Consider the following 57671-nt stretch of genomic DNA (forward strand, 5'->3'; position numbering starts at 1 on the left):
CGAGGGACTCGGTGGCGCGGGCGGCGGCGTCGGCGCCCTCCCGCAGCTCCAGCCACTCGGGGGTGTAGCGCGGCTCTTCACTCGTGTCGGTGGTGTTCACGCGGTCCTCCGAGGTTCGTGGGGGAGTCGTTCCAGCACCTCGGCCAGACTCCGTGCGGTGGTGTCCCAACCGGCCAGGGTGGTACGCCGCTGGTACGCGGCCTCCCGCGACCGGCGGCGCTCACCGGGCTCGGCGAGCCAGGCGCGCAGCGCGGCGGTGAGGGCGGCGGGGTCGTCGGGTGGTACGAGCACGCCCGGCAGGGTGCCGTCGGGCGCCTGCCCGAGCGCCTCGGGGACACCGCCGACGGCGGTCGCGAGGACGGGGATGCCACGGGCGAGCGCCTCGGTCACGGCCATGCCGTACGTCTCCGCGTGGGAGGCGAGTACGAGGAGGTCGGCCTGCGCGTAGGTGGCTGCGAGCGCGGGGCCCACGCGGGGTCCGGCGAGCCGGATCCGCGCCCCGAGCCCCGCCGCGTGGATCCGCTCGCGGACCTGAGCGACGTAACCGGGGTCCTGCCCGAGCCCCCCGGCCAGGACACACCGCCAGTCGAGCTGGGCGACCTCGGCGAGGGCCTCGACCAGGCGGAGCTGCCCCTTACGCGGGCTGACGGTGGCGACACAGAGGAGGAGGGGGGCGCGGGGGGCGGGGGCCGGGCTCCGGTCTGTGCCCGGGGCCGTGATCAGGGCCGTACCGGCGTCCGTGCCCGGATCCGTACCGGCGTCCGTGCCCGGATCCGTACCGGCGTCCGTGCCCGGGGCCCGGGGCGGGCTGTGGTGCGCGTCGGCGCCCGGAGTCGTACCCGCCGGTCCGCTCCGGTCCGTCCCCCGGGACAGCGGTGCCCTGTCCGTGCCGGGTGGGGCGACGTGGACGCGGGTCCGGGGCAGGTCGTGGTGGGTGATCAGGCGGTTGGCCGCCCAGGTGCTGGTGGCGATCACCGCCGATACGGCGTGCAGCGTCCGGCGCTCGGCGGCGTCCAGTTCCGCCGCGCGTTCGGGGGTGAGGCCCGTCTCGTCGGCCAGGGGGAGGTGCACCAGCACCGCCAGGCGCAGCCGGGCGGCCTCCGGGACGACGACGTCCGGGGCGGCGCAGGCGACCAGGCCGTCCAGGAGGACCACGCTGCCGTCCGCCGACTCCGCCAGGATCCGGGCCAGTTCGGCGCGTGCCTCGGGGGCGGGGTCGGGCCAGGTGCCGGGGACGGCGTGTTCGTGGACCGGCCAGCCGGCGCGGGGCAGTTCGCCGCACACCCGGCGGTCGTAGCGGTTCCCGCCGCTCGGCGCCGCCGGATCATCGACGCCACCGGGCATCACCACCCGCACCGAGCGTGCGGGCGCCACGGTGGCGCCGGCGGGGTTCACAGCGCCCGCTCGTAGCTCGCCCAGGCGATGTGGGACTCGTGCAGGGTGACGGAGACGGCCGTCAGGCCGCGCGCGCCCTCGCCCAGGAGCCCGGCGTGCACCCGGTCGGCGAGGCGGTCGGCGATGACCTTCGCCAGGAACTCCGTCGAGGTGTTGACGCCGGCGAACTCGGGCAGGTCGTCCAGGTTCCGGTAGGTGAATTCGCCCACCACGGCGCCCAGTTCCTTGGTCGCCAGGCCGATGTCCACGACGATGTTGTCCGCGTCCAGCTCGGCGCGCCGGAAGGTGGCGTCCACGAGGAACGTCGCTCCGTGGAGGCGTTGCGCGGGCCCGAAGACCTCCCCGTGGAAGCTGTGGGCGATCATGAGGTGCTCGCGGACGGTGACGCTGAACAACGGATGACCCTCCAGGTCCTTGTGCCTACGTGTCTACGTGCGTACGTGCCTACGTACTCCTGCGCCCGTCAGGGTTTCTGCCAGGGCTTGTCTGCTAGTACGGCGAATGCCCGCCACTTGTTCAACCCGCACGCGGTTCAGCTCCCGGCGGGCTCCGCCACGGGACCGTACAGGACGCGGTGGCACAGTCCGGGCACCTCGCCCCCGGCGATTCCGGCGAGTACGCGCGGCAGCTCCTCGAAGGCGCACTCGCCGGTGACCAGGGCGTCGAACGCCGGGTCGGCGAGCAGGTCGAGCGAGAGCGCCAGCCGGTCGGCGAAGGTGCGCCGCGAGCGCCGGGCCGCCGACACCATGCCCACCTGGCTGCTGCGCAGCACGAGCCGCCCGGAGTGGAACGCCTCGCCCAGCGGCACGCTGATCCGCCGGTCGCCGTACCAGCTCAGCTCCAGCACCGTGCCCTCCGGAGCGAGGAGTTCCAGCGAGCGCGCGAGCCCCGCCTCGGTGGCGCTGGCGTGGACGACCAGGTCGCAGTCGCCCAGCGCGTCCGAGGGGAGCGAGAAGTCCAGGCCCAGCGCGTGCGCGACGGCGGCGCGGCCGGGGTCGGCGTCGACCAACTGGACGCGTACGGCCGGGTATCGGGCGAGGACGGCGGCGACGGACGCGCCGACCATGCCCGCCCCGACCACCGCGATTCGGTCACCGAGCAGGGGCGCGGCGTCCCAGACGGCGTTCACCGCGGTCTCCACGGTCCCGGCCAGGATCGCCCGCCCGGCGGGGACGCCGTCGGGGACGGGGGTGACCGCGCTCGCGGGGACGACGTAGCGGGTCTGGTGCGGGTAGAGGCAGAAGACCGTACGGCCGAGCAGGCGCGCGGGGCCTTCCTCGACGAGGCCGACGTTGAGGTAGCCGTATTTGACGGGCCCCGGGAAGTCGCCGTCCTGGAACGGCGCGCGCATCGCGGCGTGCTGACTCTCCGGCACGCCCCCGCGGAAGACCGTGGACTCCGTACCCCTGCTCACGCCGGAGCAGAGGGTGCGCACCACGACGTCGTCGTCGCCCGGTTCCGGCAGGACAACATCCCTGATCTCCCCGTGCCCGGGGGCGCGGAGCCAGAATGCGCGGGCGTCGCGCTCCATGTGGTGTCCTCCTGGACCTGAACGCTCGGGGAGCGGTTTGCGTAGTGCTGGTTACGAGGCCGCGATCACCGTACGCGGCACGCATCGAGTCGGCCACACAGCCGGGGTGAACGGTGAACATGTACAACACGCACATACCCGTCCAGGCCGCCGCGCTCCCCGGGCTCCCTGGGGTTCCCGGGCTGCCTGGGGGCGTCAAGCCCTTCGAGGCCTTCGAGGCCTTCGAGGCCTTCGAGGCCTTCGAGGCCTTCGAGGCCTTCGAGGCCTTCGATCCCGCAGGGTTCCCCGAGGCCGCCAGGACACTCGGGATACCCAGGGTCTTGGGGACGGCGGGGACGGCGGGGACGGCGGGGAGGGCGGGGACGGCCCGGGCCCCGCGAGCCTCGCGTGGGGGGCGTGCGCCGGGCACACCTCGCGCCCCGCGTGTGTCGCTGTCCCACCAGGCCAAGCTGGTACGGCGCGAGACGGCCGCCGGACTCGCCGCGCAGGCGCTCCTGTTGCTGCTGCTCAGCGAGGCGATCGGGCTGGGCCCCGCCGGATGGCTGACGGGGGCGGCGGTCGCCATCGCCACCTGGGCCGTGCTCACGCGCGCCCTGAGCCGGTCCTGGTCGCGCCCCTTCGGCCCGGCGAACCGCGTCACCCTCGCACGGGCGACCCTCGTCGGCGGGGTCGCGGCGCTGGTCGCCGACTCCTACGAGAGCCCGCCGCCCCTCACCGCCCTGGTCGCGCTCGCCACGGTGGCGCTGATCCTCGACGCGGTCGACGGCCAGGTCGCCCGCCGCACCGGCACGTCGTCCAAGCTCGGGGCGCGTTTCGACATGGAGGTCGACGCCTTCCTGATCCTCGTGCTGAGCGTCTTCGTCGCGACGTCGCTGGGGGTGTGGGTGCTGCTGATCGGCGTGATGAGGTACGGCTTCGTCGCCGCGGCCCGCTTCCTGCCGTGGCTGAACGGCCCCCTCCCCCCGAGCACGGCCCGCAAGACGGTCGCGGCGCTCCAGGGAGTCATCCTCCTCACGACGGCGTCGGGCCTCCTCCCGTACGCCCCCGCACTCGCGGCGGTGATCGCGGCGCTGACCCTGCTGACCTGGTCGTTCGCCCGAGACATCGCCTGGCTCCGCCGCACCGGTCACGGGAAGGCACCGCTGGTGGCGGCGCCGGCCGCGCAGCCGAAGAACGCCTGACGTCTGCCGCCGGCTCACCGCGTAGGCGGCGCACGCCGAGGCACGGGTCCGTCGCTGTCAGGCATGACGGCGGTGAACGATCCCCATGAAGGTGTCGTTCTTGTGGAAGCGCTCCTGGTAGGCCTTCAGCTCCGCCCGGGTGACGACCCCGTCGTGGTCGGTGTCGGTCGCGTCGAACAGGGCGCGCTGCCTGCCGGCCTGGTCGGTGGGCTGTGACGCGGCGGTCATGGGGGCGATGAACTCCGCGTAGGGCAGCTCGGTGGTGCCCGCGCGTGCCGCCTCGGTCAGCAGCTGGTCGGCGGTGCCGTCGAACGAACTGAAGTAGCCGGCCCCGCGCAGCCCAGGGAGACAGGATCGCGGCCCCCCGCCCCGCGTCAGCCCGCCTCGCCCCCCACCGTCCCCCGCCGCCGGGTCACGCGTCCCGCCGGGTCAGTGCCGTCGCGCCCGCCGCCAGCGTCGCCCCCGCCCTGACGGCGGCCTTGGCCGCGAGGGCCCGGGACCGGCCCGGCACCGTCGTCAGTGTGGTGCGGATCGTGCCCGTCCCGTACTCCCCGCTCATCACCAGCACCCCGAGGACGGCCACCGCCGCCTGGCCGAGCCAGACCCCGCTGAGGCTCAGCCTGACCATGTCCTCCTGGCAGGTGTCGGAGGAGAGGGAGGAGGGGGTGGCGGGGTCGGGCATCACCGGTGCCCGCCCGGCCGGCCACGGCCTGCCGGCCATGCGCGAACGGGTCGCCGCGGTCGGTGGCGCGCTGCGGGCGGGCCCGGCACCGGGCGGCTTTACGACGCCCTCACCGCCGGTGCCGGCGGCTTCCTCCTCAAGGACGTCACCGCCGAGCAACTCTTCGGCGCGGTACGGGTGGTGGCGGCCGGAAACGCGCTGCTGGCCCCGACCGTGCCCCGCCGCCTCATCACCGAGTTCGCCCGCCAGCTCCGTACCCCCGCCGCGTCCTCCCCCTCCGCGCCGCCGGCGACCCTCGCGACCGCACCCAGGCGGTGGTGGCGGCGTACGAATCGGGCCTGATCGTGCCGCGCGGCGGCCCGTGGGCGAGCACGAGGCGCCCGCCCCGTACCGTCCCCTCCTCCCTCAGTACTGCAACGCCGTCGCGACGTCCTGCCCGATCCGGCCGACCGCGGCGAGGTCGAGGCCGTAGTGGACGTAACGGCCGTGCCGTTCGGTGCGCACCAGGCCCAGGTCGCGCAGCGTCCGCAGGTGGCGGGAGACCTGGGGGCGGGTCATCGCCAGCCGGTGCGCCAGGTCGGCGGTGGTCATCGACTGGCGGGCGATGAGCCGGCACAGCCGTACCCGGCGCGGATCGGTCAGGGCCAGCATGCGGCTGCGGGCGAGGGTGACGCCGACCACCGGTGAGTGGACCGGGAAGTGCACGACGGGCGGCAGGCCCGGCTCGTTCTTCACGACCAGATGCGGGGCGCCGTACAGGGTGGGGATGAGCAGGACCGGCGTGCGGGCCGGGGTGATGACCGCGTGGTGCACCTTGTCGAAGATGACCCGCAGGGGGCCGCCGCCCTCGCCCGCCGCGTCGGGGGACGCGTGGGCGAGTTGGGCGCTGGAGGGGCTGAGCGACATCAGCGCGGCTGCCGGTCCTTCGTCCGCGAGGCGCTGCCGTACGCGGTGCGCGGCGCTGGTGAGGACCGGTTCCGTCTCGGCCCACAGGGCCCCGAAGAAGACGTGGCGGCACAGGTCGAGGAAGCCGAGGACGTCCGCGCGCAACGCCTCGGGCCCGCGTAACAGGTCCTCGGCGAGGGCGAGATGGGGCTCCGGCAGCCCGGAGGCGGCGTGGCGCAGGGCGGCGGCCTGGGCGGGGTCGTGGAGGAGGCGGTCGAAGGCGTAACCGAGGTAACCGCTGGCGCAGGAGTACGCGGTGAGCTCGGCGAACTGGTCGAGCGGCAGCCGAGCCAGAGTCGGCGCGCGGGTGGCGGCCCCCCACCCTGCCGTCCCTTGCCCGGCAACCCTCTGCCCCACCGTCCCCCGGCCCGATGCCTCCCGTGCTTCCATGCCCCGTCCCGCCGTGCCCCGTCCCGCCGTGCCCGGTCCCGCCGTGCCCGGTCCCGCCGTGCCCGGTCCCGCCGTGCCCGGTCCCGCCGTCCCCCGTCCTGCCGTCCCCCGGCCCGGCGTGCCCCCTCCGCACGCCGGGCCGTCGAGGCCGGTGTAGAACCCCCGCCAGCGGAGTGCCGTCCACAAGGGTGAGAAGCGCCGGAGGCCGGCGAGGAAGGCGGGCGGGGCGGTACGGACGACCTCTTCGGCCCAGGGCGCCCGGTCGGCGTGGTGCTCGTGCTCGGTCAGCACGTGCAGACTCGCGGCCAGCTCGGCGAGGGGCGACACCGCCACCGTGAACCGCCCGGGGACGGCCCCTTCCAGGACAATCACGACGGTCATGCGCGGAGTGTACGGGCGGCGATGGGCGCGTCGGCCGTGCTCGCGGTAGCCGGGGCGTCCGCCGTGTGCGCGGTGGCGGTTTTGCCGGCCGTGGGGGCGGTGGTGGTGGCGTCCGGTGTACGGGCTGCAACTGGGCTTTGACCCGGGGCGGGGCGCAGGCCGGGGGCCTGCGCCGGGCGCTCGCCAGAACCCGAACCGGGACGCGTCCCCGGACCCGAGGGGGCCGTGCCTCCCGCCCCCAGGCGGTCAGAGCCCACGCCCCCCGCCCCCGGCCGGTCAGAACCCGCGCCCGGACCCGAGGCCGCCGCGAACTCCGAGCGTGCCGCCTCCAAGAACTCCGGTTCCGTCACCAGGTCCGTCACCACCCGCGCCAGCCCGATCGCCGCGATCCGGGTGCGCTCGTGGGCGAAGCGTCGTACCCCCGCCTCGGACATCGCCGTCGAGTGGCTCGGCGTGCCGAGTGCCGCCGTCTGGATGTACGGGTGGATGACCGGCATCAGCTGCGAGAGGTTGCCGATGTCGGAGGAACCGGCCGGGGAGTCCGGGGCGCCCGGGCCGATCTCCAGGCCCAACGCCCGTACCGTGGCGCCGAATCGCGCCGCGAGCACCGCGTTGTTACGGCGTTCCGCGTACAGCGGGCCTGTCTCCGAGAACCTCACCGTGGTCTCCGTCGCGTACGCCGCGCCCCCCGCCGCCTTGCGGACCCGCGCGACGAGGGCGCCGACCGACACCGCCGTACTGTCGCGTACGTAGAAGTCCACGACGGCACGCGCGGGGACCACGTTCGGCGCCTGGCCGCCGTCGGACACGACCCCGTGCACCCGGGCGGTCGGTGGCATGAACTGCCTCATCGAATCAAGCGCGTTGAGGAACAGCTGCGCACCGGCCAGCGCACTGCGCCCCTCCCAGGGGGACTTCGCGGCGTGTGCGCTCACCCCGGTGAACTCGGCGCGCAAGTGCGCCGCCGCAAGGGCGTGTTGGGTGGTCATCGAGCGGTCGGCCGGATGGAACATCACGGCGGCGTCGACCCCCGCGAAGACCCCGGCCTCGGCCAGCAGGACCTTTCCCGCGCCCCCCATCTCCTCGCCGGGCGTGCCGATGACGGCGATGGTGCCCGGGTGGTCGGGCAGCGCGCGTACGGCGGCGATCGCGGCGGCGGCGCCCCCGGCCGCGATGAGGTTGTGGCCGCAGCCGTGGCCGACGCCGGGCAGCGCGTCGTACTCGACGAGCACGGCGACGTACGGCCCCGGGTCCGTCCCCTCGTGCACCGCGACAAACGCCGTCTCCACTCCCCCCACCGGTGCCTCCACGACAAAACCCGACTCCGCGAGCCAGCCCGTGAGTACGTCCTGGGCGTGGAACTCGGCGAACTTCAGCTCCGGCCGCGCGTGGATCGAACGGCTGACTTCCTCCATGCGGGGCCGCAGCACGGCGAGTTCGGCCGTGAGGGCCTGGAGGGTGGGTGCGGTACCGATACCGGTTCCATTTCCGTTTCCGTTTCCGGACATGAGGACTCCTGTCGTACGACTGCGGGTGTGCGCGTCCTTCGCGTACGACGAGCCTGCGCGCGCCCCGCTCCGCCGTGACTCCGATTACCGCGCCCCAGGTAACCCTCCTCACCGATCACCGACCGGAGGTCCGGACAGCCGAGGTACGGCCCCCCGGCACGGCGGCGGCGACCGTGATGGGCGCGGCCCTGCTCTGAGGCTGTCCTGCCGCTGAGACTGTCCCGTATGCGGCGCCTATAATGGGAACAGTCATCAATAAGCATCAACAGTCATCCATCAATGCCTCACCATTCGCGTTACCCCGCGACATGACCGGAGGATTCCAGATGAGTGCCTATGTGATCAATCACCTGCGGATACCGGGCGGAATTCCCAACGAGGAAGGCCTCCAGTATCTGGAGCAGGTCGAGGAAACGGCCAAGGCGTACGGCGGCAGGTGGCTGGCGCAGGGTGAGGCGGAAGTGGTCGAAGGGGCGTGGCCCGGTTCCGCGGTTCTCATGGAATTCCCCAGTGCGACCGACGCGCGGAATTGGCATGAATCCCCGGAGTATCAGAAGATTCTGCCCCTGCGGGTCAACAGTTCGATCAGTGACCTGATCCTCATCGAGGGCGTTCCTCCCGATTTCACCGTGGCCGGCTTCGCTCAGGGAATCCGGACCGTGATCAGGGCGGCTTCGGGCGCCGGGAGTTGATCATGAGCACACCACGGGAGCTGCTGATCGTCGCGATGGACATGACGTCCGTCCGTACGGTGGAGCGGGGCGCCCTGTCGCTCGCCCTCGCGGGGGCGGAGGCGATCGACCTCCTGGCGGTGGGGGCGCTCACCCTGGAGGGGGACCGCATCGTGCCGTCCGGCGGGCTGGGGACGGACGGCCCGGAGATGGGCGATGTGCCGAGCGACCCCCTGTTGGGCGAGGCCGCGTCCTCGTTCGTACGGCAGGCGCCCTACGAGTCCGTGGGTAACTGGCTCTGGCGGAGGGGCCGTAACCTGTCCGCCGTGTATACGGCCGCGCTGGAGGCGGAAGGGCAGCTCACCCGCCAACACCGCCGCCGCTGGGGGGTGTTCCGGTCCAGTGAACTGGTCCTGGTCGACTCACCCGCCCGCCGCCTCGCGGCCGACCGCTGGACGGCCGACGAGCCCGTCCTGGCCGCGCTCGCCACGGCCGTCGGTATCCGCGACAAGCGGACGACGGACTCCCCGGCCGTGACCGACGAGGCGGTGGCGACCGTACTGACCGCTGTCGACGAGGCGTTGAGCGAACTGACGGCGGAATCGGAACGCCGCGCCCACAAACTGGACGACGCGGCCGTCACCAACGTGCGGCGCGGATACTGACGCCGGGTCGGCGCTGACTTCCCTTCCGTACTGTGAAACGCCTCAGACGCCCGTACGGCCATCGACACGTTCCCGTACAAGATCGGCGTGGCCGCAGTGGCGGGCGTATTCCGTGATCATGTGGGTGTAGATCCAGCGCAGCGTGACCTGCCCGCCCATGAAAGGGCTGGTGTCGTCCAGTGCGCGGTCCGCGCAGTTCTTCCGCGCGTGGTCCATTTCCGCGTGCCACGTGGTCAGCGCCTTGTCGAAGGTGACTTCTTCGGTGAGGTCGAAACCGCCGTCGGTCGCGTCTACGTCGGCGCCGGGGGAGTAGATCGCCGGGGCGTCCTCCTGGGCCAGCACGCGGCGGAACCAGTTCCGCTCGACCTCCGCCGCGTGCTGGACCAGCCCGAGCAGCGTGAGGGACGACGGCGCGGCGGAGGCCTCGCGGAGTTGGTGCTCGTTCAGGCCGTCGCACTTCTGGGCCAGGGTCGTGCGGTAGAAGTCGAGCCAGCTCTCCAGGGAGGTCCGCTCGTCGGCGTCCAAGGGCGGCATGGCGCGGGGGGTGCCCGGCGTGCCAGGCGTGCCCGGGGTGGGGGAGGAAGTGCTCATGTCCGTCATCGTGGCACGGGGGTCTGACAACGGCTCCCGGGAACGGGCTCGTCAAAGCGGCGGATCTCGAACAGAATGTCGCGTCGGGGCAACTCTCGGTGCTGCCCGACGGACACGGCGGACGAACGGCGAACGACAGGGGCGGCGGGGGCGGGCATGGCACGGGACTACGACAGCCAGCTTCTGGAGTCGGTGGCGGTACGACGGCGCAGAATGCGGGACGCCCTGCTGTTCGGCGCCCAGCGCGTGCGCCGCACGGCGGACGAGCGGCTCGGAAAGGTGTTCGCGGGCATCGCCATCGCGGCCGTCCTGTGCGCGGGGTGCGTCGGCTGGTCCTTCCTCCAGGCCACCCTGGCGAAGCAGAAGGCCGAGCAGGAGAAGCAACGGCAGGTGCAGGAACAGCAGTACGACCGACCGGCGGCCGATCCGGCCAAACCGTAGAAATGAGCGGAAAAGGAGAGTTCGCGGGATGCGGGGGATGCGGGGGATGCGGGGGATGCGGGGGATGCGCGGGATGTGCGGAGGGCGCGACGTGCGCGGAGTGTGCTGCCCGGAAAGCGCGAACCATTCCGTCAAATGCGCGCGAGGGGACAGGTTTTCAGTGAGGGGAACTGAAGGGAAAGGCGCGCAGGCACCGCCGCGGACCGTGCCGGATATCCCGAAAGCGCGCGACACCCCGATGATAGGTTCGGGCGAGTGGTGAGCACAGCGAGCACAGTCGGCACAGCGGCGACTTCACGGGCGCAACTGAGCCGGGTGACCCTGGTCGGCGAGCGGCGCCGGGCCGACATCGTCCTGCCCTCCGACACCCCCATCGGGCAACTGCTGCCGGACATACTCCAGTTGCTGGACGACCGGGCCGCATCGCGCCCGATGACCCGGCAGTTGATCACGTCCGACGGTTCCGCGCTGCCGCACGACAGCACGCTCGCGTCGGCCGGGATAGCCGACGGCGCGGTCCTGCGGCTCGTACGGGCCCACTCCGCGCCGCCCGCCCCGGTCGTGCACGACGTCACCGACCAGGTGGCCGACGACCTCGACCTCCAGGCGTGGCGCTGGCGCCCCGCCGCGCGCCGCGCCAGCGCGGGGGTGGCCACCGTCGCCTTCGCCGTGGTCGCCGCGCTGCTCGCCCGGGGCGAGTTCGCGCTCGGCGCGCTGGCCGGCGTACTGGTGGCCGTCACGCTTGTCCTCATGGTGACGGGCGCGCTCGCCGCCAGGATCGGGGAGGGCAACCGGGGGCTGGCGACCGCGCTCCTGCTCGCCTCCGGTGCGCTCGGCGTCCTCACCGCGTGGACCGCCGCCGACGCGTACGACTGGCCGGGCACCGCGCGCCTCGCCGCCGTCGCGGGCGCGCTGACCCTGACGCTCGTACTCCTCGGCCTCTTCTCGCCGCTGGGCCGCGGCGGGCTCATCGGCGCCACCGCGACGGCCGCGATCACCCTGGTGTGGGAGGCCGTCGCCGCCGCCCAGGACAACCCGGCGCGGCTCGGCGCGGTCATGGCCGTCTTCTCCGTGGTGCTGCTCGGCCTGCTGCCGCGCCTCGCCCTGATGGCGTCGGGGCTCACGGCGCTCGACGACCGCCGCTCGGGCGGTACTTCCGTCAGCCGCCACCAGGTGGGCAACGCCCTCGCGGCCACTCACCGCGGTCTCGCCCTCGCGACGACGGCCACGGCGGTCTCCGCGGCGGGCGCGAGCTGGCTGCTCACCCTGGCCGGCGAACCGACCGTATGGACCGTGACGCTGCCGTCCCTCGTCGCCGTGGTGCTGCTGTCCAGGGCGCGGGCCTTTCCGCTGGTCGCGGAGGTCGTGGCGCTGCTGGCCGCGGCGGCGGTCCTCGTCGTACGGCTCGTGATGCTGTGGATGGAGCACGCCGGGGGTGCGGGGCCGCTCGCGCTGCTGTGCGCGGCGGCGGTGCTGCCGCTTCTCGTCCTGGCGGTGCAGCCGCCGGAGCATGTACGGGTGCGGCTGCGGCGCATGGCCGATCTGGTCGAGTCCATCGGAGTGGTGGGCCTGTTCCCGCTCGCGATCGGGGTGTTCGGCGTGTACGGGCAGTTGCTCGACAAGTTCTGAGCGGGGCGCGCGGGTTCGGTGCAACTGCTTCGGTACGGCGGAAGCGTCAGGGCGGAAAGGGAGGCGGACGGACATGGCGGACCGGGACGACAACTGGCAGGGAGACGTACTGCGCGACCTGCGGGGCGGGTCCTCGCAGCGTACGCAGGGAGCACAGGATCCCGACGGACAGGCGTCGCAGCCGCAGGTGTCACCAGCACCAGCACCAGCACCCGCGCCACCGGTCCCGGCCGCACAGGTTCAGGCGCTGGAAAGCCCTTCGCAACAGGCCGCCCCCACCCCCCAGCCCCGCCCCCGCCCCACCCCCGACTCCCGCCCCGTCGTGGACCCCGGCCTCGCCGCCGCCGTACGCAAGCCGCAGCACGGCGAGTCCCTCGCCGCCCGGGGCGTACGCGCCGCGCGCCGCGCCGTCTCCTCCTCCGTCGCCCGCGAGGTCGCCGACGCCACCCGCGCCGCCGAGATACTCCAGCAGCCCGTGACCACCGGCCGGCAGATCGCCGTCACGTCCATCCGGGGCGGCGCGGGCAAGTCGACCGTCGCCGCGCTGCTCGGCACGACGTACGCGCACTACCGCCAGGACCCCGTCCTCGTGGTCGAGGCCGATCCCGCGCTCGGTTCGCTCCCGCTGCGGCTCGGCGCCACGTCACTGCGCTGGACCACCGGTGACGTCGCGCAGATCGTGGAGCCGCAGATGTCGTTGCTCGACATCACCGGCTATCTCGTCCAACTCCCCGACAACGCGTGGCTGTTGCCCGGCAGCCAGGGCCAGATCGGCGCGATGCTGGACACCGTCACGTACGAGCGGACGATGGTCGCGCTGCGCCGCTACTTCGGCATCGCGGTCGTCGACTGCGAGACACTGCCGGCCGAGGTCGCGCGGACCGCGCTCTCCGCCGCCCAGGCCCGCGTCCTCGCCTCCCCCGCCACGCTGGAGGGCATCACCAGTACGTACGCGGTGCTCCAGTGGATGCGGGGGCTGCCCCGCCAGGTGATCGCCGGCACGATGGTCGTGCTCACCGAACTCGTACCGCACACCGGGCTGGACCTCGGAGAGGCCGCCCAGAAGCTCCGGTCCACGGGGGCGAGTGTCCAAGTCCTGCCGTACGACCGGCACTTGGCGGCCGGCGGCCCGATCCGTACCGAACTGCTCGCGCACCCGACCCGGGAAGCCGTCACCCGCCTCGCCGCAGAGGTCTTCCAGCTCTCGCAGAAACGCCACTGACCACGATGAGCACCCGACTGATCCACCGCCCGGCCAGGACCACCCGCCCCCCGGCCGCCTCCGAGGCGCGCGTCATCGAGGCCCCGCCCAACCTGCCCGAGGGCAAGGCGGGGAACATCGCGATGTCGCTGCTCCCCGTCGCCGGCGTCATGTCGTCCGTCGTGATGATGACGGTCGTACGGAACAGCCAGTTCGCCGCGCTCGGCGCGCTCATCCTCGTCGTCACCATCATCGGCACCGTCGCGCTCCTCTTCTCGCAGCGCGGCAAGGCCCAGCGCACCCGCCGCACCCAACGCGAGGCGTACCTCGCCTACTTGGAGGACCTGCGCGAGGAACTCTCCGCCGAGGAACGCGAGCGGCGCGAGCGCGCCGACGTCCTCAACCCGCCGCCGCACGCGCTGTACGACATCGTGCGCGGCCCGGCCCGGCTGTGGGAACGGCGCAGGGCCGACGGCGACTTCCTGCGCGTGCGCGTCGGCACCGGCGAGATGCCCGTACGCGATCTGAAGGTCGCCCAGCAGGGTTCTTCGGTCCTCACCCCGCCCGACCGCTTCATGCTCAACGAGGCGTCGTCACTGATGGCCCGCTTCCGTACCGGCACCGAACTCCCGCTCACCGTCCCGCTCGACCGCGTCGGCAACGTGAGCGTGATCGGCCCCCGTGAGGACTGCCTGCGCGTCGCCCGCGCCCTGCTCGTCCAGGCCGCCGCCCTGCACGCCCCCGACGACGTGGCGATCGCGCTGGCCGCCCCCGGCGACCGGCTCGCCGACTGGGAGTGGGCCAAGTGGATGCCGCACCTGCTGGACACCGAGCAGTTCGACGGCCCCGTCGCCGCCCGCCGTATCGCCCCCTCCGCACCCCAACTCGCGCGCCAGCTGGGCCCCGAGCTGCGCCGCCGCGCCTCCTACGCCGCCGAGGTGCGCCGCGGCCTGTCCGGCAAGGACGCCCTGTCGATGACGTCCCGGCTGCTCGTCGTCACCGACGGACACGGCGAGGACGCGGTCGACCTGCCGCTCCCCGACGACGCCGTCGGCCTGCGCGAGATGGGTGTCACCGTCCTGCACCTGCTCGACCAGCGGATCCAGGAGCCGGGACACGTCGGTGTACGGATCACCGTGGACGGCGACCAGGTGGTCATCGAGGACCTCCGCGCGGAGGAACCGGTCAGCGCCCACGGCACGGTGGACGAGGTCAGCATCCCGTTCGCCGAGGGCCTGGCCCGGATGCTGGCGCCGATGCGGCTGTCCGCCGAGTCGCTCGGCGACGCCCCCCTCGCCGGGCCCGTCGACTTCGCCGACCTCCTCGGCATCGACGACGTGGCGCGGCTCGACCTGGCCCGCCTGTGGGCGCCGCGCGGCGAACGCGCGTTCCTGCGCGTGCCGATCGGCGTCAGCGACTCCCACGAACCGGTGCTCCTGGACCTCAAGGAGTCCTCCGAACTGGGCATGGGCCCACACGGTTTGTGCGTCGGCGCCACCGGCTCCGGCAAGTCCGAACTCCTCCGGACGCTCGTCCTCGCCCTGGTGGCCACACACCCGCCGGAGGATCTCGCCCTGGTCCTGGTCGACTACAAGGGCGGGGCGACCTTCGCGCCGTTCGCCGAACTGCCGCACGTCGCCGGGGTCATCACCAACCTGGAGAACCAGGCCGGCCTGGTCGAGCGCGTCCACGCCTCGCTCGCGGGTGAGGTCAAGCGCCGCCAGCAGGTGCTCAAGGACGCGGGCAACATCGCCGACATCGGGGACTACGCGGCCCTGCGCGCCGAGCGGCGGCCCGAACTGGAGCCGCTGCCCCACCTGTTCGTCGTCATCGACGAGTTCGGTGAACTCCTGACGGCCAAGCCCGACTTCATCGACCTTTTCCTGTCCATCGGCCGCATCGGCCGCTCCATCGGGGTGCACCTGCTGCTCTCCAGCCAGCGCATCGAGGGCGGCCGGCTCAAGGGCCTGGACACGTACCTCTCGTACCGCCTCGGCCTGCGTACCTTCTCCGCCGACGAGTCCCGCACGGTCCTGGACACGACGGACGCCTTCCACCTGCCGCCGCTGCCCGGCTTCGGCTACCTCAAGGTCGACACCAGCCACTACGAGCGCTTCAAGGCGAGTTACGTCTCCGGCGCGTATCGCGGTCCGGTGCGGCGCGCGGAGGACGAGGACACGGGGCCGCTCGCGCTGGAGTACGAGGCGTTCAACACCCTCGCGGCGAACGAGGGTTCGGGCAAGCAGGAGCCGTCGGCGCGGCGGCGCGAGACCGGGCCGACCGAGATGGGCGTCATCGTCGGGCAGCTCAACGACGCGGCGGGTCCGGTGCGCCGCATCTGGCTGCCGCCACTGCCGGACGCCCTCACGCTGGACCAGGCCGCGGGGCAGCTGGACGTGGGGCCGCGGGGGATGCAACTGGCGGACGCGCAGGGGGGCGTGGACCGTACGAAGGGCAGGAGCGGCCGGGGCCGGAGCCCGCTGCGGGTGCCCCTCGGGCTCCTCGACGACCCGACCAGGCAGTGGCAGGGCCAGTGGTACCTGGACCTCACGGTCGCGGGCGGCCACGCCGCCGTCATCGGCGGCCCGCAGTCCGGCAAGACGACCCTCCTGCGCACCCTCGTCCTCTCCCTCGCCCTGACCCACACCCCCCAGGAAGTCGGCGTCTACGGCCTCGACCTGGTCGGCGGCGGCCTCCAGGCGCTGTCAGGACTGCCGCACGTCGGCGGCATCGCGGGCCGCGCCGACCGCGAGCGGGCTGCCCGTACGGTCGAAGAGGTACGGAACATGCTCGCCGCCCGCGAGGACCTCTTCCGCGAGCACGGCATCGACTCCGTCGAGCAGCTCCGTACCCTCCACGCGGCGGGCCGGCTGCCCGGTCTGGCCTCCGCCGAGATCGTGCTCGTCATCGACGGATTCGGCGCGCTGCGCGACGACTTCGAGGACCTGGACGACGCCGTCGTGGACATCCTCAAGCGCGGGGGCGGGTACGGCATCCACGTCGTCGCGGGCATGCTGCGCTGGAACGACGTCCGCATCGCCACGCAGTCGAACTTCGGCACGCGCGTCGAGCTGCGCCTCAACGACCCGACCGACTCCAGCGTCGACCGCAAGCTCGCCGAGACGCTGTCGCCGGACGAGCCGGGCCGGGTCCTCACGGACGCCAAGCTGTTCGCGCAGGTCGCGCTGCCGCGTACGGACGGAGTGGTGGACGTCGCGGACCTCGGCGCCGTGCTGGAGCGCACCGCCCGTACGATCCGGGCCACGTGGAGCGGTGACGTCGCCCAGCCCGTACGGATCCTGCCGCACGTCCTGGAGCCGCACCTCCTGCCGGGCCCGGTCGCCGAACCGCGGCGCGTGCCGATCGGGCTGGACCAGGCGGCGCTCGCGCCCGTCCTGCTCGACCTGTTCGGGCACGACCAGCACCTGCTGGTGCTGGGGGACAGCGAGTGCGGCAAGACGAACCTGCTGAGGACCGTCGCCGCCGGCCTCATCGACCGGTACGGCGAGGACGACCTGGTCTTCGCGGTGATGGACCCGCGGCGGAGTCTGCGCGGCGCGATCCCGGAGGAGTTCAACGGCGGGTACGCGTACAACAGCAAGATGTGCACCGGTCTTTCGAACGGGATCGCCACCGAGCTGGCCAAGCGGCTGCCGGACGACGGCGCGCGGCTGGAGGACCTGGAGCCCGGCAGCTGGGGCAGCGGCCCGCGGATCGTGGTCCTGGTCGACGACTACGACGTGCTGACCACGGCGGGCCAGTCGCCGCTCGCCGCGTTCCTGCCGTACATCCCGTCGGCGGTCGACATCGGGCTCCACTTCGTCCTGACGCGCCGGGTCGCGGGTGCGTCGCGGGGGATGTACGAGCCGCTGGTGCAGGGCTTGCGGGAGTCGGGGGCGTCGGCGGTGCTGATGGCGGGGGACCGAAGCGAGGGGCAGCTGTTCCCGGGGGTGTACGCGACACAACAGCCCGCCGGGCGCGGGGTGTTCATCCGCAGGGGGCAGGCGAACCGGCTGATCCAGACGGTGTACGGGGCTGCCGGATGACGTACGACCGTCCGTACCGGCGCCGACGACCGCCCACCGGCCACGGATCGACACGCGCCGGCCACCGATCGACACCCACCGACCACTCGAAGGACGGACGACCCCATGACCAAGGACGTCATCGCCCTCACCCCGCGCATGCCCGACCCGTTGAGTGTGCTCGCGGGTCTGCTGTCCGGCGGCCCCGACAAGCTGGTGGGTACGGAGGGCGAGGGCGCCGTCGTACAACTCTGTGACGAGCAGGGCCGCCCGCTGATCTCCGTGGAGGCGCCGCTGCTCGTCCAGGTCGCGGGTGAGGCCGAGCGGCTCCTCGGGGCCGTACCCCCGCCGCTTCCGTTCTGGTGGACGGAGGCACGTGCCACCACCGGGGTGGAGGAGGCCGAGCGACTCGCCGGGACCTTCGCGGCGAGGCTGGCCTCGCTGGCCGGCGGCACCGCCTGGCCGAGGGCGGCGGCGCGCTCGCTGGCCGTGGTGAAGACCGACGGGGTGAGTGTCGCGCCCGCGCCGGCCGCCGCGCAGCCGGCGGTCGACGTCCTGACCGACAAGGTCGCCGTGGTCATCCAGGACCGTCCGGTGGTCGCCATGACAGCCTGGCTGTCCGACGCCTTCCGGGCCACCGCTCAGGCCGAGTTGGGCCTCCAGATCGTCAGCCCGGCGGGGACCACGCTCTCGCCGGCCGTCCGCGACAGCCTGGGCGGCTGGCCGTCGCGGTGGGTCGTACAGGACGAGCGGGACGGCTACTACGACGGCCTCTCGGGCGCCGTACTGCGGTGGCAGGACGGCATGTTCGGGACGGTCGTGGCGGCCGGCGCGACGCCGGACGATCCCCGTACCCCGGTGGCCGCGGCCTTCCAGGAGGTGGCGGACACCGGTGAGCGCCAACTGGCCGTCTCCTTCCGGGCGGTGCATCCGGCGGACGACCGGCTGGTCCTGGGCGGCGCGCTGGAGTCGGTGTGGCGCGAGCTGACCGGCGGGCCCCCGGCGGGGTGGGGCACCGCGGAGCCGGCCAATCTCCCCTGGTCGCCTGCTCGTTTGACCGAGGTCGCCTTCGGGCGGGCACCCGAGCCGACGTGGGCCGTGGTGGTCGGCACCCCGGAGCGGCCCGGTCTCGCCACCGTCCGTATCAGCCGTACGAAGGCGGGGGTCGAGGAGGACGTCAGGCTGGCGTTCGGCTACGGGGCCGGTGAGGAACCGCCGTTGGAGGCCCTGCGCCGGACCGCGGAGGTGCTCGCCACGCGCCATCACCTCCAGTCGATGCTCGTTCAACTCCGCAAAGCACGGCGCGATCTGGGGGTGCCGCCGCGCTTCGAGGGTCCGGGTGTCCCGGTGGCCTTCGTGCTCGGCGCGGAGGAGGTCCGTACGATGCCCGGCGACCGCGCCCGGCACACGCCGCTGCCCGAACCCCCCGTGTCCCTGGGCCCGAAGGCCCGTCCCGCGCTCTACTACCCGCTGCCGGGCGACCCCTCCGACCTGGCGGGATGGGCGGACTTCGAGCGCCTGATGCGGCACTTGAAGGGCGCTGAGGGCACCGAGGGGGTGTGAGCGGTGTCATGTCATGTGTTGGTCACAGTCAGCTGATAACTGATTGCGTTTGTGACGGCTGGGTTGATAGGGATGGAGGGACGTGCATTCGTTCGGAACGACCGGGGGGAGTCCGATGAAGTTCGACATGGGGACGCAGGTCCTGTCGACGCTGATGTCGCAGTCGCAGGGTTCGAGTACGGATCTGGGCGTGCTGATCCGGCAGTTGGTGCAGGCGGCGGAGCCGTTGGAGGGGAAGTTCAACGGCGCGGGCAAGGTGGCGTTCGACTCGTTCAAGTCGCGGTCGGACGAGATCACGGCGGCGCTGAACGGCGCGCTGTCGGCGATCCTCGGCGGTCAGTCGGGGATGGAGTCGGCGTTCGGCTCGGGTGACCAGGAGCAGGGCGACAACGCGCAGTCGCAGATGTCGGCGGCGAACTTCGACGCGGCGCGCTTCTCGGGCCGCTGAGGGGCGTACGTACGGCCGTACCCGACCCTGACCGGATCGAGTACATCTCATGGAGCACATCTCATGAAGCACAGCTCACGGGGAGAGTGATTGTGATGGCTGCTGGCAGTGACCGTCGTTCGTACGACACGGGAGCGTCCACGGAGGCGCAGGGCAACCTCCAGTCGGTGATCGGCCAGTTGGAGTCGGTGATCGCGGCGCGTGACGCGCAGGTGAAGGCCGCCATGTCGGACTTCGCGGCGGACGGCGTGGCGGACGATTACCACGGCAAGGAACTGCGCTGGACCAGCGCGTCCCAAGAGGTCAAGAACATCATCCAGTTGCTGAAGACGACGCTGGAGAAGAACGACGGGACGGCGCAGCAGACGCTGTCGCGGGCGAAGTCGGCGGTCGACAACATCGGCTGACCCCGGTCATGAGGGTGAGTTGACGGTCCGGTTCACGGGGGAGCGTGCGTCATGGCGTCGTGGGACATCAAACCGCAGGGTGTGCAGGGTCAGTTGAAGACCGTGGGCACGCACGCGGGCGAGTTGGAGAAGGCACTGACCGCGCTGGTGGCGGACATGGCGGAGGCCGCGCAGGCGGCGGGGACGGCGGTCCCGGGCTCGATGGTGCACAGCGGTGCGCCGTTGCAGGGTCCGGTGGCGGTGGGCCAGGCGCCCTTGCGGGCGAAGGCGACGGGTCCGGTGGCCGCGGCGCTGGGGGAGTATCTCGGCAGCCGCCAGCCGGACTTCAAGGCGATGGCCGAGCGGATCGAGGCGTCCATCCTGGGGGCGGCGACGGCCACCAACGAGTACATCGAGGGTGACCTGGAGGCCGCGAAGCACGCCCAGGACGCGGCGAAGGCGGTTCAGCTGGAGTCGTTGAGGGAAGCGGCCGGGGGGCACAAATGACCGGGGGGCACGAATGAGTGGGGACGCGCCGGTCGACCCGGCGGAGATTCCGGTGTTCACCGGGAATCTGGAGCTGCTGGACGAGAAGGTCAAGGCGATCTCGGGCGCCGGCCCGAAGATCTCCACCGCCACGAGCGACGTGCACACGAGCTTCGGCGGGCTGCGGGCGTTCTATCAGGCGCCCGAGGCGGAGCAGTTGTTCGCGGTGACGAAGCCGGTGTCGGACATCGGGCTCTCGCTCAGCTCCGACCTGTGTGTGATCGCGGGCGCGTTGGGGACGTACTCGAACGACGCGCGGCCGCTCAAGGACAAGCTGGACGCGTTGCGGGCGGAGGCGACCGCCTTCCGGGCGAAGGTCGCGGACGACGACAAGTGGCGCGAGGACGGCGACCTGATCGAGGAGAACCTCGACCGGCGCAACGAGGTCGCCGAGGTGTGGACGGCGTTCCAGGAGGTGGAACGCGCGGCGTACGCGAAGATCGTGGCGCTGTTCTGCGGGACGCCTCTGAAGGTGAACGACGGCTCCAACCAGCCGGGCATGTACGGCTATGACGCGGAGGCGTTGAAGCAGTCGAAGAGCCTGCCGTGGGGTGACGCGGTGGCGGAGTCGGTGCCGTGGTGGCAGGTGTGGGAGCACGCGTACGACTTCGGCAAGGGCATCGTCGTCGACGGCGTCTGGGGCACGATCAAGGGCCTGGGCACGCTGGTGGGTTTCAGTGGCTGGGACGCGGCGGGCCAGGCGTGGACGGGCCTGGGCAAGCTGGCCACCGGCGTACTGATCACGGCCATCCCCGGTGTGGGGGCGGCCTATTGGGCGGCGCCGGCCGACAAGCTGCCGTCCTGGCTGCGTGATTCGCGTACGGCGATGAAGGAGACGGGCAAGGCGCTGCTGGCGTGGGACCAGTGGAGCGAGAACCCGTCCCGCGCGGCCGGCGCGGTCACGTTCAACGTGGTGACGACGGTGTTCACCGGTGGTACGGGTGGCGCGGCGGCGGGCGCGGGCAAGGCGGGCGCGGCGGCGAAGGTGCTGTCCGTGGCGGGGAAGGCGAGCCGGGCCATCGACCCGATGACGTATGTCTTCAAGGGCGCGGGTGCGGGCCTGTCGAAGATCGGCGACGTCATGGCGGGCCTCAAGGGCCTGGGCAACGTCAACCTCCCGGCCTTCCCGGAGGGCACGATAGCCCTGCCGGAAGGCGCCGTGAAACTTCCCGACGGCACGATCCGCCTCCCGGAGGGCGCGGCGCTCCCGGAGGGCGCGGCGAAACTCCCGGACGGCACGGTCCGCCTTCCGGAAGGCACAACGGCCCTCCCCCCGGGCACGGTCCGCCTCCCGGTCGAGGGCGCGCCCCGCTTCCTGGACGGCGAGGGCAACATCCTCAAGGAGGACGGCAGCGTCCTCCACCGCGCCGAGGACGCACGCGCCGAAAAGCCCCCCACCGCGGGCGCGGACACCCCGCGGGTGGAGACCCCGGTCAGGGAACCGGCCCTGGTGGGGGCGGGCGCCCGCACAGGCGACGACGTGATCCGACTCGGCTCGGACATCTCCGACCCGGCCCGCGTGGCCGACAACACCCCCACCCGGCAGGCCGACCAAACCCCGGGCGGCACAGCGGGCAATCACCTTCCGGGCGGCACAGCGGGCAACCACCTCCCGGGGGGCCGGGCCGACGACCTGGCCCGCGGCCCCTCCGCCAGCCACGAACCACCCACCGGCGGCCACACCGAGCGCCCGCCAGGCGCGGGCCACGACGCCACACCGGGCGGTTCGTCCCACTCGGACACTCCGGCGGGCAGCCACGGTGACAGCGGGGCGAGCGGTCACGGAGACACTGGCCCGGGCCACCCGACCGGTGGCCACGGCGGGGGCGGCTCCTTGCCTGACGGACCGGTCAACGGCGTTGACGACTCGCTACTCCCCGGGGCGTCGGAGGTTCGTCCGGACGGCGCTCGGTATGTGGACGAGCCTGCTGTCGACGATGTCGCGGCAGCGCGTTTCTACGACGAAGTCCGGGCCAATCCGGACGTTCTCGATATCAAGCGCATTGCGCAGAACACCGGTCTCAGCGTTGACGTGTTGGATCGCGTCAGAACCCATTTTTTCCTCACGGAGCACGCGGTGGCTCAAAGTCCCGGTGTTGTACGGCAGGCGTACTTCACACCCCGCGACGATATCGCCACGATTTGGGAAGCGGCTGGTCGGCGCGATCTGAAACCCGACGAGGCCAGGACCTTCGAGCGTTATATTGCTCATGAGTACGTAGAGAGCCAATTGATCGAGGCGGGTCTGCCGTATCTTCGTGACGAGCCACACCTTTGGGAGAGTTTCCAGAACGAGGGTAATTCTGGGTACTATCACGATTGGCCCAAACGTTGGGAAGACGCAGGCGCGCACGAACTGGCCGCGACTGAGAACAGGGGCGGGTTCAATCATTGGCAGAGGCTGGGTCTCGAGGTTCCGAAGGTTGAGCTGACGCCCGGTCTCTCCAACATAGACGAGGTGGTCGCAGCCCTCTTCGAGGAGCTGCGATCGAAGGGATTTGAGCCGAAGTGACCGATCAGACGTCATCCGCCATGCTGGATCGTCTTCGCGCGGTGGAGTGGGCGGGTGACTGGGACTACGCGTTCGAGCGCGTCATGTCGCGCCGTGTGCTGATGCGCGAATATCTGCGCCGTGCTGCCCAGTGGGCCCAGGCGTACTCCGCGGAGAGCGTGTGGCCGTTCTTCGACGTCACGGAGTTTGTGGACTCTGATTTCCGTCTCTCCTCGGAAATGGCCTCGGAGCTCGAAGAATTCCTCAGCCGTGTTCCCGGCAAGGCTCTCAAGCGAACCTGTGCAGGTGCGGTGCGGATGGCGGAGCTCCGAGCGCAGCGGCCGGCTTCGCTTCCCGACCTTCCTGATCTCTACGAACCTCTGGTCCGTTTCTATGAGCGGGGCGGGGAGTTCTTTCGTGACAACGCCGGTTTTCTCGACTTGACGGGTGTGTTGTTCAGGCCTGGAACTTTGCAAGGGCACCTCGATACTCCGCGTCTCAGTACGCTCAGCGACGTGATGCTCGATGCCGTGGACGCCGAGGGCAGCATCTCGTACTACACGGCGCCCGGCGGTGGGGGCCCTCTTCTGAGGCGCCGCGAGCTCCGGGATGAGTGGCGTGACGAGGTGTTCAGCCAGGACCTCCACTGGGAGCCGACGGATTTGCTGCCGGCCTTGGAGGAAGACATGAAGGATGCCGGCTGGGTCCCGTTGGACGAGATGGAGGCGGCCGAACTCATCGGGTCAGCTGTGCCGGACAACTCCCGGTAGCTACGCGTGGTGGAGACCCTCCAGAACCTCTGGTTCGGCCCCAGGGCGCTCCTGAAGCGCAACTGGATCGGTGAGTACGACACCTGACAGCCCTCGATGCGATCCACGCCTACAGACGTCGAAAGTTCGACATGAGCAAGGGGACTCTTCCATGTCCGTAGTTGTTGCCCGGCATGGGCTGGCAGGGGGAGCCGACGCCGAGAGGTACGCGGAGCGGCTGGGCGAGCACCTGTCCAAGGAGATGAACCGTCTTGAACACTCGACGTTTCTGATCGACTCCACGTTCAGTACGGCTCTCCTCATGGTGAATGCCCGAAGCGTCGTCGATCCACGGGCGGCGGCGGTGGAGACGTGGGAAGCCGTGGTCAACGCGATGCAGTTGGGCTCGGCGCTGTTCGAGGTGACGGCGGTGAGTGAGGGGTCCGTCGAATACCGGATCGACCGGAAGCTGTGGGATCTCCCTGCCGCCGGCCCGATGCCGTCCGCCGACGCGGGGAACTGGTTGACGGCGTTCTGGCTGGCGGTGGTCTGCCGTGATCAGGGGCGGATGACACGGCTGTGTGACATCCCGCTGGAGCGGCTGCGCTCCCCTGAGGGAAAGTACGACGAGTACATCTACCACTGGGTCGATGTGCTCCAGACGTACTGGCAGCGACGGCCCGGCCTGGTGGAGAAGCTCACCGCCACGCTCCAGGCGTCGGATCCCTCGGTCGCGCGGATCACTCCGAAGGACATGCTCCAGGGTCTGATGTATCCGCCGATCAATCTCTTCTACAACTTTGTGCGCAAGAACGAGGAGGGCTTCGGCCCGGCCCTGGAAGAGGCCCTGCACCTGCACAAGATGTACTGGACCCTCGACGAGGACCGAGCGGCGGACATCTCCGGCAGTATCGCCCTCGGCCCCCTGGCCATCGCCTGCCTCGCCTACGACGGTGGCATCCCGATCGACGTCGAGTCCGAATACCTGCCCAAGCACCTCCTCGAGCGCGGCTGGGTGGGCGAGTTCCCCACCTGATGTGACGGCGAGACGTACTGGAGTCATGTCGTCGCCACCAGGCGTGCCGCCTCGTTGGCGCAGCCCCAGGAGAGGGTGACTCCTGAGCCGCCGTGGCCGTAGTTGTGGATCACAGGGGTGGTGGGGAGGAGGTGGGGGTCGTGTTCCAGGCGGACGCCGGCGGGGCGGTGGGGGCGTAGGCCGACCGGGTGGGAGAGGACGGGGGCGTCGGCCAGGCGGGGTTCGAGGGCGGTGCAGCGCGCCAGGATCGCCGATGCCGTGGCGGGGTCGGGGGACAGTTCCCAGCGGTTCACGTCGAACGTGCCGCCCAGCACGATGTCCATACCGCGCGGGTGGATGTAGGTGTAGCCCTCCGGGTGGTCCTGCACGCGCAGGGAGGTGCGTAGTCCCGGGTTGGCCACTCGGACGAGTTGGCCCCGTACCGGAGTCATCGTGGGGTCGCCGCACAGTGAACCCGCTGTCAGGCCTGCCGCGTTGACTATCAGGGGGGCCCACATGGCCGCCTCGGAAAGGTGGTTGATTCTGCGGTGGTGGAGCAGTCCGCCCGCCGCCAGGAAGCGGGTCACCAACCAGTTGAGGTAGACCGGCATGTCGACCGTCGGCGCGTCGAAGGACCAGCCTTCCGTCCAGGGCCCGTTCGCCTCGTTCGTACGGAGGGGGCGCAGGCCGGGTACGGCCGTTGCCCACCAAGGACGTTCGTCGTCGTGGGGTGAGGTGTACATCCGGCAGGGGCCGAGCGTGACCCCGGGCGTTCCGTCGGCGGCCTGGCGGGCGAGTTCGGCGTAGGTGTCCGACGCCCGGACGGTGATGTCGCGGCCGGCCCGCATACCGGTCGGGTACCAGACCGCCGCCGCCACCGACGACGTCCTGGCGGGCAGTGCCTCGTCGGTCACCACCAGGACGCTCGCGCCGAGTTCGAGCAGCCGTATCGCCGTGGTGAGTCCGATGATCCCGCCTCCGACCACCACGACGTCCGCCTTCATGGACTTCTCCGGTTTCATGGTGGGTCCCTCCCGTCCGCTGATTCCCCGGCTCGGACCGCGTGGCCTCCGGGGCGTTCTTCCAGGACGCCAGGTACGGCCGGACCTTGTCCAAGACGCTTTCTCGCGGCGGCGATACGGGGTGCCTATCGCGATACGGGCCGCTTATCGGTGGGCCCGAAACTCGTCTTGGATGGGGGCCGGGGGCGGCCCTTACCATCGGCTCATGGACCTGCGACGACTGGGCTATTTCGCCGTGCTGGCGGAGGAGTTGAACTTCACCCGGGCCGCCCGGCGGCTCCACATCGCCCAGCCCGCCCTGAGCCAGCAGATCCAGGCGCTCGAACGGCAGGTCGGCGCCCAGCTTGTTCTCCGGGAGTCCAAGGGGTGCTCCCTGACGCCGGTCGGTGTGGTGGTCGCCGAGGAGGCGGGCCGCCTCCTGCGCCAGGCCGAGGCCGCCGAGCGGCGCATCCAGGCCGCGGTGCACGGCCGCGCCGGGCGGCTGCGGCTCGCGTACACCCGTTCGGCGCGGGGCGGGGTGGTCGACGCGCTGGTCAGTGAGTTCCGCAGCCGGTACGGGGACATCGAGCTGAGCGTCCAGACCGGCTGGACCGCGCACAACGTCGCGGAGCTGCGCGCGGGCCGGCTGGACGCCGCCTTCGTACGGCCGCCCATCGACGAGGCCCCCGAGCTGCGCTACCTCGTCCTGTCCGAGGAGGAGCTGCTGCTGGCGCTGCCGGCCGGGCACCCGCTCGCCGGGTTACGTACCAGGATCACCCGTGAGCAGATCGCCGACGAACCGGTGATCCTCTTCCCCCGGGAGAACGGGCCCGGCATGCACGACCTGATCACCCGTCAGGTCTGGCCGAACGGCCCCCGTATCGTCCGGCAGGAGCCCGACGACGAGCAGCTCCTGCTCGCGGTGGCCGCCGCCCACGGCATCTCGGCCGTCCCCGCGGGCCGCGCGCACGCGCTGCGGCTTCCCGGCGTACGGCTGCGCCACCTGAGCGCGCCCGTACCGACGGTCCCCCTGGCGCTGGCGTACCACCCGGGCGCCGACCTGCGCGTGGTGAACCTGCTGCTGCCGTTGGTGGGGGGTGGCGGGGCGGCGGGTGAGGGGGCCGGCGGGGTCATGGGTGGGGCGGCCGGTGGGGTCACGGGTGGGGCGGCCAGTGGAGTCACGGGTGGGGCGGCCGGTGGAGTGGCAGGCCCTGATCAGCCGTAGGCCGAGGGGGGGTGACCCTGGCGGGGTTACGCCGTTTCGCGGCTTTCACTGCTTTCGCGCGCGGGGTGGTGCAGGCAGGAGGTCACCACAAGCAGGGGCCACAGGGCCTGGGCGGCGGTCAGGACACGTTCGGCGACGCCGGCGGCTCCGCCGCTCTGCAACTCGACCAGGAACCACGCCGCCCCCAGCACCATCAGCGCACTCGCCACGATCGACGCCGGGAGCTGGAGCGCCCACGGTCCCGTTCCGGTGCGATGGGCGGCCAGTACCGGCCACGCCGCCATGAGGGCGAATCCGATCGTGACCACGGTCCCGTGGCCGAAGTTGCCCCCGCGGACCGGCGCGGGGAAGACGGTCAGCGCGATCGCCGCCACGCCACCGCCCGCGAGCGCCAGCCGTCCGGGGAACCTCGCGGCCCGGAGCCCGCGGGCGGTGGCCAGGTAGCACGTGCCCAGGGTGACCAGCATGGCGTTCATCACCCAGTAGCCGGGCGCGCCATAGGCCGCCAGGATGCTGATCGTCTGGGTGACGGGGTCGTAGCCGGGTCCCTGCAACACCTCCGCGGTCGCCCACCCACCGACCAGCAGGAGGGGAGCGGACCCGGACGAGAGCAAGGCCCACCAGGGAGCGAGTCGCATCAGATCAGCCTAAATGCCTTATTCCCTGCATTTCTCCTCACACGCGGACGACCAGAACGTAAATACGCCGTGGCTCCCGTCCGCCCGTCCCCTACTCCCAGGGCCACCCCGCCCCCCGCCCCGACTCCAGCAGCGGGATCAGGCGGAAGGCCGCGTCGCTGAGGCCGCCGAAAGTGTGGCGGTGGGGGCCCGGGGCGGTGTGGGCGAACGCGTACCCCGCCAGGTTCCAGGTGTAGGTGGGGACGTGCTCGGGTACGGCGCCGAGCGGCTCGTGGCCGGGCGGCGTCCAGTGCGCCTGCTCGTCGGTGACGACGACCACCCGGTCGTGTTCCCGGTAGTGCCGGCTGACGGCCCCGGCCGTGTCCGTACCGCCGAGGCTGTGGAACCGGTTCAGCGCCCGGAGGACGGACTCGCCGGGCCCGACCTCCACCGGCCTGCTGTCGGAGCCGAACTCGACCAGGTCGGCGCGCTCCGCCCGGACGGCCAGGGCGGTGCCGAAGATGGCGGCGGAGTCCGCCCGGTTGAGTTCGGTGCCCGCGCTGGGCCGGTCGAACATCGAGCCCGAGCGGTCCACCAGGACCAGCGTCCGGCCGGGCAGCGCGGGCACGTTGGCGAGCGAGTGGCCGAGGGCCGCCTCCAGGGACTGTTCCCAGCGCGGCGAGGGCGTGTTGCGGTGGGCGGCCAGGTAGCGGAAGGGGAACTGACGGGACCGCGCCACCTCCTCCGGGTCCGAGATACGGCGTGCCACGTCGGCGGCGGCCTCGTCGCCGACCCCGGCGAGGTCGAAGTTGCGGAGGTTACGGACCAGGGCCATCGGCCCCATCGAGGGGATCACGGCCTCCCACACGGCGGCGTCCAGCGGTCCCCGCAACCATCCCGCCAGCGCCTCCCACGTCATGCCGGCCGCCGCCAGCCGCTCGCCCCCGTCCTCGCCGGTGACCAGCGCGTACCGCTCCCCGGGCGGGACGGACATCAGCGCGTGGTGGGCGACGAGGAGCGGTTCACCGGCGGGCGGCACGGCCCGGTCGGGGCGGTGGCGCCGGTCCAGCGCGTACCGGAACAGCTCCCCCTGCCACGGCCGGTCCCGGGCGGGCGCGGGATGGGTCAACTCCAGTACGTCACCGAAGCGGTAGGGGCGCGAGCCGGTGTCGTACTTGAGCAGCGCACGGCCGGTGTAGAGCCGCCGTACGGCGTCGGCGACCCCGCGTTTGACGGGCTGGGGCAGCCGCCGCCCGTACCGGGAGGTCCAGTACGCGAGCAACTCACCCGGTTCGTCCGGACGTTGGAGGACCGCGTCGACGGCCTGCCGCGACAGCCCCGCCGCCCCCGCCTCCACCCGCGCCCGCGCGAACTCGGCGGCGCCCACCAGCGAGGCGGTCCGCATCCGCGCTTCGGTACGCAGCCACCCGAGCAGCCCGAGGGTCCATTCGGGTTCGCTGAGGGCGAGTTGACGTACGAGACGGACGTACCGCTCGTCGCGCGCCGCCGCGTCCTCGTAGAAACTCCGCTGCCCCACCAGGTTGGCGGTGGCCAGCAGGAAGAGCTCGTCCTTGGGCTCCCGGACGTAGCCGTTCCCGCCCTGGTGGTTGGTGACCCGCGACGCGGGGGCGGCCGCGGCGGCCGTGCTCGCGAAGGTGCGCGTCACCGGTTCCCTCCACCGCCCGTGGGTGGAGAGCGGCGAGGTGGCCCCGCCCGCGGTCACCCCCGGTATCTCAACCTGAACCTCTGCCCTTGCCTCGGCCTTGGCCCGCTGACGGTTGAACCGGGTCATGCAGAAGTCCCCCTGGTGGGCAGCGCGAACAGAACACACCGACACACCGCCGGAATGACACGGCGGGTACGCGGCAGTGGAGTGGCAGAGGTGGTGGCAGCGGCGGTGAGCGCGCCTTCCGAGATCAAAAAGTGGCACCGGTGGTTTTTTCGGGAAGTAACCGGGGCCCGTCGCATCGGAAGGCGCACCGCAGAAGCTACCCCTGCGAGCGGGAAGGGGCACCCGATTTATCGCCGATCGCCGATCGCCGATCGCCGACCGAAGGTCAGTCCTCCCCCTCCGCCGCCCGTTGCAGGTCCGCGCGGCCCTCCGCGGCCGGGATGAAGCGGGTCATGCCGAACTGGCCCGCCCCGGAGGCGCCCGGTGCGGTGGCAGGCGCCGGCTCGCTGGTCCGGGGGGCGGTCGGGAGGACGTACGGGCGGCGCAGCACCTCGTCCAGGATGATCACGGTCTCCGTGGCACGCACCGCCGGGATGCTGGCGAGCTGCTCCGTGACCAGGCGGTGTACGGCGCTGACGTCCGGGACCCGGATCTGGATCATCGCATCGTGCTGACCTGTGGTGATGGCGCAGTACTCGACCTCCGGCATGGTCGCGAGCTTCGCGCGGAACTGCTTCCAGAGGTCCTGGCGGACGGTGACGAAGACCAGCGCGCAGATGTCGAGGCCGATACGGGAAGGGTCGACCCGGGCGCTGAAGCCGCTGATGACCCCGTCGGCGCGCAGGGCCTCGAAGCGGGTGTACGCGTTGGCGCGCGAGATGCCGACCCGCTCGGCGAGGGCGGCCACGGAGATCCGGCCCTGGCTCCGGAGGACGCCCAGAATCCTGAAATGTACCGAATCCAGGGCAAGACCGATGCCTATCCGTCCAGAGCTGCGTTCGCCGGAGGATCCCGGGCTTGACAAATCTTCCACCGTCGTGCCTTTCGAAGCTTTTTTGTCTTGTTCTGGTCCCGTTGGCCGGAAGTGTTGGTTAGCTTCACCCCACCCTACGGTGAAACGTCCAGGGATCTCCCTCCGGCGGCCGTCGACGCCCGCCCACCGCCCCACACCGCTCCTCAGCCCCGCCCCGCCTTCTTCCGCTCGTCCCCGCCCTCGGAGGCACCCATGTCCAGATCGCGTACCGGGTCGTACCCGGCGGCCGTCTCGCTCGTCACCCTGGCCGCCCTCGCCCTCAGCGCCTGCTCCGGCGGCACGTCCGGCCCCGGCTCCTCCGGCGGGAAGACGCTGGTCGTCGACACGTCGTTCAACCTGAAGACCGCCGACCCGGGCCGTGAGTTCGAGACGACCGGCGGCATCGTGGACAAGGCGCTGTACGAGACGCTCCTGACCTTCAAGGGCAGTGACGTCACCAAGCCGCTGCCGGGGCTGGCGTCCTCGTACGAGGAGTCGCCGGACAGCAGGACACTCACCCTGCACCTGCGCGAGGGGGCGAAGTTCTCCGACGGGAGCGCGGTCACGGCGGACGACGTGGTGTTCTCGCTGAACCGCGTGATCGGGCTCAAGGGCAACCCGTCGTTCCTGCTCGACGGCGTCACGGTCACCAAGACGGACGCCTCGACGGTCACCCTGACCTCGAAGAAGGCCAACCCGGCGCTGCCGAACATCCTGCCCAACCCCGCCCTCGGCATCCTCAACGCCAAGGCGGTGCAGGCGCGGGGCGGTACGGCGACGGCGGCGGACGCGGCCGAGAAGTACCTCAACAAGACCTCCGCCGGCTCCGGCCCGTACACACTGACGTCCTTCAACGCGAACACGCAGGTCGTGCTGGCGAAGAACCCCAAGTACACGGGCGCGCAGAAACCCACGTACGACAAGATCGTCATACGCAACGTCCAGGCGCCCACCCAGAAGCTCAACGTGCAGCGCGGCGACAGCCAGATAGCCCTTGACCTGAACTCCGACCAGGCGGCGGGGCTCGGCGGCGGGCTGAACGTGCTCAGCGGGGCGTCCTCGGACGTGGTCTTCCTGCTGCTGAACCTGGACCCGGGCGTCAGCGGCGCCACCGCCGACGCCAAGTTCCGCGAGGCGGTGCGCAAGGGCGTCGACTACAAGAGCCTGCTGGCGCTCGGCGGCAGCGGTTCCGTGCAGCCCGCCGGGGTCATCCCTTCGACCTTCGTCGGCGCGCTGCCCACCGCGCAGGCGCCGGCGCGGGACGTGGCCGGGGCCAAGGCGGCGCTGGCCGCCAGCAAGGTCAAGAACCCGTCGGTGAAGCTCAGTTACGCGAGCGACCTGACCTTCGACGGCCTGTCGTTCCAGTCCATCGCCGAGCGGGTCCAGGCGCAGCTCAAGGAGGTCGGCATCACGGTCACCCTGGCGCCGGCCCCGACCACCACCGAGCTGGACAACTACCGGAACGGCAAGGAACAGATGGGCCTCTGGTACTGGGGGCCGGACTACCCGGACCCCAGTGACTACCTCGTCTTCCTGCCCGGCGGCCTGGTCGGGCTGCGCGCCGGGTACAAGGCGGGCGCCGATCCGGCGCTCACCGCGCTGGGCGAGAAGGCCGCGACGGCGACCGACACGGCCACCCGCCAGAAGCTGTACGAGCAGATCCAGACGGATCTCAACGACGGCGGGCCGTTCGTCCCGCTGATGCAGCCCAGCCGGCACATCGTGGCGGCGTCGACGGTGTCCGGCCTTGCGTATAACCCCGTGTGGACGATCGATGTCGCTGAGCTCGGTGCCAAGTAAGGGAGCGGCCGGGGGTGGCGGGCGCGTGAGCCGCGTGAGCATGAGCATGGGCAAGGGCAAGGGCAAGGGCAAGGGCAAGGGCAAGGGCAGAGGCAGGCGGCTGCTCGCCCGCCACCCCCTCGCCCGCTTCCTCCTCCGCCGGACCGCGACCGCCGTACTGCTGGCGTTCGGCGTGACGCTGGTCACGTTCATCCTCACCAACCTGGTGCCGGGCGATCCGGCGGCGGCGGCCCTCGGGCAGCGGGCGGTCGGTGATCCGGCGATCGTCGCGCAGTTCCGGCACCACTACGGCCTCGACAAGCCGCTGCCGGTCCAGTACGTCACGTACCTCGGCAATCTGCTCCAGGGCGACCTGGGCGAGTCCCAGCAGAGCCACCAGTCGGTGCTCACCGACCTGAGCACCGCCGTCCCGGCCACCCTGGAGCTGGCCGGGGCCGCGATCGTCGTCTCGCTGGTCGTGGGTGTGGCGTTCGGGGTGATCGCGGCGCTGCGCCGGGACCGGTTCACCGACCAGCTCCTGCGGGTCGTGAGCCTGCTGGGGGTGTCGGTGCCGACCTTCTGGCTGGCGCTGCTCGCGTTCTACATCTTCTTCTACCGGCTCGGCATCGCGCCCGGCAGCGGCCGTATCGCCCCGGACCTGATCGCTCCGCCGCACGTCACGGGCCTGTACACGGTCGACGCCGCGCTCGCCGGGCAGTGGCAGGTGTTCTGGAGCGCGGCCGGGCACCTGGTGCTCCCGGCGCTGGTGCTCACCGCGTACACCGTCGGCCTGCTGACCCGCTTCACCCGCTCCGCCGTGCTCGAAGTGCTCGGCCAGGACTACATCAGGGCGGCGCGCGCGAAGGGGCTGCCCGGGCGGACGGTGCTGTTCCAGTACGTGCTGCGGGCGGCGCTCGTCCCCGTGATCACGGTCGCGGGGCTGGCCTTCGGGGCGCTGCTGTCGGGCACCGTCCTGGTGGAGTCGATCTTCGCCTGGCCGGGGCTGGGGGCGTACGCGTACCGAAGTGCGACGACGCTCGACCTGCCGGCCGTGATGGGTGTCGGGCTGGTCGTCGGCATCGTGTATCTGACCGTCAACCTCGCCGTGGACGTGCTGTACGGCGTGATCGATCCGAGGGTGAGGGTGCAGTGACAGGGAAGTGGTCGAGGGGGTCTGCCGCAGTGGGCAGGTCCGGGCGGTTCAACCCGCTGCGGCGCCTGCCCCGCGCCTGGCGCAGGCCGCTCGCCGTCATCGGCGGTGTGGTCAGCGGCCTCTGGCTGGTGATCGTGCTGGCCGCGCCGCTGCTCGCTCCGCACGACCCGCTGGCGCAGGACCTGCCCCGGCTGGCCGGGCCGGGGGCCGGACACTGGTTCGGTACGGACGAGCTGGGCCGGGACGTACTGAGCCGCGTGCTCTACGGCGCCCGCGTCTCGATCCCGCTCGCGCTGCTGCTGGTCACCCTGTCGCTGCTGATCGGCGGGGTCCTCGGGGCCTGCGCCGGGTTCTTCGGGCGGTGGGTGGACGAGACCGTGATGCGGATCGCGGACCTGGTGTTCGCCTTCCCGACCGTCATCCTCGCGATGGTCGTCGCCGCCGCGCTGGGCGCCAGCCTCCAGAACGCGGTGCTCGCCGTCCTCGTCGTCGCCTGGCCGTCGTACGCCCGGGTCACCCGCGGCCTGGTGATGGGCCTGCGCTCGCGCGAATTCGTGCTCAGCGGGCGGCTGTTGGGCTTCTCCGCCTGGCGGTCGCTGCGCGTGGACGTCCTGCCCAACGTCCTCGGACCGCTGCTGGTGCTGGCCACCCTCGACATCGGCACGGCGACGCTGCTGCTGTCCGGCCTGTCCTTCCTCGGCCTGGGCGCGAAGCCGCCGACCGCCGAGTGGGGGGCGATGGTCGCGGCGGGGACCCAGCAGTTCGACAAGTGGTGGATCGGGGTCTTCCCGGGCCTGGCGATCCTCACCGTCGTCCTCGCCTTCAACTTCCTCGGCGACGCGCTGCGGGACGCCCTCGATCCCGGTACGGCGCGGACGCTCGGCGCGGAGAAAGAGCGTGTGGCGTGAGTACGGACAACGCCGTGAGCGGCACCCCGCCCGCCGACGTACTGAAGATCACCGACCTCACCGTCGACCTCCCCGCCGAGAGCGGCACCCGCCGCATCCTGCACGGCGTCGACCTCGCGCTTCGCCCCGGCCGCATCCACGGACTGGCCGGCGAGAGCGGTTCCGGCAAGACCATGACCGGCCTCGCCGTCCTCGGCCTGCTGCCGAACGGCGCCCGCACCACCGGCCGCGTCCAGCTCGACGGCGCCGAGCTGCTGACCCTGCCGCCCCGCAGGCTCGGCGAACTGCGCGGCCGGGCGATGAGCATGGTGTTCCAGGACCCGTCCACCAGCCTGCACCCGATGCTCAGCATCGGACACCAGCTGACCGACCACCTGCGCCACCACCTCAAGCTCGACAAGAAGGCGGCCCGCGCCAGGGCCGCCGACCTGCTCGGCCAGGTCCGTATCCCCAACCCGGAGGAGGCGCTGGGGAGTTACCCGCACCAGTTCTCCGGCGGGATGCGCCAGCGCATCGCCATCGCCATCGCGCTCGCCTGCGAGCCCAAGGTGCTGATCGCCGACGAGCCGACCACCGCGCTCGACGTCACCGTGCAGGCCGGGGTGCTGCGCCTCCTGCGCGGCCTGTGCGACGACCTCGGCCTCGCCGTACTCCTCGTCACCCACGACCTCGGTGTGATGTCGGCGATCGCCGACGAGGTCAGTGTGATGCGGTACGGGCGGGTCGTCGAGACCGGTCCGCGCGGCCGCGTCCTCACCGCACCGCGCCACGACTACACCCGTACGCTCCTGGACGCGCTCCCCGGAAGGAGCACCCCATGACCCTCCACCAGACCCCGCACCTGACCCCGGTGCCGGCCCCCGGCCCCACGCCCCTCCTCAGCATCGAGGACCTCGTCGTCCAGTACCGCCGCCCCGGCGCGGAACCGACCCGGGCGGTCGCCGGGGTCAGTCTGGAGGTGCGGGCCGGGGAAGTTGTAGGGCTGGTGGGCGAGTCGGGCTGCGGCAAGTCCACGCTGGCCCGGGCGGTCTGCGGGCTGACCCCGGCCAAGGAGGGCACGATCGCGTTCGACGGCACACCGGTCACACCGCTCCGGGTGCGGCGCCGCGACCCCGAACTGACGCGCGTGCAAATGGTGTTCCAGGACCCGTACGGATCCCTCAACCCCCGCCGCCGGGTGGGTACGCAGATCGCCGACGGCATCCGTACGGCGGCCGGGCGCGGCGAGGGCCCCGACGGCGCGACGCCGGAGGACTTCCTGACCCGGGTCGGCCTGTCGGCCGGCGACGCGGGGCGTTACCCGCAGGAGTTCTCCGGCGGCCAGCGCCAGCGCATCGCGATCGCCCGCGCGCTCGCCGCCCGCCCCCGGCTGCTGGTCGGCGACGAGCCGATCTCGGCGCTTGACGCCTCCGCGCAGTCACAAGTGGCGACGCTGATGCGGTCGTTGGCGGTGGAGTCGGGGGCCGGGTTGCTGTTCATCAGCCACGACCTGTCCGTCGTACGGCTGATCGCGGACCGCATCGCGGTGATGTACCTCGGGCGGATCGTGGAGACCGGCCCCACCGCCGAGGTCTGGGCGAACCCCCGACACCCGTACACGCGGGCGCTGTTGGCGGCGATCCCCCAGCCCGACGGCGCCGGCCGGCTCCCCGCCGAACTCCCCGGAGACGTACCGGACCCCGCCGCACCCCCGAGCGGCTGCCGCTTCCACCCGCGCTGCCCGCTCGCCTTCGACGGCTGCGACCGCGAGGACCCGCACCTGATCGCGGGGGTCGCGTGCCGCCTGTACACGGCGGCCTGACCCGAACCAAGCCCTCCGCTCCCCCCCCTGCATCTCCCCCTCCCACAGAAGGACTTCACCATGCCCGCCTCCCCGCCCCACCCCGAGCCGAGCGCACCCAGGAGCGCACGGCCCGGCGGCGCACCCCCGGACCTCGTGGCGGTGTGGGCGGTGATCACGGACATGTACGAGAGCTACACGGCGGGCGACCGCGCGCGCATCGACTCCTACCTGGACCCGGAGGCCACCATCTGGGATTCGGCGACGTCCGAACTCCTCCTGGGCAAGGCGGAATTGGACCGAGTCCGCGATACCCGGCCGACGTCCGACGAAGGCCCCACCGAGTCCGCCCTGACGGCGTACGGGCAGGTGATCGACATCTTCGAAGACCTGGCGGTGGCCCGCTACTGGCTCCGGGTCGACTTCTACACGGCCCCCTCCGTACAGGCACGTAACACAGCGGTCCTGCAACGCACCCGCCCCGACGGCCCGTGGCTGATCGTGCACCTGCACGAGGACATAGACGGCACGCCGTAGCGATCAGGGTGTGGGGAGTCGAGGCGGGCGTTTGGGGAGGATGAGAGGGGTGCCCGTGTGGGGGTGGGGCAGTACCTCTACCGGTTGGCGGTAGACCCGGGTCAGTAGGGGCTCCTCGAAGACCTGGTCCGGTGGGCCTTCGGCCGCTATGCGGCCGTCGTGGAGTACGGCGGCGCGGTCCGCGTAGGCCGCGGCCAGGCCCAGGTCGTGGAGGACGATCACGACCGCGTCGCCGGCCGTCGCGCGGGTGCGGCAGATGCGGAGCACCAGCTCCTGGTGGCGCAGGTCCAGGGCCGCGGTCGGTTCGTCCAGAAGCAGGAGCGGGGTCCGCTGGGCCAGTACGCGGGCCAGCGCCACCCGCGCCCGTTCGCCGCCCGACAGCGTCGAGACGACACGGTCGGCGTACGGGGTCACCTCGGTCGCGGCCATCGCCTCCGCGACCACCGCGTCGTCCTCGTCCGCGCGCGCGGTGCCCGACCAGGGCGCCCGGCCCATCCGTACGACCTCCTCGACCGTGAACGGGAAGGCCAGCGCGGCGGTTTGGGGGAGGACGGACCGGCGCAGGGCCAGTTCGGGGGCCGACCAGGCGCGGGCGTCGCGGCCGCAGATCCGTACCTCACCCGCGGCGGGGGCGAGATCCGCCGCGAGCGCGGCCAACAGGGTGGATTTGCCTGCCCCGTTGGGGCCGACCAGGGCCAGCACCTCGCCCGCGCGCGAGGTGAGGTCGATCCCGGTCAGCACGTCTCGGCTGCCCCGACTCACGTTCAGGGCGCAAGCTTCTGCGACGGTCGACCCTGTCTTGTGTCGGTCGGGGACGACGCGCTCGCGGGTGGTGAACCTCGGGAAGGGGAATCTCGGAGACGAGTATTTCGGGGACGGGGATTTCCGGGACGGGGATCTCATGCCCAGCCTCCCTGCTTGCGGCGCGTCCGGCGCAGCAGCCAGAAGAAGAACGGGCTGCCGAAGAGCGCGGTGAGCACGCCGAGGGGGAGTTCGGCGGGTTCGGCGACGGTACGGGCCGTCAGGTCGCCCGCCAGCAGGACCACCGCCCCGCCCAGCGCGCTGCCACCGATCAGGAAGCGGTGGCCGGGGCCGGCCGCCATGCGCAGCAGGTGCGGGACGACCAGGCCGACAAAGCCGATGATCCCGGACACCGAGACGGCCGCCGCGGTCAGCAGCGCGATCACCAGGACCAGGACCATCCGCAGCCGCTCGACGTCGACACCCAGATGGCGGGCGGGCCGTTCGCCGAGTGCGAGCAGGTCCAGCTTGCGTGCGTACGAGGGGGCGACGGCGAGACCGATGACCGCGCAGGGCAACACGGCGAGGACCTTGGGCCAGGTGGCCTGGGCGAGTGAGCCGAGTTGCCAGAAGGTGATCTGGTTGATGGCGGCGGTGTCCGCGAAGAAGATGAACAGGCCGATCAGCGCGCCCGCGAAGGCGTTCACCGCGATGCCGGTGAGGATCAGTGTCACGACCTCGCTGCGCCCGTCCGACCGCGACAGCGCGTACACCAGCAGGACTGTCGCCAGGCCCGCCAGGAAGGCGGCCACCGGGACCGTCCACGTGCCGAGGAAGTCCAGCCCGAGCGAGATGCAACCGACCGCGCCGACCGCCGCGCCGGAGGAGATCCCGATGACGCCGGGTTCGGCGAGGGGGTTGCCGAACACGCCCTGCATCAGCGCGCCCGCGCAGCCCAGTGACGCGCCCACGAGGAGGGCCAGGACGATGCGCGGGAAGCGGACGTTCCAGAGTACGGACTCGCCGACCCGGTCCAACTCGGTTCCGCCCAGGCCGATTCGGCGTTGGACGGAGCCCATCACGTCGCCGGTGGAGAGGTCGTAGGCGCCGAGTCGGGCGGAGGTGAGGACGAGGAGGACGAGTGCGGCGGTCAGGCCGGCGGTGAGGAGCCAGGTGGTGCTGCGGGTGGGAGGGGGTGGAGGTGGAGGTGGCTCCTTGGGTGGGGTGGCCTGTTTCGTGGCCGGGGCGGCCCGCTCCGTGGCCGGGGTCGTCCCGGTGGGCCTGTCGAGTGTGGTCACTTCGCGGTGTCTTTTCCGTACAACTGCTCCACCAGCGACCGCAGTACCTGGTCGGTGCGCGGCCCGTAGTTGAGCAGGACGCCGTCGTCGATCGACACGATCCCGCGGTCCATCCCGGCGGGCGTCTGCGCCACGCCGGGCAGTTCGACCAGCCCGTCCACCCCGCCGACCGACTCAAGTCCCTTGGTCATGACGAGGATCGCGTCCGGCGCGGCCTGGGCGAGCGCCTCGGTCGTGATCGTGGTGAAGTCCTTCTCCAGCCCACTGTCGGCCCCCGCGTCGACCGCTCCGGACGCCTCGATCAGCGGGGTGGCTCCTGATCCCTTGCCGCCGATCAGATACACCGACGCCGAGCCGCGCACATAGAGGAACGCGACACGCGGGCGGTCGTGCTTCGCGGGAATGTCCTTCTGTACGGCGGCGATCCGCTCCTCGGAGCGCGTTGTCAGCTCCCGCCCGGCCGCGCTGACACCGAGTGTGTCGGCGACCGCCCCGATCCGTATGCCGACGTCGGCCAGGCTCTTGGCGCCCTCGATCGTGACGAGCGGGATGCCCGCGTCGCGGATCTGGCCGATGGCCTCGGCGGGGCCGGTGGTGGTCTCGGCGAGGACGAGATCGGGTTTCAGGGACAGCACACTCTCGGCGGACACGTCATGGCCGCGGGTCACCACCGGCAGCCGGCCGGCCTGCTCGAAGGTGGCGGTGATGTCGCGGGCGACCACATGGTCCCCGAGTCCGAGCGTGAAGACGATCTCGCTGAGGCTGCCGGACAGCGGGACGATCCGGTCGGACTTCTTCACCGTGACCTGCCGGCCGTCGGCGGAGGTGACGGTGACGGGCAGGTCGGGCGCGGGGGTGCCGGCGAGCGGCTCGACGCGGTCCGCGACGGCCGCGTTCTCTCCGGCCCGCTCGGCGGCGCGGGTTGAGTTCCCCGTACCCCCGCCGTCGCCACCGCCGTCGCCCCCACCCCCGCCGCACGCGGTCGCGGTGAAGGCGAGTGTGAGAGTGAGTGTGAGTGCGGATACCACTGCACCGCCCACCAGTCGTGTGCGCACGAGCGGCACCGTCCTGTCGTCCTGTTGTCGTCTGTTCGGTGAGGGTTCCCATCGAGCCATCACGTAGCTTAGGTTAGCCTTACCTATCTTGCTAGGGCCCGGAGGGATTCCGCATGCCATCGTCCAGACGTACGCGCGCCTTCAGCGTCGTACCCTTCGCACTCCTCACAGCCCTTTCCGCGGCCCTGCTCCCCGCCACCCCCGCGCAGGCCGCGAGCCGTACGGTGCAGGGCGGACGGCTCGACTGGGGCATCAAGTCCTCCTTCCAGTCGTACGTCACCGGGCCGATCGCGCGGGGCAGTTACTCCCTCGTGGGCGGCGCGGCCACGGTCGGGGACGGTCGGTTCCGCTTCCACTCGGCCACGGGGTCGTACGACTCCGACACCGGTACGTTCACCGCGGGCTTCTCCGGCTCGGTCCACTTCCTCGGCCACCGGGAGAGCAACGGCACGTACCAGCTCGACATGACGATCAGCCGTCCGACCGTCCGGATCTCCGGGGGCGGCGGCATCTTGTACGTGGACATCGCCAGCAAGGCCAAGGGGAGCGGCAAGGTCTCGACCTCCTCGCAGGTCGCCTTCGCCTCGCTGGCGCTCGGCGGGATCAACATGAGGGGCGGCGGCAACGTCGTACAACTCACCAACCTCCCCGCCACACTGACCGCCCAGGGCGCACGTTCCTTCGCCGGCTACTACACGGCGGGCACGGCCCTCGACCCGGTCAGCCTGTCGGCGGACGTCGAGGGCGCCCCGGCCACGGGGGCGGCGAAGCCGAAGTCGTCCGGGAGCGGAACGGCGGCCGGATCGGCGGCCGAGTCGAAGAAGCCGCCCAAGAAGCCGTCCGAGGAACGGTCGAAGAAGCCGGCCAAAAGCCCCGCGAAAAAAGCCCCGGGCGCGATCGAGGACGGGGCCGTCGACTGGGGCGTACGCCGTACCTTCCGTGAGTACGTCACCGGCGAGATCGCCCACGGCCGATGGACGCTCTCCGGCGGAGCCCAGGACGGCGGGGCCCTCTTCCGCTTCCCCCGGGGTGAGGGGACGTACGACAAGAAGAAGCAGACGCTGGACGCCGACTTCGCGGGGACGATCCGCTTCACCGGCGCGCAGGGCCTCGACCTCGCCCTCGACGGTGTCGGTGTGAACGTCGAGGACGGCGAGGGCACGCTGAGCGCCGATGTGACCGGCGGCGGCACCACCACGCGGGACGTTCCCCTGGTCACTTTCGAGGCGAAGCACCTCAAGGCCGGGAAAGGCCTGGTCACGCTTACGGAGGCGCCGGCGAAGCTCACGGCGGAGGGGGCCAGGGCCTTCAACTCCATGTACCGGGCGGGTACGGAGATGGACCCCGTCTCGCTCTCCGTCGCCCTGGATCCCGGTGCCGCGCTCCCCGCCCTGCCCGACCTGGGCAGCGGGGCGGGTGCGACGTCTGGGGCGGAGGGGAGCGGGAACGGGCGGCCCGGCAAGAGCGCGGAGCCCAGGGCGGAGGCGGCGGCGGACGCGTCGAGCGTCCCGGTCCTGCCGCTGGGTATCGCGGCGGGTGTGCTGCTGGCGGCGGGCGGTGCCTTCGCGGTTGTACGCATGCGGCGTGCGCGGCTGACGGACCAGGCCGGCTGAGGGAGATCCACCGACCGAGACCCACCGACCGAGACCCACTGGCCGACCGCCGACCGAGACCCACTGGCCAAGTCACACCGACCATCTCACACCGAACAACTCACACCGACCAAGACCAGCTTCCCTCTCAACACCATCACCTTCCCGAGGAGAACGTTTCCCATGCCCACCCGTAGACCCATCGCCCTCGCGGCCGCCATGGCCACCGCCGCCACCCTGGGCGCCGCCGCCCTGCTGGCCACGCCCGCGGCCGCCGCCGGCACACCGCTCGACGGTTACGAACTGACCTGGGGCATCAAGGCGTCGTACCGCACGTACGTGACCGGTATGGCCGCCGGCACCTTCACCACCGCGTCCGGCGCCTCGCAGGCCGCGGACAACGGTGCCTTCACCTTCACCGGCGGCACCGGCACGTACGACTCCACCACCCACGCGGTCGCGCTCGGTTTCGACGGCGCGGTGACGGCCCGGTCCGTGGCCCACGGCTTCGAAGTGACGTTGTCCGACGTCAAGTTCAACAGCGGTACGGCCGAGGTCACCGCCGACGTCACGCGGGGCGGCAAGACCGACGACGACGTGGCCCTCGCGCGGGTCACGGTCAACCGCGCCATGACCGACATGGCCACGACGCTCACCAAGGGCGCGGCCGACGCGCTCGGCAGCGGGAGTTACGAAGGCGCGGCGGGCGACCCGCTGACGGTGGTCGAGAAGGAGGGCGAGGCCGAGACCCCGACGCCCACGCCGACTCCCACTCCAACCCCCACCCCGACGCCAACCCCCACTCCCACCCCTACGCCGACTCCCACACCGACTCCCACTCCCACTCCCACTCCCACCCCGACCCCCACCGAGGCGCCCGACCAGGGTGACATCGCCGATGGCCAACTCGGCTGGGGCGTAAAAGAATCCTTCCGCTCGTACGTCGTGGACGGGGCCGCGAAGGGCGGGATCACCACCGCCGACGGTGCCTCGCAGGCCGCCGGCAACGGCGCCTTCACGTTCACCGACGGTGAGGGTGAGTACGACCTCGGCGCCGACACCCTGGCGGCCTCCTTCGCCGGCTCGGTCACGTTCAAGGGCCACGAGTCGGGAGGCTCGTACGGCCTCGACCTGACACTCAGCGGCCTGCGGGTGGAACTCGACGGAGGATCCGGCACGCTCTCCGCCGACGTCGACAGCCTCGGCAAAACGTCCGAGGACGTGGTCCTCGCCGACCTCAAGGCCGCCCCCTCCGACCTGACCGCCACCGACGACGTGATCTCACTCGATGACGTCGCGGCCACCCTCACCAGCGCCGGCGCGGAAGCCTTCGGCGGCTTCTACAAGGCGGGCACGGCACTGGACCCGGTGGACCTGGACCTCGCCCTCAGCGAGGCCGGCGAACTGCCGGGCGGCTCGGGCGGACCGAGTACGGGTGGGTCGGGCGCGGGCGGAAACTCCGACACCGGGGGGACCACCGGTACGACCGGAGGCACGAGCGGCGGCACGACGGGAGGCACGACCGGCAGCACGACCGGGGGCACGACCGGCGGCACCACGGGATCCACCACCCTCGGCACCGGCAGCCTCTCCTCCACCGGCTCCGACATCCCGACCTGGTTCCTGGGCACCGCCTCCGCCCTCACCGTGGCGGCGGGCGCGGCCATGGTGGTCGTGTCGTCCCGCCGCCGTTCGGCGACCGAGACCCACCAGGCGTAACGGCCCTACCAGGCGCCTCCTCGGCCGGTTGCCGTGCCCGAGGAGGCGGTCAACACTGAAGAGGCGTTCGGGGACGCCGATGCCGGCGGCGGGGGCCGTCCCCGGGATGAAACGTATGGATCCGTGCCCTTTCGCGACCCGACGTCCGCAGGGTTTGCCAGCAGTCCTTCAGCTCAGGCAAAGCGTCCTGACAGGAACGTTCGCGAGGCTCTCCGTAGTCGACTTAGCAAGAGGAGCGGCACCATGAACGACGACAACGAGCAGAGCAGCCATTCGACGGACGAGCCGGCCCAGGTCACCACGGCCGGGGCGGCGCGCGGGCCATGGGCACGGCGGCTGCTGTCGAAGAAGAGCGGCGGATTGGTCGTGGCCGCCGGACTGGCCTGCGCGGTGGCCGGACTCACCGGAGCCGGCACGTCCTCGGCGGCGGACTCCACGTCCTCACCGAGCGTAACGGCCAGTGACACCTCCGCCACTCCCACTGCCACCCCCGCCCCCACCCCCAAGCCCAGCGGCCCCGCCGGCGGCGGACCCGTGGCCGACCCGGCCCCCGGGGGAGCGACCGGCATCGTCGACACCGTCTCCACGTCGGGCTTCACGTTCTCGACGGCGACGGGTGTGAAGGTGACCGTCGACAAGGGGTCCACCACGACGTACGAGAAGGGCACCCACCGCACCTCGGCCAAGGCGGTGAAGAAGGGCACCAGCGTCCTCGTCCTGGGTACGGTCGACAGCGCGACCATCACGGCCACGAAGGTCGTCGTACAACCGGGCGGCGACGGCGGAGCCGCGGCGGCCAAGGCGGCAGGGGTGATCCCCTTCCAGAAGGGCACGCCGTCACCGGCCAAGTCGGTCGGCCAGATCCCGGACTACACCGAGGGCGAGGGCACGATCGTCAGCGGCAAGGCGGCGGACAACGCCACGAAGGCCGCCCAGGCCGTCGTCCCCGGAGGCATCAACGACCGTGTGGTGAAGCTGAGCAACGGCGAGTACGAGGTCCACAACATCAGCGTCAACTGGCCGCACCACGTCTTCGTCAGCAAGGACTACAAGGTTCTCGGCTACGAATAGGCCGGCCAAGCGGCCCCGCGGCCTTCAACAGCCGCCGACCGGAGAGCGCGGGCGATCCGGAGAACCGCGTCCACCTCCCGTGCCACACGCCGAAGGGGCCAGGAGACTGATGGGTCTCCTGGCCCCTTCGGCGTGTGGGGCACCGCGCCGACTACAACCCGTCCGCTAGGACAGCGACTTGTAGCCGCTCCAGCCCGTCGCGATTTTTGTGCGGGCCCCGAACGAGCCCTTTCCGTCACCGTAGTTGCGCCACAGCACGCCCGAAGTGTCCCGGGAGACGAGGTCGGCCTTGCCGTCGTGGTTGAGGTCGCCGGTGCCGACGATCACGTTGTACGAGCCGCCCCAGTTGCTGAACACCTTGACGCGGGCCGCGAAGGTGCCGTTGCCCTTGCCGGCGTACCGGTAGAGGTTGTTGGACTTGTCCTGGGCGATCAGGTCGGCCTTGCCGTCGCCGTTGAGGTCGCCGGTGCCGACGATCTTCTTGTACGTCTTCCAGTTGTCGTAGAGCTTCACGCGGGCGGACAGCTTGCCCGCGCTGGTGCCCTTGTAGAGGTAGACCGTCCCGGTGGAGGTGTTGCGGGCGATCAGGTCGGGGAGGCCGTCGCCGCTGATGTCGCCGGGTGAGGTGAGGACGTCGTACTGCGTCCAGCCGCTCGTCCCGAGCGTCGTGTACGACGTCGTCGGCTTGACCGCGGTGGTGCAGCCCGGCTTGTAGAGGCGCAGGGCCCCGCTGCTGAGGCGGACGAGGACATCGTTGCAGCGGTCGCCGCTCAGGTCACCGAACGGGACCGCCTTGATGGTGGTGGCCCACCCCGTGCCCGTGAGCTTTTCGCCGAACTTCCCGGCCCCCGTCCCGAGTTGGTACGTCAGGCCGCCCGAGGAGTTGAGCGTGAGGACGTCGCCGACCCCGTCCGGCTGGCCCTCGATGCTGTTGAAGTCGTGGCGTGTTGTCGCGCCTCCGGAGATCGATCCCGTGCCGGTGGCCACGGTGGCCGCCGCGGTGGTGCCGAGGCCGGTCGCCTTGAGGGTCCAGGTGAAGCGGCCGTTGGGGAAGTAACTCCCGTTGGTCGCCTTGCCGTTCCAGGACGTTTCCAGCCACGCGGACGCGGCGCCGCCGGTGATCGTACGGGTGGCCTTGCCGCTCTCGCCGCTCCCGACCGAGGTGAAGGCCAGGGACCAGGAGGTGACCGGCCGGGACAGCAGCCAACTGCCGTTCCACGTCTTGGAGTCGGTGTCCGACGACTTCGCCCAGACGAGGTCGTCGACCGTGGCGTTGTAGATGGTCGGTACGGACGGGGTCACCCCGGTCGTGGTGACGTGCGTCTGCTCGTACGCGTCGAACCAGGCGACCAGGCCCGTGTACTCGTCCACCGTCCACCGGTGGCGCCGGTCGGTGGCCGGTCCTGAGCCGGCCCGGCCTGCCTGCGCCAGCCCGGAGGCGATCACGCGGGTGGCGCCGGTGGCCGCCTCCGTCAGGACGAGTTCGTCCGTGGTGTGGTTGTGCCGTACGGCGAATCCGTCACCGAGCAGGACGTCACCCGGCTGGGTGGCGACCGACGTCCCGGCCTTGGTGTCGTACAGGCCCGCCGAGGTGGTCCCGCAGGCCCAGTACACCCAGCGCCCCGCCGCCTGGAGCTCCGTCGGTACGCAGCCGGCGCCGGGCATCTTGACCGTGGTGAGCGTCTTCTTCCCGGTGAGGCTGTACGAGGTGATCGTGCCGGCGGTCGTGGTGGCGCTCCAGAGGGTGGAGCCGTTGAGGGCGGCGGCGCGGATCGTGCGCTTGAGCTGCTGCCCCTGGCCGAATTCACCGACGTACTGCATGGGCGTGGTGCCACCGGAGTTGTAGACCGCGTAGTCGTCGGAGACGTCGACGATCGCGCCGCCCCCGGTCTTGAACGTCAGGACACTGTCGGACGTTTGCTCATCGATGGAGACGAGTTTGTCCGCCTTCTCGAGACCGCTCGTGTCGTCGCCGTCGACGTCGCTGAACCTGACGAGGTGGACATCCTCGGGAAGGGAGCCGCTGTTGCCCCACAGCGGGGTGCAGTTGACGCCGGTGTACGGGCACGCGGGGCTGACGGAGCGGCCCTCCGTGGCCGGGGAGGCCGACAGCGTGGTGCTGCCGTTGGTGGTCAGCTTCCGGATCGAGGTGGGGTTGGAGCTGCCGCTGGTGTCGTCCTGCGCGACACGCAGGCTGCCCCGGCTGAGCGCGACGCCGGTCTTGACGTCCTCCGTCGCCGGAACCGCGCGTACCTTCGTCAACTCCGGCGTACCGTCGGCCGCTTGGCCGACACGCTGCACCCACCAGTCGGTGGGGCCGGTGCCACCCGTGACGAAGGCGTTGTCGCCCGGGCTGTTGATCGCGTACGCGCCGGCGGAGTCGAGCAGCGTGCGCGAGGAGCCGTCGGTGAGGGACACGGCCGTGACCGTGCCGTACATGCGCAGCAACAGCCAGTTGTCGAGCAGGACCGGGGTGTCGTCGACGCCCTCGAACCTCGGCAGATCGATGACCTGTTCGCCGGCCGCCGGGTCGGTACGAGGATTGAGGTGGAGGTCGCCGGTGTAGATGTCGTACCAGCCGATCCACTTCTCGCTCTGTACGTACCGTACGTAGTGCGAGTCGGCGTCGATGTCGGTGAACGCCTCCGTGCTGACGGCCGTTTCGAGGTTGATGGAGAAGAGATCGGAGCCGTCCCTGACCACCACCCCCGAGGCGTCGGCGGCCACGATCGCGTTGTCCGGGATGGTGAACGAGTCCCCGGTGACGAGACGTTCGCGCCGCTCGCCGTCCACGGTGTCGATCAGGGTGCGGCCGGTGACGACGGTGTCGCCCGCCAGTGCCCGGTAGTAGTAGTCGGACGTCACGGTCGACAGCGCGCGTGTCGCCGGGTCCCAGAGGGTGACGGACTTGCTGCTCAGGGCCGACGGCAGGGCGACCAGGTCGCTGCCCGCGCCGTACCAGCCGTTACGGCAGGCCGAGTCGATGTCCGTACAGCCCTGGCCGGGGGTGTAGACGCCGGTCGCGTCCTTGACGGTGACGGTCCCGCCGTGCTCGTAGTCCGTCCACAGCAGTCCGCCGACCCCGCTCTGCCGGTGCAGGAACCCGGTCGTACCGGCGCTGAGCGGCCGGTCGGCGCGCGGCCGGTTCGAGTTCGGGTCGGCGAGCGTGATCTGTGTGGTGGCGGCGGCCGCGGTCGTGGCCCCCTGGGCGGAATCGGCGCCCCCGGAGGAAACGGTGACGGCCGCGGCCGCGATCGCGACCGCGAGCGAAGAGACGGCTGCGGTAAGACCGCCCCGTCTCAGGGCGTGTCTGCCCACGTGATGTCCCTCCCCGCGAGGGTCTTCGCCCTCGCACAAGTGAGCGGAGATTACCAGTGGCGCGGCTGCTCCCGGGGAGGCAGGAGAGGCGGTGGAGGCAGTGGAGGCAGGGGCGTCAGATGAGGCCGGTTCGTATCGCGTACGAGACGGCGTGCGCGCGGTTGCGCAGGTGCAGGCGCTTCATCAGGCCGTACAGGATGTATTTGACGGTGCGCTCGGAGTACGACAGCTTCGTCGCGATGTCGCACAGTTCCTCACCCTCGGCGACGAGCCGCAACACGTCCACCTCGCGGGGGCTGACCCCGGATGCCGTCAGGCCCCGTGGGGAGAGAACTTCCCTCTGGGTCCAGCGCACTTGCTCCATCAAGGTGCCCTGGAGGGTGGTCGGGAGGCTGCCGCCGCCCTCCGTGATGGTGAGCAGGGTCTGGATGAAGGTCGCCGGGCTGAAGGAGTCGCGCCACAGGACGGCCCGGACCCCGCGGTCGATCGCGGCCGAGACATCCGCCTGCCACTGCTTTCCCACGACCATGGCGAAACGTGCCTCGGGCTTGTCGCAGAGGCTGCTCAGCAGGTCGAGGGAGGAGGCGCCGGCGACGTCCACGGCGACGACGATGACGTCGGCCTCCCGGATCTTGTCCGGTGGTACCTCGCGGGTGCGGCGGTCGCTCTGAAGGTAGCTGACCAGCCCGGCCCGGACGATGGCGTCGGGTGAGTGGATCGCCACACGCACTGTGTCGGTGAGTACCTGTTGAGGCATGTGCCCTCTCCGTCTGGGACTCAAGTGGTTCATGCGCTTCAGGAGGCTGATCGTGTCATGTGTGGTTGCGCGGATTCGGTGCCGTGGGCCCCTGTTCCGTCAAGGGCAGGGAAATCTGTCACGAGCCGGATCCGGCGCCGGGTCCGACGCCGGGTCCGGCCGCCTCGGATCCGAAGTCCGTCGTCCCCAGGGGGCCGGCGGCGAGTACCGCCGTCACGACCTCCGTGCGTGATCGCATACCGGTACGGGCGAACAGCCGGGACAGGCGGTTCGCGACGGCGTCCTCGCTCAGCCGCAGTACGCGGGCGATCCGGCGGTTGGTGAGGCCCTCGGCCAGCAGGGTGGCGAGCAGGTGGTCGTTCTCCGCCGTGGCCTGCTTGCGCCCCGGCACGACCACCCCGGTCTCGCGCATCGCGGTCCTGGTGTGGAAGCGCCACAGCGTGGCACCGGTCTCGCCGAACAGTTCGTACGCCTCGTGCAGCAGCGCCTCCGCGTCCACGTTCTCGCGCGCGGCGGCCGCGAGCGTGACCGCCGTCTCGAACAACTGGCCTCGCTGCCGGGCCAGTTCGACCGCTTCGAGCAGATGCGCGCGGGCGTCCTGGGGGTCGGGCCGCAGGACGCGGACGTACGTCAGGAGATACAGCAGCCGGGTCCGTCCGCTGCCCATCCGCCCGGCGAGCCGCTTCAGCCGTTCCAGGCAGGCGAGCGCCTGACGGGTGTGCCCGGCCTCCGCGTGCACCTCGGCGAGGGAGGCCCACAACTCGTCGGTGCCGTAGACGGATCCGTGGGCGTCCGCCGCGCTGAGCCCGCGCCGCAGGACGTGCTCGGCGCGGCCGAGATCGCCGATGGTTCGGAGGACTTCGGCGTCGGTGTGGTCCAGGACGTGTTCGAGGGGGCCGTTCGTGTGGTGGTCGGACGGACTGTCGTCCCCCGGCCCGTCCCCCGGCCCGTCCCCCGGTCCGTCCCCCGGGCCGCCGCCCGCGCCGCCGCCCGGCCCGTCCCCCGGTCCGCCGCCCCGTCCGGCGACGGGTTCGTCCGACCGGCCGTCGGTGTGGTTCTTGGTCTGCCCGCGCGTGCTGCTGATCAGGCGGCTCGCGCCGGTGATACGGCCTCTCGCGAGGAGAACGGCCGCCGTTCGGGCGGGGAGCAGGTGATGCCCGGGGACCACGTTCAGCACGCCGCCGTCGACCAGCGGCCGACGTGCCAGCGTGAGCGCCTCGTCCCAGCGGCCCTGGAGGTGCAGCAGGAGGAACCGGCTTCCGGCGGGCAGCAGGTCGGGCGTCATCTCACGGTCGGCCAGCAGGGTCGTGGCCGCTCGCAGGTCGCCGGTGCCGAGCAGCACGTCGAATTGGGCGATGACCATCGCGAACACCTTGCTGCGTGGCAGGTCCGGTGCCTCGGGCAGGGACAGGGCGCGGATGAACCGTTCCGGTCGGCCCAGCACGAACTGCGCGACCCTGCCGCACAGTTCCAGCAGCGCGCGGCTGTCGGGGATCGCCCGCCAGACCGGCTCGGTCCGCGAGAGCAGGCTCAGCGCCTCCTGCCACTTCTCCAACTGCCACAGTGCCTGGCTATGGCCGGCCACGGTGGCTATCGCGGGCAGCGGCAGCGTGTCCCACCAGGACGCGTCACCCATCCGGGACAGCGCCGGCCAGTCCTTGTCGGCGGCTGTCGACGCCACCAGCAGGGTGGCCGCTTCGTAGAGGGCCAGCGGGGCGAGCCCATCGACCGGGGCGGAGACGACCCACTCGGCCGCCCGCCGGGCCGTGGGGTAGTCACCGCTGCCGTGGGCGGCCTGCCCGTACCGCAGCACCGTCAGGCTGCGGGCGGTCGGCTCCTCGATGAGGCGGACGGCCCCCAGGTACCAGCGCAGCATTCCCCGGCGGTCGAGGTCGGGGTAGAGGGCCTGTGCGGCGGACGTCAGCTCGGCCACGGCGCGTTCGGGGTCGACGAGGGTCCCGGCTTCGGCGATCCGGTCGGGGAGGTAGGTGCCGGCGTCGGCCTCGTCGAGGATGGCAGGCGCTTCCCTCTCTGCCCCCGCCGCCGTTGCTCCGGCCGCCCACAGCACCTCCACCGCGAGGGCGGACAGACGGGCGCGCTCCAGGGGCCCCAGACGTTCCCGTACGGCGTGTGCCACCAGCGGCACGCGGAACGTCCACCCTCGGAGCGGAGCGGTGCCGCCGTCCTGTCCGGGCAGTTCGTCCACGATGCCCTCGTCCACCAGAGAACGGAGGCCGTGGCCGGCTGCCTCGGCGGACAGGCCGGTCGCCGCCGCCAGCAACTCCGCGGCCGGCCGGCCGAGCGGCCACAGAACGCTCAGCGCGGCGGCGACGGCCCGGCAGGGCTCGCCGAGCGACCGCAGGGCCACGACGTACCTGTTGTCGTCCGGCAGTACGGGGGCCGGTGTTCCGACACCAAGGAAGGCGTGCCCGTCGGCCATACGTATCGCATCCTGCTCCGCCCACGCGGCGAGCAGGGCGTCGGCGGCCCCGGGGATCCCACGACTCAGCCGGCGGACCCGCCGCACCAGGCCGGCGTCGGGCACGGCCCGCAACCGCTGTGCGACGAGGGCGGTGACGTCGTCCGTCCCGAGGCGCGGCAGAACGATGGTGTGAGCGGAGCGGGTACGGGCCAGCTGGTCGACGGCCGTGCCGGCCGGTCCCGTGGGCCGGAGCGCCGAGATCACCAGACGGGCGCCGGGCGGCAGGCCCCCGAGGTCCAACCCGCCGAGCAGCGCCAGGGATTCGGCGTCCGCGTGCTGCACGTCCTCGATGACCACCACCGCGGGTGTCGGCTGGGCCAGAGCGGTGGCGAGCGCCTCCGCCATCGCCGTACCGTCGCCCTCTCGCACGGCGGACAGCGCGCCGGGCAACGTCTCCCCGGCCGCCTTGTGCGCCGGTCGACGTCTTGTCGCGGCGGTCCGGTGGTCCTCCAGCGCCATGACAACTCGCAAGGCGACAAGCAGAGGACGTTCGTCGTCGCCCGGAACGCAGTCCACCGGCAGGACCGCGACCCCTTCGGCGCGCAGCCGCTCGCCGGCCTCACGTACGAACGCGGTCCGCCCGACGCCCCGTTCCCCCCGCACCAGCACCAGGCGCGGCCCGTTCGGGTCGCGGAGGACGTCGTCGATCCCGGCCGACTCGGCGTCCCGGCCGAGCAGACGCCCGCCCGGCCCGTGGAAGCGCGCGGCCGAGCCGCCGAAGACCAACTCGGTCTCTGTCCGAGCAGCCACAGATTCCGCCATATCTTTCATATCTTCGATCGGCCTGCGTACGTGGTGGGCGGGGCGCCCCCACGCTCGGGCGGGGACCGCTTGACGACCTTCCAATCTGACTCAAATGATGGTGGCTTGTTCGGGAGGTTCACGCAAACCTCACGTCCCCTCGGGCCGTTCGACGTGGCGAACCCGGACGAACAGGGAGTTTTCGTGCAGCAGTACCGTTCGCCTCTTGTCGGTAGGCACGACGAAGTCGGGGAAGTGGCACAGGCGTTACGAGCCACAGGGGCCGCGGTACGGACCCTCCTGGTCGCCGGCGCGGCCGGTACCGGCAAGACCGCCCTGCTGCACGAGGCGCGGCGGGCGGCGGCCAAGAAGGGCGCCAAGGTCCTGCGGCTCGGCTGGGAGGCAGCGGAGGGGCCGGCCGGCGCCGCCGCCCTCGCGGACGCCGTCTGTGGCGTACTCGCCAAGATCCACGACGGTCGGATCCTGGCGCGCGTGACCACGGTGCGCCGGGCGCAGTCACAGTCACAGTCGCGGTCGCAGTCACAGGCCGTCGGCCGGGGCGGCGAGCCGGCCCTGCTCTCCGCCCTCGGCGAGGTGCTGGCGGACGCGGCTCGTCAGGTCCCGTTCGCCCTGGTCGTCGATGACGCCGACCGGATGCCGGATCCGACGGCTTCCGCTCTGGGGCTGCTGCTGCGCGCGTTCCGCCCGGCGGGTGTGCCGGTGGTGTTGGCCGGCCGGCCGTCGCTCCCGGGACAGGGCGGTGGCGGTGGGCAGTTGCTCGCGGCGGCCGACCGGGTGATCGAACTGCCTCCGTTGCTGTCGGCCGAGGTCGGCGAGCTCATCGTGCGGCGGCTGGATCGCCCGGTCGAACCCGGCCTGGTGACGGCGGTGCTGCGTTCGCTGGGCCCGCTGGCGGGGAGTCCGGGGGCCGTTCTGTCGGTGCTCGCCTCGCTGGAGGAGTGCGGCGGCCTGCTCGAACTCGACGGCCAGGTGTGCCTGACCGTTCCGGAGGACGAGCTACGGCTCACCCTGGACGCGGGGGAGTTGGGCCGGCTCGGCTGGCCACACGCGTCGCCGGACACCGAGACGTTCGAGACGGCGACCGCGCTCGCCCGCCTGGCCGGGCAGGCGGAACTACGGCTTGAGGACCTGCACCGGGTGCCGCGGTGGGGCGGGCCGCCCGACGCGGGGGCGTGGGGCGGCGGATCGCCGGGAGGGGGCCTGCCTCGGGCGGGGCCGGGTGGAGCGGGGCGGGGTGGAGCTGGGCAGGGTGGAGCTGGGCAGCGTGGAGCTGGGCTGCCCGAAGCCTTTGGGCGTGTGGTGGACGGGCTGGTCAGGGACCGGGTGGTGACCGTCGACCGGGCGGGTCGCGTCACGTTCGCCGTTCCCGCGCTCGCCGTGGCGCTGCGGGCGCTGCCCGGGTGTCGCGATGTGCGACCGCTGCACGCCGCGATCACCACAGCGGTGACCGACCGGCTGGGCGCCGTCGCGGCGGGCGCCGCGCACCCCCGGCTGGCCGACCACGTCGCGGCGGCGGGCACGACGCTCGACGCCGCGCTCGCGGTGCCGCTGCTCCTGGCCGCCGCCCGTACGAGCGCGAAGTCCGACCCCTCGTGGGGGGCCCGCGCCTACCACTCGGCCTTGCGGCACCTGTCGCCGGACGACCCCAGAACGACCGGCGTGCTGCGCGAATCCGCTGTCCTGAGCCTGCGGAACGCTGACCATGTCGGCGTCCTCGCCCTGGGCGAGGGGGTGTTGGCGTGCCTGGAGGGACGGTACGGCGAGGGCGGCAGGGACGGCGGGGGCGGTGCGGACAGTCAGTACGGTCCCGGCGAGCCTCGCGTTGAGGATCGCGACCACCTCGAATGGGTCACCCGGGCATGCACCCTGTCGACGCTGCACGAGCACCGGTCCCCGCGGACCGACGATGTCGACCCCCGATACGGCGTGGCCCTCGCACAAGTACCCGCCGCCGCCGCGCTGGCGGCGCTCGGCGGAGCGTACGGAATCGGCCCGATCACACCGATCACACCGACGACACCGATCACACCGACGACACTCCTGGTGGGGGGACTTCCGGGGTCGCCGGAGCCCATCGCGCTGCGGGCAGCCGACCCCGACCCCGACCCCGACCCCCTCCCGTCCCTCGCCGAGGTGCGCCTCCTCGCCGCCGCCGTAGGCAGCCGCGCCGAGTTCGAACGTACCCATCACGTCCTCGCGCACGACGCCCCAGGCAGCGGTCCGAGCCACCCCGCCCTCGACCAGCTCCGCAACGCCGCCGCCTACGGAGACCTCGCCGGCGCTCTCGAAGCTGTGCTCGGTGAGCGGTACGTGGGGGCGGGGCAGAGCACGGCCGTCCAGTACCACGCCATGGTGCGCGACTACCTCACCGGCCAGTGGGACAGCGCGCTCTCAGCCGCCCGTCGCATCGAGACGCGCGGCCGGGCCGACGGCGCGCCGGGCGTCGGGCAGCTGGCCCGGGCGCTGGCGGCCGAAATCCAGCTGGTACGCGGGAAGTTGGGCCGCGCCCGCGAGTGGCTCGACCTGATCCCGGACTCGGTCAGCCATCCGCTGGTGGCCCGGGCGCGGCTGGGCGTCCGCCACTGGTCGGGCCACGGGGACGAGGCCATGGAGGCCGGGGCGGTGGCAGCGGCGTGGCGGGATGTGCGGCGGGCGCGTGAGCACGGACTGCTCGCCGGCCTCGACCGCGTGTTGCTCCGCATCCTGTCGATTGCGGTGGAGCGGAACGACCCCGAGGCGATACGACACACCATGGCGGAGATCGAGAACCTGCACGAGGAGACCGCCTCGCCCATGACACACGAGGCGGTGCTCGCCGGACGCGGCATGGCGCACGGCGACGCGCAAAGTGCCTTGGCCGCATACGAGTTGGTACGGGAGCGAGGCGACGTGCCCCTGCTGGTCGACTGCTGCGGGTGCTTGGCGGAGGTCGGCGACGACCCCGAACGGTGGCTGGCCGAGGCGACGCGGAGCGGGCACGCGCTGGGTATGGGCCGGCCCGTCCGCAGTCGGCTCGGCGCCGCGGCCCGTCGGCGGAACGTCGCGCTCCCCAGGCGTCGCGCCGCCCGGGGCGGGCGGAGTGAGCGGGACGAGCGTGGCGAACGGGACGTACAGCTGATCGACATGGTGAGCGACGGGTCCACCAACCGGCAGATCGCCGTCCGGCTGGGGTGCAGCGAGAAGACGGTGGAACAGCGGCTGACCAGGCTGTTCAAGCGGACCGGGTGCCGTTCCAGGGCGGAACTGGCCGCCGCCTGGCTGGACGGCAGCCTGGTCCGGCAGGGGCTGGTGCCCGACACCGGCGCGCCGGAACGGCACGGAGGGGGCGACGGGCCGGCGCCCCCGACCGGTTGAGCCCCGGGGGTATCCCCCCCCCGCCACATCCGGACCGACCGTCAGTGCTCCGGCCCAGCCTCCGACCTCGCCTGCCTCTCCCTCTCACTCTGCCTCTGCCACTCGTCCTCGTCAGAGTGCGGCCTGCGCAAATGCACCGTGTCGAAGGCCCCCGCACCGTGATAGGTGAACCTGACCGTCGGACTCTCGTGGTGACTCTCCTGGTACATGGCCCAGTCCACTCGGGGGTCGCGACGGGCGGCATCCTCCCGGAGTGCCACCTGCTCAGGATCGAACGGCAGTTGGGGTGTGTGCGGCGCGTAGTCCGGATACGGCGGTACGCCCGCCCCATACGTGCCTGTGTATGTGCCCGGGTACGTCCCCTGCCGCGCCGCCGCCTCTTCCGCGCCGCCGCTCGTCAGCACGACCGTCACGCCCACGATGATCAGCAACAGCCCGGGGAGAGTCACCAGTTCGATGTTCTGCCCCATCAGCCACCACGCGATGAGCGCGGCCACGGGGGTCTCCAGCAGGAGGAGGACGCTCATGGACGTCGCTGACGTCCTCCCGAGGGCGAAGTTCAGCGCACCGAGCCCCAGAAGCTGGGGAAGGACGAGCAGCCCGAGCAGCGACCACTGCGTGGCGCTGTCGAAACCGGTCAGCGGGATGTCCACCAGCCAGCAGACCAGGAGGAGTTCGAAACCGCAGACCAGCGACGTGAACGTCGAGTACAGCGGTGTGCTCACATCCGCGCGCGACTTCTCGCTCAGCGCCGTGTACCCGGCCTGGGCGAGGGCCCCCGCGAGGGCGAGCAGGTCGCCCAGCAGCGCCGTACCGCCGGCCTTGATGTCGAAACCGGCGGCCGCGGCCGCCCCCACGACGGAGAGCGTGAGCCCCGTCCACGTCCTGCGGGACGTCTTGGCGCCCTGGCCCGCGGCGATGAGGGCCTGCCAGACGGGCTGGGTGGCGACGAGAGCGGTGGACATGGCGACCGTGGTGAGCCGGGTGCTCGTCATGAACGCCGCGAAGTGGAGGGCGAGCGCCGTGGCCGCGAGGAAGCCGAAGACCAGGGGCCGCCACTGTTCCCGGCGCAGCAGCGCGCGCTCGCCGCGCACGACCCGTACCACCTCGCGGCGGCGCAGGAGCAGGAGCAGAGGGCCGAGTACGGCGAAGCCCAGGCAGTTGCGCCAGAAGGCCATGGCGAGCGGCGACGCGGTGGCGGCGGCGGTCAGCGGGGCGGTGGTCGCGATGGAGACGATGGTGACGACCATCGCGGTCACGGTCAGCGGATCGAGTTTCGTCTTCACGCCCGCGTAATCCCGTTCATGTTCACGTTTCCGTATCCATATGCATATCCATGCGCGCATCCACTTGCTACGAGAATTATCGATCGAACGAGATGGTAGATGAAGGTTGTTGCGTCACCCGGGCGGTTCAACGCCCTTTAAATGCCCGTTTGATGGGCGGCGGCCAATTATCCGACCGTGCCGCGCACGCGCCCGATCAAAACTTCGCCCTTTTGTACAGTGCGAAGAGGACTGACGGGCAAAGGCAAGAATTCGCACCGCCGTAAGCCGGCGGACGACAGCCCGGACAATCGTCATCTCCGTGCGCGATTGACCGCCGAAGTAACGGCCTTGAGTGAGGCCCAGGTCGCACTGGCGTCAATGCCGATGCCCCACAGCACGTGGCCTTCGACGGCGCATTCGACGTACGAGGCGGCCTGCGCGCTCGCGCCCTCGCTCATGGCGTGCTCGCTGTAGTCCAGCACCCGGGCGTCGATACCGATGCCCGCCAGCGCGTCGACAAAGGCCGAGATGGGGCCGTTTCCCTCGCCGGTCAGGGTGATGTCCTCGCCGTCGAGGACCGCCTCGACGGTGAGCGCGTCCGACCCGTCGGTGGAGACCGAGACCGGGGCGGAGCGCAGCGCGAGCCGTCCCCAGGGGTGGTGCGCGGAGACCAGGTACTCATCTTCGAAGACCGACCAGATCTGGCCGGGCGTGACCTCGCCGCCCTCGGCGTCGGTCTTGGTCTGGATGATCCGGGAGAACTCGATCTGCATCCGGCGCGGCAGGTCCAGCTGGTGGTCGTTCTTGAGGACGTACGCGACACCGCCCTTGCCGGACTGCGAGTTGACCCGGATGACGGCCTCGTACGAACGGCCCACGTCCTTCGGGTCGATCGGCAGATACGGCACCGCCCACTCGATCTCGTCCACAGTCTTCCCGCGCGCCGCCGCGTCGGCCTCCCTCGCCTCGAAGCCCTTCTTGATGGCGTCCTGGTGGGAGCCGGAGAACGAGGTGTGGACGAGGTCGCCGACGTACGGGTGACGGGGGTGGATCTCCATCTGGTTGCAGTACTCCCACGTACGACGGATCTCGTCGATCTGTGAGAAGTCGACCTGAGGATCGACGCCTTGGGAGAAGAGGTTCATGCCGAGGGTGACCAGGTCGACGTTGCCGGTGCGCTCGCCCTGCCCGAACAGGCAGCCTTCGACACGGTCGGCGCCGGCCATCAGCGCCAGTTCGGCGGCGGCGACGGCCGTACCGCGGTCGTTGTGCGGGTGGACGGAGAGGCACAGGTGCTCGCGGCGGGAGAGGTTACGGCCCATCCACTCGAAGCGGTCCGCGTGGGTGGAGGGGGTCGAACGCTCCACGGTGGCGGGCAGGTTGAGGATGATCTCGCGGCCGGCCTCGGGCTGCCAGACGTCCATGACGGCCTCGCAGACCTCCAGCGCGAAGTCCAGCTCGGTGTCGGTGAAGATCTCCGGCGAGTACTGATAGCCGAAGACGGTGTCAGGGCCCAGTATCTTGTCGGCGTAGTCCATCACCAACTGGGTTCCGTCCACGGCGATTTGCTTGACCTGCTCCTTCGTTCCGCGGAAGACCACGCGGCGGAAGGTGGGCGCGGTGGCGTTGTAGAGATGCACGGTCGCCCGGTGGGCGCCCCTCAACGATTCCACGGTCCGCTCGATCAACTCCTCACGCGCCTGCGTCAGTACGGAGATCGTCACGTCGTCCGGGATCGCACCCTGTTCGATGATCGACCGTACGAACGCGAAGTCGGTCTCACCGGAGGACGGAAAACCGACCTCGATCTCCTTGTACCCCAACCGCACCAACAGGTCGAACATCTCACGCTTGCGATCGGGCGACATGGGGTCGATCAGGGCCTGGTTGCCGTCCCGCAGATCGGTCGACAGCCAGCGCGGGGCCTTGGTGATACGGGCATCCGGCCAGGCCCGGTCCGCGAGGTCGACGGCTTCGTACGGCCGGTACTTGTGGACCGGCATCGCGCTCGGACGCTGGGGGAGGGCGGCGGCGGTCAGGGGTGTGGGGCGGCGGACGGAGGGGTCGGGCATGGGGGGAGATCTCCTGGGGTGCTGTTCGGTGGCGAGGAACGGCCCGGCCGAGCGCGGCGGCCCC

Annotated in this window: 47 protein-coding genes (1 of these 47 running past the window's edge); 26 read left to right on the top strand and 21 right to left on the bottom strand. The window is 71.7% G+C overall.

Going from position 1 to position 57671, the window contains the following annotated elements:
* The 4 genes from ACIO1C_RS05745 to ACIO1C_RS05760 all read right to left on the bottom strand — a co-directional run.
* Window positions 1-100, bottom strand: the 5' portion of a protein-coding gene (locus tag ACIO1C_RS05745; RefSeq protein ID WP_401858979.1) for a class I SAM-dependent methyltransferase. Its footprint begins 851 nt before the window's first position; 100 of the gene's 951 nt are visible here — the first part of the coding sequence; it begins with the start codon at window positions 98-100; the stop codon falls past the left edge of the window.
* Window positions 97-1344 carry a glycosyltransferase family 4 protein gene (locus ACIO1C_RS05750; protein ID WP_401859126.1) on the bottom strand — a complete coding sequence of 416 codons (1248 nt, stop codon included), beginning with the start codon at window positions 1342-1344 and terminating at the stop codon, window positions 97-99. Before ACIO1C_RS05750 ends, ACIO1C_RS05745 begins: the two co-directional genes overlap by 4 nt.
* Before the next feature lie 47 nt (window positions 1345-1391).
* The gene (locus ACIO1C_RS05755) at window positions 1392-1790 is read right to left on the bottom strand and encodes a 6-carboxytetrahydropterin synthase (protein WP_327235463.1); all 399 of its coding nucleotides are present in this window, start codon (window positions 1788-1790) and stop codon (window positions 1392-1394) included.
* Window positions 1791-1927: 137 nt separating this feature from the next.
* A complete protein-coding gene (locus ACIO1C_RS05760; protein WP_401858981.1) occupies window positions 1928-2926 on the bottom strand; it encodes a zinc-binding alcohol dehydrogenase in 999 nt (332 codons plus the stop codon).
* A gap of 425 nt (window positions 2927-3351) precedes the next feature.
* Between ACIO1C_RS05760 and ACIO1C_RS05765 the strand changes: the two genes are divergently transcribed.
* Entirely contained in the window at window positions 3352-4107 is a 756-nt protein-coding gene (locus ACIO1C_RS05765) for a CDP-alcohol phosphatidyltransferase family protein (RefSeq protein ID WP_401859128.1), read from the top strand.
* Between the two features lie 57 nt (window positions 4108-4164).
* On the opposite strand, the gene ACIO1C_RS05770 is transcribed toward ACIO1C_RS05765, so the two are convergent.
* Window positions 4165-4335, bottom strand: coding sequence for a hypothetical protein (locus ACIO1C_RS05770; RefSeq protein WP_401858982.1), 171 nt, complete (start codon window positions 4333-4335; stop codon window positions 4165-4167).
* 184 nt (window positions 4336-4519) lie between these two features.
* Window positions 4520-4828, bottom strand: coding sequence for a hypothetical protein (locus ACIO1C_RS05775; protein ID WP_401858984.1), 309 nt, complete (start codon window positions 4826-4828; stop codon window positions 4520-4522).
* Window positions 4829-4969: 141 nt separating this feature from the next.
* On the opposite strand from ACIO1C_RS05775, the gene ACIO1C_RS05780 reads away from it, so the two are divergent.
* A complete protein-coding gene (locus ACIO1C_RS05780) occupies window positions 4970-5131 on the top strand; it encodes a hypothetical protein (protein ID WP_401858986.1) in 162 nt (53 codons plus the stop codon).
* Between the two features lie 63 nt (window positions 5132-5194).
* Here ACIO1C_RS05780 and ACIO1C_RS05785 read toward each other — a convergent pair whose 3' ends face one another.
* Both ACIO1C_RS05785 and ACIO1C_RS05790 read right to left on the bottom strand, forming a co-directional pair.
* On the bottom strand, window positions 5195-6505 hold the full coding sequence (locus ACIO1C_RS05785; protein ID WP_401858988.1) for a DUF5937 family protein: 1311 nt from the start codon (window positions 6503-6505) through the stop codon (window positions 5195-5197).
* Window positions 6502-8013 (bottom strand): M20 family metallopeptidase, encoded by a 1512-nt coding sequence (locus ACIO1C_RS05790; protein ID WP_401858990.1) that lies wholly within the window; start codon window positions 8011-8013, stop codon window positions 6502-6504. Before ACIO1C_RS05790 ends, ACIO1C_RS05785 begins: the two co-directional genes overlap by 4 nt.
* A gap of 326 nt (window positions 8014-8339) precedes the next feature.
* On the opposite strand from ACIO1C_RS05790, the gene ACIO1C_RS05795 reads away from it, so the two are divergent.
* A complete protein-coding gene (locus tag ACIO1C_RS05795; RefSeq protein WP_401858992.1) occupies window positions 8340-8705 on the top strand; it encodes a DUF1330 domain-containing protein in 366 nt (121 codons plus the stop codon).
* Window positions 8706-8707: 2 nt separating this feature from the next.
* Window positions 8708-9349: a GPP34 family phosphoprotein gene (locus tag ACIO1C_RS05800; RefSeq protein WP_401858994.1), complete on the top strand. Its 642-nt coding sequence runs from the start codon at window positions 8708-8710 to the stop codon at window positions 9347-9349.
* 42 nt (window positions 9350-9391) lie between these two features.
* On the opposite strand, the gene ACIO1C_RS05805 is transcribed toward ACIO1C_RS05800, so the two are convergent.
* Window positions 9392-9883 carry a DinB family protein gene (locus ACIO1C_RS05805; RefSeq protein WP_401859130.1) on the bottom strand — a complete coding sequence of 164 codons (492 nt, stop codon included), beginning with the start codon at window positions 9881-9883 and terminating at the stop codon, window positions 9392-9394.
* Between the two features lie 213 nt (window positions 9884-10096).
* Here ACIO1C_RS05805 and ACIO1C_RS05810 point away from each other — a divergent pair, with 213 nt between their 5' ends.
* The 11 genes from ACIO1C_RS05810 (at window position 10097) to ACIO1C_RS05860 (ending at window position 24455) form a co-directional block, all read left to right on the top strand.
* On the top strand, window positions 10097-10381 hold the full coding sequence (locus tag ACIO1C_RS05810; protein WP_401858996.1) for a hypothetical protein: 285 nt from the start codon (window positions 10097-10099) through the stop codon (window positions 10379-10381).
* A gap of 258 nt (window positions 10382-10639) precedes the next feature.
* Window positions 10640-12010: a type VII secretion integral membrane protein EccD gene (gene eccD / locus ACIO1C_RS05815; RefSeq protein ID WP_401859132.1), complete on the top strand. Its 1371-nt coding sequence runs from the start codon at window positions 10640-10642 to the stop codon at window positions 12008-12010.
* A gap of 73 nt (window positions 12011-12083) precedes the next feature.
* Window positions 12084-13232 carry a MinD/ParA family protein gene (locus ACIO1C_RS05820; protein ID WP_401858998.1) on the top strand — a complete coding sequence of 383 codons (1149 nt, stop codon included), beginning with the start codon at window positions 12084-12086 and terminating at the stop codon, window positions 13230-13232.
* A 5-nt stretch (window positions 13233-13237) separates the two neighbouring features.
* Entirely contained in the window at window positions 13238-17257 is a 4020-nt protein-coding gene (eccCa, locus tag ACIO1C_RS05825) for a type VII secretion protein EccCa (RefSeq protein ID WP_401858999.1), read from the top strand.
* A 105-nt stretch (window positions 17258-17362) separates the two neighbouring features.
* Window positions 17363-18799 (top strand): DUF6177 family protein, encoded by a 1437-nt coding sequence (locus tag ACIO1C_RS05830; protein WP_401859001.1) that lies wholly within the window; start codon window positions 17363-17365, stop codon window positions 18797-18799.
* A 115-nt stretch (window positions 18800-18914) separates the two neighbouring features.
* Window positions 18915-19247 (top strand): hypothetical protein, encoded by a 333-nt coding sequence (locus ACIO1C_RS05835; RefSeq protein WP_401859003.1) that lies wholly within the window; start codon window positions 18915-18917, stop codon window positions 19245-19247.
* Between the two features lie 95 nt (window positions 19248-19342).
* A complete protein-coding gene (locus ACIO1C_RS05840) occupies window positions 19343-19654 on the top strand; it encodes a pore-forming ESAT-6 family protein (protein WP_401859005.1) in 312 nt (103 codons plus the stop codon).
* A gap of 51 nt (window positions 19655-19705) precedes the next feature.
* Window positions 19706-20140 (top strand): DUF6507 family protein, encoded by a 435-nt coding sequence (locus tag ACIO1C_RS05845; protein ID WP_401859006.1) that lies wholly within the window; start codon window positions 19706-19708, stop codon window positions 20138-20140.
* Window positions 20141-20153: 13 nt separating this feature from the next.
* Window positions 20154-22691, top strand: a complete 2538-nt coding sequence (locus tag ACIO1C_RS05850) for a hypothetical protein (RefSeq protein WP_401859008.1) — start codon at window positions 20154-20156, stop codon at window positions 22689-22691.
* On the top strand, window positions 22688-23440 hold the full coding sequence (locus ACIO1C_RS05855) for a hypothetical protein (RefSeq protein ID WP_401859010.1): 753 nt from the start codon (window positions 22688-22690) through the stop codon (window positions 23438-23440). Before ACIO1C_RS05850 ends, ACIO1C_RS05855 begins: the two co-directional genes overlap by 4 nt.
* A gap of 151 nt (window positions 23441-23591) precedes the next feature.
* Complete coding sequence (locus ACIO1C_RS05860) at window positions 23592-24455, top strand: immunity 49 family protein (RefSeq protein ID WP_401859012.1); 864 nt, start codon at window positions 23592-23594, stop codon at window positions 24453-24455.
* 23 nt (window positions 24456-24478) lie between these two features.
* Here the strand turns inward: ACIO1C_RS05860 and ACIO1C_RS05865 are convergent, their stop codons facing one another.
* Entirely contained in the window at window positions 24479-25456 is a 978-nt protein-coding gene (locus ACIO1C_RS05865; RefSeq protein WP_401859014.1) for an FAD-dependent oxidoreductase, read from the bottom strand.
* Window positions 25457-25661: 205 nt separating this feature from the next.
* On the opposite strand from ACIO1C_RS05865, the gene ACIO1C_RS05870 reads away from it, so the two are divergent.
* Complete coding sequence (locus ACIO1C_RS05870) at window positions 25662-26660, top strand: LysR family transcriptional regulator (RefSeq protein ID WP_401859016.1); 999 nt, start codon at window positions 25662-25664, stop codon at window positions 26658-26660.
* Window positions 26661-26686: 26 nt separating this feature from the next.
* On the opposite strand, the gene ACIO1C_RS05875 is transcribed toward ACIO1C_RS05870, so the two are convergent.
* The 3 genes from ACIO1C_RS05875 to ACIO1C_RS05885 all read right to left on the bottom strand — a co-directional run bounded on the left by ACIO1C_RS05875 (window position 26687) and on the right by ACIO1C_RS05885 (window position 29982).
* Window positions 26687-27298: a DUF998 domain-containing protein gene (locus ACIO1C_RS05875; protein ID WP_401859018.1), complete on the bottom strand. Its 612-nt coding sequence runs from the start codon at window positions 27296-27298 to the stop codon at window positions 26687-26689.
* 91 nt (window positions 27299-27389) lie between these two features.
* Window positions 27390-29069, bottom strand: coding sequence for a TROVE domain-containing protein (locus ACIO1C_RS05880; RefSeq protein ID WP_401859020.1), 1680 nt, complete (start codon window positions 29067-29069; stop codon window positions 27390-27392).
* Window positions 29070-29334: 265 nt separating this feature from the next.
* A complete protein-coding gene (locus tag ACIO1C_RS05885; protein WP_401859021.1) occupies window positions 29335-29982 on the bottom strand; it encodes an Lrp/AsnC family transcriptional regulator in 648 nt (215 codons plus the stop codon).
* Window positions 29983-30174: 192 nt separating this feature from the next.
* Here ACIO1C_RS05885 and ACIO1C_RS05890 point away from each other — a divergent pair, with 192 nt between their 5' ends.
* The 6 genes from ACIO1C_RS05890 to ACIO1C_RS05915 are packed head-to-tail and all read left to right on the top strand — an operon-like array spanning window position 30175 to window position 36118.
* Entirely contained in the window at window positions 30175-31761 is a 1587-nt protein-coding gene (locus ACIO1C_RS05890) for an ABC transporter substrate-binding protein (RefSeq protein WP_401859022.1), read from the top strand.
* Window positions 31762-31786: 25 nt separating this feature from the next.
* Window positions 31787-32893: an ABC transporter permease gene (locus tag ACIO1C_RS05895; RefSeq protein WP_401859024.1), complete on the top strand. Its 1107-nt coding sequence runs from the start codon at window positions 31787-31789 to the stop codon at window positions 32891-32893.
* A gap of 29 nt (window positions 32894-32922) precedes the next feature.
* Window positions 32923-33801 (top strand): ABC transporter permease, encoded by an 879-nt coding sequence (locus ACIO1C_RS05900; RefSeq protein WP_401859026.1) that lies wholly within the window; start codon window positions 32923-32925, stop codon window positions 33799-33801.
* On the top strand, window positions 33798-34622 hold the full coding sequence (locus ACIO1C_RS05905) for an ABC transporter ATP-binding protein (protein WP_401859028.1): 825 nt from the start codon (window positions 33798-33800) through the stop codon (window positions 34620-34622). The genes ACIO1C_RS05900 and ACIO1C_RS05905 overlap by 4 nt, the downstream gene beginning before the upstream one ends.
* Window positions 34619-35602 (top strand): oligopeptide/dipeptide ABC transporter ATP-binding protein, encoded by a 984-nt coding sequence (locus ACIO1C_RS05910; protein WP_401859030.1) that lies wholly within the window; start codon window positions 34619-34621, stop codon window positions 35600-35602. Before ACIO1C_RS05905 ends, ACIO1C_RS05910 begins: the two co-directional genes overlap by 4 nt.
* 60 nt (window positions 35603-35662) lie before the next feature.
* Window positions 35663-36118, top strand: coding sequence for a nuclear transport factor 2 family protein (locus ACIO1C_RS05915; protein ID WP_401859032.1), 456 nt, complete (start codon window positions 35663-35665; stop codon window positions 36116-36118).
* 3 nt (window positions 36119-36121) lie between these two features.
* Here the strand turns inward: ACIO1C_RS05915 and ACIO1C_RS05920 are convergent, their stop codons facing one another.
* From ACIO1C_RS05920 to ACIO1C_RS05930, 3 genes are read right to left on the bottom strand one after another with little or no spacing between them, the layout of a single operon-like run.
* Window positions 36122-37021 carry a heme ABC transporter ATP-binding protein gene (locus ACIO1C_RS05920; protein WP_401859034.1) on the bottom strand — a complete coding sequence of 300 codons (900 nt, stop codon included), beginning with the start codon at window positions 37019-37021 and terminating at the stop codon, window positions 36122-36124.
* The gene (locus ACIO1C_RS05925) at window positions 37018-38157 is read right to left on the bottom strand and encodes a FecCD family ABC transporter permease (RefSeq protein ID WP_401859036.1); all 1140 of its coding nucleotides are present in this window, start codon (window positions 38155-38157) and stop codon (window positions 37018-37020) included. The genes ACIO1C_RS05920 and ACIO1C_RS05925 overlap by 4 nt, the downstream gene beginning before the upstream one ends.
* On the bottom strand, window positions 38154-39212 hold the full coding sequence (locus tag ACIO1C_RS05930; protein ID WP_401859038.1) for a hemin ABC transporter substrate-binding protein: 1059 nt from the start codon (window positions 39210-39212) through the stop codon (window positions 38154-38156). Before ACIO1C_RS05930 ends, ACIO1C_RS05925 begins: the two co-directional genes overlap by 4 nt.
* A gap of 113 nt (window positions 39213-39325) precedes the next feature.
* Here ACIO1C_RS05930 and ACIO1C_RS05935 point away from each other — a divergent pair, with 113 nt between their 5' ends.
* From ACIO1C_RS05935 to ACIO1C_RS05945, 3 genes are all read left to right on the top strand, one after another.
* Window positions 39326-40825 (top strand): HtaA domain-containing protein, encoded by a 1500-nt coding sequence (locus ACIO1C_RS05935; protein WP_401859040.1) that lies wholly within the window; start codon window positions 39326-39328, stop codon window positions 40823-40825.
* A gap of 162 nt (window positions 40826-40987) precedes the next feature.
* Window positions 40988-42523 (top strand): HtaA domain-containing protein, encoded by a 1536-nt coding sequence (locus ACIO1C_RS05940; RefSeq protein ID WP_401859042.1) that lies wholly within the window; start codon window positions 40988-40990, stop codon window positions 42521-42523.
* A 243-nt stretch (window positions 42524-42766) separates the two neighbouring features.
* Entirely contained in the window at window positions 42767-43594 is an 828-nt protein-coding gene (locus tag ACIO1C_RS05945; RefSeq protein WP_401859044.1) for a hypothetical protein, read from the top strand.
* A gap of 165 nt (window positions 43595-43759) precedes the next feature.
* Here the strand turns inward: ACIO1C_RS05945 and ACIO1C_RS05950 are convergent, their stop codons facing one another.
* The 3 genes from ACIO1C_RS05950 to ACIO1C_RS05960 all read right to left on the bottom strand — a co-directional run bounded on the left by ACIO1C_RS05950 (window position 43760) and on the right by ACIO1C_RS05960 (window position 50901).
* Complete coding sequence (locus ACIO1C_RS05950; protein ID WP_401859046.1) at window positions 43760-46912, bottom strand: FG-GAP repeat domain-containing protein; 3153 nt, start codon at window positions 46910-46912, stop codon at window positions 43760-43762.
* Between the two features lie 115 nt (window positions 46913-47027).
* The gene (locus ACIO1C_RS05955; protein WP_401859048.1) at window positions 47028-47669 is read right to left on the bottom strand and encodes a response regulator transcription factor; all 642 of its coding nucleotides are present in this window, start codon (window positions 47667-47669) and stop codon (window positions 47028-47030) included.
* Window positions 47670-47787: 118 nt separating this feature from the next.
* Complete coding sequence (locus ACIO1C_RS05960) at window positions 47788-50901, bottom strand: AAA family ATPase (protein WP_401859050.1); 3114 nt, start codon at window positions 50899-50901, stop codon at window positions 47788-47790.
* Window positions 50902-51096: 195 nt separating this feature from the next.
* Between ACIO1C_RS05960 and ACIO1C_RS05965 the strand changes: the two genes are divergently transcribed.
* The gene (locus tag ACIO1C_RS05965; RefSeq protein WP_401859051.1) at window positions 51097-54267 is read left to right on the top strand and encodes a LuxR family transcriptional regulator; all 3171 of its coding nucleotides are present in this window, start codon (window positions 51097-51099) and stop codon (window positions 54265-54267) included.
* Window positions 54268-54308: 41 nt separating this feature from the next.
* Here ACIO1C_RS05965 and ACIO1C_RS05970 read toward each other — a convergent pair whose 3' ends face one another.
* Both ACIO1C_RS05970 and leuA read right to left on the bottom strand, forming a co-directional pair.
* Window positions 54309-55553: a DMT family transporter gene (locus ACIO1C_RS05970; RefSeq protein WP_401859053.1), complete on the bottom strand. Its 1245-nt coding sequence runs from the start codon at window positions 55551-55553 to the stop codon at window positions 54309-54311.
* 293 nt (window positions 55554-55846) lie between these two features.
* Entirely contained in the window at window positions 55847-57607 is a 1761-nt protein-coding gene (leuA, locus tag ACIO1C_RS05975) for a 2-isopropylmalate synthase (protein ID WP_401859055.1), read from the bottom strand.
* Window positions 57608-57671 lie beyond the last annotated feature (64 nt).

Source organism: Streptomyces sp. NPDC087420, from assembly GCF_044744165.1.
Classification (GTDB): domain Bacteria; phylum Actinomycetota; class Actinomycetes; order Streptomycetales; family Streptomycetaceae; genus Streptomyces.

Coding starts and splice junctions, on each gene's coding strand:
- ACIO1C_RS05750 (WP_401859126.1), bottom strand. CDS start 1,344: ATGCCCGGTGGCGTCGATGATCCGGCGGCGCCGAGCGGCGGGAACCGC.
- ACIO1C_RS05760 (WP_401858981.1), bottom strand. CDS start 2,926: ATGGAGCGCGACGCCCGCGCATTCTGGCTCCGCGCCCCCGGGCACGGG.
- ACIO1C_RS05770 (WP_401858982.1), bottom strand. CDS start 4,335: ATGACCGCCGCGTCACAGCCCACCGACCAGGCCGGCAGGCAGCGCGCC.
- ACIO1C_RS05775 (WP_401858984.1), bottom strand. CDS start 4,828: ATGGCCGGCAGGCCGTGGCCGGCCGGGCGGGCACCGGTGATGCCCGAC.
- ACIO1C_RS05785 (WP_401858988.1), bottom strand. CDS start 6,505: ATGACCGTCGTGATTGTCCTGGAAGGGGCCGTCCCCGGGCGGTTCACG.
- ACIO1C_RS05790 (WP_401858990.1), bottom strand. CDS start 8,013: ATGTCCGGAAACGGAAACGGAAATGGAACCGGTATCGGTACCGCACCC.
- ACIO1C_RS05795 (WP_401858992.1), top strand. CDS start 8,340: ATGAGTGCCTATGTGATCAATCACCTGCGGATACCGGGCGGAATTCCC.
- ACIO1C_RS05800 (WP_401858994.1), top strand. CDS start 8,708: ATGAGCACACCACGGGAGCTGCTGATCGTCGCGATGGACATGACGTCC.
- ACIO1C_RS05805 (WP_401859130.1), bottom strand. CDS start 9,883: ATGCCGCCCTTGGACGCCGACGAGCGGACCTCCCTGGAGAGCTGGCTC.
- ACIO1C_RS05810 (WP_401858996.1), top strand. CDS start 10,097: ATGGCACGGGACTACGACAGCCAGCTTCTGGAGTCGGTGGCGGTACGA.
- ACIO1C_RS05820 (WP_401858998.1), top strand. CDS start 12,084: ATGGCGGACCGGGACGACAACTGGCAGGGAGACGTACTGCGCGACCTG.
- eccCa (WP_401858999.1), top strand. CDS start 13,238: ATGAGCACCCGACTGATCCACCGCCCGGCCAGGACCACCCGCCCCCCG.
- ACIO1C_RS05830 (WP_401859001.1), top strand. CDS start 17,363: ATGACCAAGGACGTCATCGCCCTCACCCCGCGCATGCCCGACCCGTTG.
- ACIO1C_RS05835 (WP_401859003.1), top strand. CDS start 18,915: ATGAAGTTCGACATGGGGACGCAGGTCCTGTCGACGCTGATGTCGCAG.
- ACIO1C_RS05840 (WP_401859005.1), top strand. CDS start 19,343: ATGGCTGCTGGCAGTGACCGTCGTTCGTACGACACGGGAGCGTCCACG.
- ACIO1C_RS05845 (WP_401859006.1), top strand. CDS start 19,706: ATGGCGTCGTGGGACATCAAACCGCAGGGTGTGCAGGGTCAGTTGAAG.
- ACIO1C_RS05850 (WP_401859008.1), top strand. CDS start 20,154: ATGAGTGGGGACGCGCCGGTCGACCCGGCGGAGATTCCGGTGTTCACC.
- ACIO1C_RS05860 (WP_401859012.1), top strand. CDS start 23,592: ATGTCCGTAGTTGTTGCCCGGCATGGGCTGGCAGGGGGAGCCGACGCC.
- ACIO1C_RS05865 (WP_401859014.1), bottom strand. CDS start 25,456: ATGAAACCGGAGAAGTCCATGAAGGCGGACGTCGTGGTGGTCGGAGGC.
- ACIO1C_RS05870 (WP_401859016.1), top strand. CDS start 25,662: ATGGACCTGCGACGACTGGGCTATTTCGCCGTGCTGGCGGAGGAGTTG.
- ACIO1C_RS05875 (WP_401859018.1), bottom strand. CDS start 27,298: ATGCGACTCGCTCCCTGGTGGGCCTTGCTCTCGTCCGGGTCCGCTCCC.
- ACIO1C_RS05880 (WP_401859020.1), bottom strand. CDS start 29,069: ATGACCCGGTTCAACCGTCAGCGGGCCAAGGCCGAGGCAAGGGCAGAG.
- ACIO1C_RS05890 (WP_401859022.1), top strand. CDS start 30,175: ATGTCCAGATCGCGTACCGGGTCGTACCCGGCGGCCGTCTCGCTCGTC.
- ACIO1C_RS05910 (WP_401859030.1), top strand. CDS start 34,619: ATGACCCTCCACCAGACCCCGCACCTGACCCCGGTGCCGGCCCCCGGC.
- ACIO1C_RS05915 (WP_401859032.1), top strand. CDS start 35,663: ATGCCCGCCTCCCCGCCCCACCCCGAGCCGAGCGCACCCAGGAGCGCA.
- ACIO1C_RS05920 (WP_401859034.1), bottom strand. CDS start 37,021: ATGAGATCCCCGTCCCGGAAATCCCCGTCCCCGAAATACTCGTCTCCG.
- ACIO1C_RS05935 (WP_401859040.1), top strand. CDS start 39,326: ATGCCATCGTCCAGACGTACGCGCGCCTTCAGCGTCGTACCCTTCGCA.
- ACIO1C_RS05940 (WP_401859042.1), top strand. CDS start 40,988: ATGCCCACCCGTAGACCCATCGCCCTCGCGGCCGCCATGGCCACCGCC.
- ACIO1C_RS05945 (WP_401859044.1), top strand. CDS start 42,767: ATGAACGACGACAACGAGCAGAGCAGCCATTCGACGGACGAGCCGGCC.
- ACIO1C_RS05955 (WP_401859048.1), bottom strand. CDS start 47,669: ATGCCTCAACAGGTACTCACCGACACAGTGCGTGTGGCGATCCACTCA.
- leuA (WP_401859055.1), bottom strand. CDS start 57,607: ATGCCCGACCCCTCCGTCCGCCGCCCCACACCCCTGACCGCCGCCGCC.